The sequence below is a fragment of the Roseovarius atlanticus genome (genome assembly GCF_001441615.1).
Lineage (GTDB): Bacteria > Pseudomonadota > Alphaproteobacteria > Rhodobacterales > Rhodobacteraceae > Roseovarius > Roseovarius atlanticus.
This window is the reverse complement of sequence record NZ_LAXJ01000003.1, coordinates 57,672-115,342: the sequence shown is the minus strand read 5'-3', so window position 1 is coordinate 115,342 and position 57,671 is coordinate 57,672. Positions and strand designations below refer to the sequence as shown.

Sequence of the window (57,671 nt, the reverse complement as noted above, 5' to 3'; positions counted from 1 at the left end):
ACCGACACCATCGAGGCAAGGGCCGAGAAAACACGGATATGTCCCACCTTCTCGATCAGCCGTGGAGTCAGCACCGTTCCGGCCAGCGCGCCCAAGGGATAGCAGGCCTGCATCAACGCGATGGAAAGATCGGAAAATCCCAGCCCCGCGCCCCGGATCGTCAGCAGGGTGACCAGCAGCCCGTTGGCCACCATCAGCATCGTCATGCCCAGGAATAGGGCCCAGTTTTCCAGAAGTGCGCGTCTCATGCAGAGCAGGTTAGCAGCCGCGCCAGGACATGAGCGCGCGTTTGCGACGCAGGCTTGTCGCTGTCATCTGCTTGCCATTGTCCGCGCAATTTTATAGCTGGTCTGCGACGTGGTTTCGCAACAATCTGACCAAAGGATCACAATATGAGTTTCCGCCCGCAACCTCCCGCGCCCGCGCGCCCCAACCGTTGCCAACTCTTCGGCCCCGCCTCCAACACCAGCCTGTTCGAGAAGATGGCCAAGTCCAAGGCCGACGTCATCAACCTCGATCTCGAGGATGCCGTGGCCCCGTCTGACAAGGACCAGGCCCGCAAGAATGCCATCGAGGCGATCAACGATATCGACTGGGGCAAAAAGACCCTAAGCGTGCGCATCAACGGTCTGGACACCCAGTACTGGTACAAGGACGTGGTTGACCTCTTGGAACAGACCAATGGCCGGCTGGACATGATCATGATCCCCAAGGCCGGTTCGGGCGATGACATCTATGCCGTCGACGCGCTGGTCAGCTCGATCGAGCTTGCCAAGGGCCACAAAAAGCGCATCGCGTTCGAATGCATTATCGAAACCGCAATGGGCATCTGCCATGTCGAGGATATCGCCAAGGGCAGCCCCCGGATGGAGGCGATGAGCCTCGGCGCCGCAGACTTCGCCGCTTACATGGGGATGCAAACCACCGGCATCGGCGGCACGCAGGAAAACTACTATATGCACCGCAAGGGCGAGAATTACTGGGTCGATCCGTGGCACTGGGCTACCGCCAAGATCGTCGCCTGCTGCCGTACCCACGGCCTGTTGCCGGTGGACGGGCCGTTCGGCGATTTCTCGGATCCCGAAGGTTTCCGCGCGCAGGCGCTGCGCGTTCTGACGCAGGGCATGGTCGGCAAATGGGCAATCCACCCCAGCCAGGTCGAGGCCTGCAACGAGATCTTCACGCCCACCGAGGAAGCCGTCACAGAGGCGCGTGAAATCCTCGAAGCGATGGAAGAGGCCAAGAAAAAAGGCCTTGGCGCCACCACCTACAAGGGCCGCCTGATCGACATCGCCTCAATCAAGCAGGCCGAGGTCATCGTCAAATCGGCGGAAATGATCGAGGACTGATACGCCTCGACGCGTGGCAAGGCGGCCTCCGGCACTCCGGGGGCCGTTTTCTTTTGCAGTGTCACTCTTCTGACGGACCCGTGAACGCCCTTGTGCAAAACCTGCGGGACAATGCGTATCGAGTGCGGCTAGGGTCCACCGAAACGACAGATGCTTCGGGGAAGACGCATGACCAACCCACCGCTGCGTGCCGCAGACGTACTTGCCCAGCGCCTTTATCAGGCGGGCTGCCGCCACGCGTTCGGGATGCCCGGGGGCGAGGTGCTGACGATCGTCGACGCCCTGGAAAAGGCGGGCATCCGGTTCACGCTGGTCAAGCATGAAAATGCCGGCGGGTTCATGGCCGAGGGCGTGCACCACCGCGATGGCGCGCCGGCGATCCTTGTCGCCACCGTCGGGCCGGGTGCGATGAACGGCGTCAATGTCGTCGCCAATGCCGAGCAGGACCGTGTTCCGATGATCGTGCTGACCGGATGTGTCGACGCGGACGAGGCGCTGACCTACACGCACCAAGTGCTGGACCACCGCGCCGTGTTTGCCCCGATCACCAAGGCGACCTTCCAGCTTACCGCCGCCGGGGCCGGCATCGTGGCCGACAAGGCCGTTTCTATCGCGACAGAGCCGCGCTGCGGTCCGGTCCTGATCGACGTGCCGATCAGCGTGGCGGATACGCCCGTGCAAGCCGATATAGCCCGCCCCGTTCGACCGGCCGCCTCGCCCGTCGCCCCCAGTGGCGCCGACGCCGCCCGTGCGCGCAAGGCCCTGGCCGAGGCCGCGCGCCCTATCGCCATCGTCGGTCTGGACGTGTTGCGCGATATGTCCCAGACCGTCCTGCGCGCCTTTCTGGAGCAGTTCTGCATACCCGTCATCACAACCTACAAAGCAAAGGGCGTACTGCCCGAGGGCCATCCGCTTTGTCTTGGGGCGGCGGGCCTGTCACCCTTGGCCGACACGCACCTGTTGCCACTGGTCGCGCAGGCGGATCTTGTCCTTTGCATCGGATACGACCCGATTGAAATGCGCACAGGCTGGCGCAACGCGTTCGATCCGACCCGCCAAACGGTGATCGACATCGCCGCCGTCCCGAATACGCATTACATGCACCAGGCGACATTGAACTTCGTCGGAGATACCGGCGAGACGCTCGAGATGCTGGCCCAGAACACACCGGTGGTCGACACCTGGACGGATGGCGCGCCGGACAGCACGCGCCTGGCTCTGGCCGAGGCCTTTCCAACCTCCGACGACTGGGGCCCCGCCGGTGTGATCGCCGAGACCCGCGCCGTGATGCCCGACCACACACTTGCCACCGCCGACAGCGGGGCGCATCGCATCCTTCTCAGTCAGATGTGGCGCTGTACGGAACCGCGCGGCCTGGTCCAGTCTTCGGGGCTTTGTACCATGGGTTGTGCCGTGCCGTTGGCCATGGGCCTGAAAATCGCCGAGCCGGACCGCCCGGTTGTCAGCTTTTCCGGCGATGCCGGCTTTCTGATGGTCGCGGGCGAGCTTGCCACCGCGGCCGAACTGCGCCTGACGCCGATCTTTCTTGTCTTCGTGGACGCCAGCCTGGCGCTGATCGAACTGAAGCAACGCCAGCGGCAACTGGCCAACCGGGGCGTCGATTTTGCCCGGCACGATTTCGCGGCCGTGGGCCGGGCCTTTGGCGGCGCCGGTCACACGGTGCGCACCCGCGCGGAACTGCGCGCGGCGTTGGAAGAGGCACAGACCTGCGATACCTTCACGGTGATCGCCGCCGAAATCGAACCGGGCGGTTATGACGGTCGCATCTGACCTTAAACGCACCTGATCTTGTAACATTCGCCCAAAAAACCGGCGAATTAGCACCCGCATCGGGGTGATTCCGCCGAGCGGTACGATTTTTAGGCGACTTTTCGCAGCCCCACACCAGTCTCTCTACACGAAGCTTCACCAATACGTTAGCGCGAACGATACCGTTATGTGCCTGACTTATCTGTTTGTTAATCAGGTCTAGCGGGTCAGACCCGCGCCAGTCACGGAAGTATTTATGAATTTCGACATCTTCGACCAGCCCGTCAGCCTGACCCGAAAAGATTCCGTCGAGTTCTGGAATGACACGATGATGGGCTTTCTTGCCCATGCGGCGGTCACCCCCGAACATCTTGGGAACGTCTTGAAGCTCGAGCCCGACTTTGCAATGGGACATGCGATCAAGGGAATGTTCTACTTCCTTCTGGGCCGTCGCGAACTGATGCAGACCGCGCAGGAGGCTTACGCCGCTGCGCGCACGTCGTTGGCCACCGCCGGCGCCACTGCACGGGAGTGCAAGTATGTCGACGCCCTCGAAGCTCTGTTGGATGGACGTCCGAGCCATTCCATCGCGCTTCTGGAGGAGATACTCCACACCAATCCGCAGGATGCTCTCGCAATGAAACTCAGCCATGCACTGCGCTTCGTGCTGGGCGATGCGGGCGGGATGCGGGCTTCGATCGAACGGGTTCTTCCGGCCTATGGCCACGATCATGCCGCGCGCGGTTATGTGCTGGGCTGTCATGCCTTTGCGCTTGAGGAAACCGGCGACTTCGAGAAGGCCGAGATCGCCGGACGTCAGGCGCTGTGGCTGGCGCCCGACGACGCATGGGGCCTGCACGCCGTGGCCCACGTGCACGACATGACGGCGAATGCCGCGAAAGGTCTCGATTGGCTGACCGGGCGCGAGGCCGCCTGGGCGCACTGCAACAACTTCCGGTATCACGTGTGGTGGCACAAGGCCCTGATGCACCTTGATCTGGGCCAGGTGGACGCGGTGCTGACCCTTTATGACACCCAGATCCGCAGCGACCAGACCGACGATTACCGCGACATCTCGAACGCGACTTCCCTGCTGATGCGGCTGGAACTGGAGGGCGTCAACGTAGGCAACCGATGGGAAGAACTGTCAGAGATTTGCGCCAACCGGACCGAGGATGGCTGTCTGATCTTCGCCGACCTGCACTATCTCATGGCACTGACCGGCGACAAAAAGCCCGATGCGACCTCGCGGATACTCAGACGCATCGCACAGGATGCAAAGTCGAACTGCGAAATGGGCAGCCGGATGAGCGATCCCGGTGTGGCCGCGGCACAGGGGCTGGAGGCGTTCGGCGAAGCGCGTTACGACACGGCCTTTGCCAATCTCACCCAGGCCCGCGCCGGAATGCAGCGCGCGGGTGGCAGCCACGCCCAGCGCGATGTGTTCGAACGCATCACGATCGACGCGGGAATTCGCGCAGGGTACTTGGATCAGGCCGAAGCAATCCTAGATGATCGACAGTCCAAGCGTGCGGGGCGCGAAGACGGATATACCGCAGCCCGCCGTGCGCTGATCGCTTCAGGGCGTGGCGGGTACGACGCAACCTCACTGCCGGCCGAATAGATCACAGTCGATTCCCGGATACTGAATAGAAAGAAGACTGCCATGGCGACCATTTCGCCATCATCCGATTACCAAAAGATCGTCAAGTCGCCTGCCGTCAGCGCGACTCCCGTGGCCACGCTGCGCGATCCGCGCCTGGATTTCTTCCGCGGCATCGCGATGTTCATCATTCTTCTGGCGCACACGCCCGGAAACCTGTGGACCAAGTGGATCCCCGCGCGCTGGGGATTTTCCGACGCGACCGAAATGTTCGTCTTTTGCTCCGGCATGGCCTCGGCCATCGCCTTCGGCAAGCTGTTTCAAACCAAGGGTCTCGCCATGGGATCGGCCCGCATCGCCTTTCGCGTCTGGCAGGTCTACTGGGCCCATATCGGCCTCTTTTTCGTTGTCCTGACTTGTATGCTGGCTTTGCCCTATCTGGGCTTTACCCTGCGCGACTATGTCAGCCAACTCAACCTTCCGCCGTTCATCAACAACGTCGAAGGAAACCTTATCGGCCTGATGACGTTGACGTACGTTCCCAACTACTTCGACATCCTGCCCATGTACCTTGTCATCCTTGCGATGATCCCCCTGATGATGGCGCTCTCGCGCGTTCACCCGATGGTCGCCCTGGGGGCAAGCGTCATGATCTGGTGCACCGCCAATGTCGAGATGGTCGAGCTTTTCGGAAGCGCCGACGTCACGCCGCTTCAACTGCCCGCACAGCTTTGGTTCCCCGAAGGTCAGAACACGCGTCCGTGGTTTTTCAACCCGTTCGGCTGGCAGCTCTGTTTCTTTACCGGATTCGCGCTGATGATCGGCTGGCTGCCCCGTCCGCCGGTCAATCGCATCCTGATCGGGGTGGCGATGGCCTATGTGCTCTTTGCCTTCGTCTTTTCGTCCGTGGGTGTGCGCTCTTACGGCTGGCAGCCGGAATGGTGGGACGGCATCCGCAGCTGGCAGCGCGAAACCTATGGTGACATGGGTGTCCTGCGCAGCAAGACGGAATTCGGTCTTTTCCGGTACCTTCACATGCTGGCGCTCGGATACCTGGCCTGGGTCGCTGTCGGCGAAGGCGGCAGCAACCTCAAGATCGGGCAGGCGTGGTCCTGGGTGGTGAACAATATCATAATGAAGGTCGGGCAGCAGTCGCTTGCCGTCTTCGTCTTCTCGATGCTGCTGGCGCGGTTCCTGGGGGTCTGGCTGGATGAAACCTCGACCCTCGATGGCGACGACCTGGTGCGTGACCCCTGGATCAACGCGTTCATAAACATGGTCGGATTCGCGCTGCTCGTCGCCTGCGCCTACACGGCGGCCTGGTTCAAATCCACCCCGTGGAAACCGCGCAAACCCGCGAGGACCACCTCATGAGCCGCGCCGTATCTCTGACGCGTCGCGGGCTTTTGGGCGGCGTGGCCGCGTCCGCCCTTTGGTCCGCGTTGCCACGCGCCGCAGTCGCGACCGACGGTCCGGTTGCGTTCAGCCGCGACGTGATCATTGAGAAAGCCCGCGCCCTGTCGCGCAGCGATTTCGTGCCGCGCGACACGGTGCCCGAGGACTGGCGCGCACTGACATATGACCAGTATCGCGATATCCGCTTTCCGATCGAGAATGCGCTTTGGGCCGATACCAATCGATCCTACAATATAGATTTCTTTGCGCCGGGGCTTTATTTCCCCCGTGCAACCAAGGTGTTCGAGGTCGAGGACGGCACCGCACGGCCCGTTCCGTTCGATCTGGCCATGTTCGACAAGGGCGATCTGGTGCCCGAGTTGACCAAGACAGCCGAAAGCCTTGGGTTCTCCGGCATCCGCCTGCGCACCGATCTGGGCCACCCTAAGTACAAGACTGAGTTCTGCGTCTTCCAGGGGGCAAGTTACTTCCGGGCCATCGGCATCGGCCAGACCTATGGCCTGTCGGGCCGGGGGCTGGCGCTCAAGACCGCCGATCCCGAGGGCGAGGAATTTCCTGAGTTCATAGAGTTCTGGCTCGAAGCGCCGGGACCGGACCAGACCAACATGGTTGTGCACGCCCTTATGGACAGCCCCAGCGTGACTGGCGCCTACCGGTTTGACATCACGCCCGGACAGGCCAGCGTGATGGATGTCGAGGCAACGCTTTTTCCGCGCGTCGAATTGAACAATGTCGGCCTTGGGCCGTTAACGTCCATGTTCCTTTTCGATCAGACCAACCGCAGCCGGTTCGACGATTTCCGCCCCGCCGTTCATGACAATGACGGCCTGCTGGTGTGGAACGGCAATGGAGAGATGATCTGGCGCCCGCTGGCCAACCCCACGCAGCTCCAGGTGTCCAGCTTCGTCGATACCAATCCGCGGGGCTTCGGCCTGATGCAGCGCGCGCGCAAACTGTCGGATTTTGCTGACCTCGAAGCGCTCTATCACAACCGCCCCGGCCTCTGGGTTGAACCCAAGGGCGATTGGGGCCGGGGCGCGGTCACGCTGGTGGAGATTCCGACGCAGGAAGAAATCTACGACAACATCGTCGCCTATTGGCGGCCGGCCGACCCCATGCCCGCCGGGCAGCAGGTGGACCTTTCCTATCGGCTGATCTGGGGGGCAGAGGCACCGGTGCAGAATGACATGCCCCGCGTACTGAACACCGCCATGGGCAAACGGGTCTTCGCCGAGGGCCGCGTCGTCGTGATCGACTTCGAGGACAGCCCTCTGTTCGATGACGGGCCGGAAGAAATCGACGTGCATATTCATTCCCCGCATGTCGAGGTCAGCGATGGCGTACTGCAACGCAACCCCGCCACCGGCGGGCTGCGGCTGGCGTTCAATTTCGATCCCGGCGAACGAGGGCATGTCGAACTGCGCGCGCAACTGCGCAAGGACGGACAGAACGCATCCGAAGTGTGGCTTTACAGGTGGACAGCATGAGTATGAACGACTTTCGCGTGATGCCACCCCTGGCCCCGCTCGATATGCCAGAGCAGGATCTTGACGCTTATTATGCCGACCCCAAGGCGCCGCCGGCCCGACCGGAAGACCGCGTCGCGCTTTGGCGTTGCGTAGTCTTCATCCCCGCGATCCTGGCCACGATAGGCTTTATCTGGATCATGTGGGACTGGTTCGGTGACGATGGCATCACCTGGGTCGAAGGCACGCTGTTGGGCCTGATGTCGTTTAACGTCTTCTGGCTCTGCCTGACGGTCACGACGGTTCTGCTGGGGATCGGCTCTCTGACCCAGGCGCTGAAACGGCCCGGACATTCCCGGCCGCTCAAGGTGGCGCTGTTGATGCCGATCTACAACGAGGTGCCGTGGTACGTGCTCGGCAACGCCCGCTCCATGCTCGAAGAGTTGAGGGCGCGGGGTGGTCCGCACGAATACGCCATGTTCATCCTCAGCGATACGCGGGACGACGCCATCGCCCGGGCCGAACAGGAGTCCATCCGCTCGCTTCAGGCCACACTGTCTCCGGGGTTGCGGATCTATTACCGCAGGCGGGCCGAGAACACCGACCGCAAGGTCGGCAACATCACCGATTGGGTGCAGAACTGGGGCGCCGACTGGCCCGCTATGCTGGTGCTGGATGCCGACAGCCTGATGTCCGGCCGCGCGATTGGCCGCCTGACCGATGCGCTGGCACAGGATCCGGGCGCCGGCCTGATCCAAAGCTGCCCGCAATTGATTGGCGCCAACACCGTCTTTTCCCGGATGCAGCAGTTTGCCAACGGCGTCTATGGCACCGCGCTGGCCGAGGGGCTGGCCCGCTGGACCGGGCAGGAAGGCAATTACTGGGGTCACAACGCAATCATCCGTACCGAGGCTTTTGCCGCCAGCGCCGGTCTTCCGCACCTGCGCTCTTTTACCGGGCGCGACCAGTTGATCATGAGCCACGATTTCGTCGAGGCCGGTCTTTTGCGCCGGGCCGGCTGGGGCGTGCGGGTGCTTCCGCGCATTCGCGGCTCTTATGAGGAAACGCCGCCGACACTGATCGACCACATCCAGCGCGACCGCCGCTGGTGCCAGGGCAACCTGCAACACCTGCGCCTTCTGTCGACGCGCGGCCTGCGGACCGCATCGCGATTTCACATGTTCCACGGCGCGATGAGCTATCTCGCGTCGCCGATCTGGTTCGCGCTTCTGGTGATGTGGGCGCTGATGGGCCAGGGCGGGGACAAGTCGGTGCTGACCTACTTCCGTCCCGACAATCCGTTGATGCCCGCCTGGCCCGAGATGACCGAAGCGCGCCACGTCCTGATTATCGCGCTGATGTATTCACTTCTCTTGCTGCCGAAACTTCTGGGCATTCTGGTTGTGCCGCTGACCCGGTCGCGCTTTGCCGAATACGGAGGCCCATGGCGTTTCGCACTGTCGTTCCTGTCCGAACTCGCGCTGTCCGTGGCCTATGCGCCCATCCTGATGGTGCAACAGATGATCGCCGTGTTCCGAACCGTGTTCGGCCTGCAAAGCGGCTGGAGCCCGCAGCAGCGAGAGGGCGGCCGCTATGGCTTGGGCACGTTGCTGATCTGCCATGCGCTGGAAACGGCAAGCGGTATCCTGCTGGTCGCCGGCATGGCGGCGGGGCTGGTGTCTTTGTGGCTGCTGCCGATCGCGGGCAGCCTTGTCCTGGCGGTTCCGCTGTCGGCCCTCAGCGGCGTGTCGCTGAAGGGTCTTGTGTCCAAGTGGATGGGAACCAAGGAGCTGTGGCGCGAACCCCCGATCACTCAGGCCGCCCGGCATTATCGTGCCGAATTGAAGCTGGCGCTGGAAGGCAAGCCATCCTCGCAGCAGGCGGCGGAGTAGACCTGGCTCAGCCGCCGTAAGCCGTCACCGGTAATCCCGTCCTGATCCAGCCCGGCCCGGCCTTCGAGCCCAACATGCCCTCGGGTACGTTGATGACCCGGCTGTATCCGGCCTCGGTCAGTGCGGTGCTCAGCCGCGCCGATCGGACGCCACGCGCGCAGATTAGAGCGATGGGCAGGTCCTTTTGGTTGCCTGTCAGCGCGTCAAGTTCGGCGATGAACCCGGCATTCCGCATGTCGATCGGATGGGCACCTGTGCCAATGCCGGTGCTGGCCCACTCGTCAGGGCGGCGGATGTCGATCAGGATGACATCGCCCGTCTGTGCAGCCTCGAAGGCGGCGCGGACCGAGAGTGCAGCACCGTCGAATTGCGGTCTCGGCCAGACTGCCCAGCCGACAATGACCGCCGTGGCCACACCGAAGCCGGTCCCCAGAAAGGCGCGGCGGGAGGAGCGCCGCACGGGTTCTTCTGTCATCTCTTTCACCCTGATGGACCCGCGCACAGTGTATCTGGGCCCTGCGCACCTGTCATTGACCGACACCTCACCGCGCAACACGTTCGCGGGCACGGGCAAGCCAGCCAAGCGAGGCCTCGGTCTCCCCCTCGGGCCTGTATTCCGCACCCAGGGGGCGGGTCCAGCCCAGCGCGTCGATCTCGCGGAACACCATGTCATAGTCCAGGTCGCCGTGATCCGGTGCGCCCCGGTCCGGCACTGCGGCGAGCTGGATATGGCCGACGTCAGGCAAGACCGCCCGCAAACGCGCGATCACATCGCCCTCGACCCGCGCCACGTGGTAGCAATCGAACATGAGCTTCAGGTTCGGCGCGCTCACGTCGGCGATCACCCGCTGTGCGTGAGCGGTGTTTTGCAGGAAATAACCGGGCACGTCGAAGGGGTTGATCGGTTCGATCAGGATCGTGCGCTCAGGGGCGGTGTCACAGGCATAGCACAGGTTTTCAAGAAACACCGCCTCGGCCTGGGGACCGTCGGTCTTACCCGCCATGACGTGGATCGCGCTAGCGTCCAGCGCACGTGCATATTCGACGGCGGCATCAATAGCGGCACGGGCCTCGGCCTCTCGCCCCGGCAAAGCGGCAAGCCCGAAGTCCCCAGCCGCGGTGTCTCCTCGCGAGGTGTTCAGGCCCAGCAAGGGCAGACCCGTTTCGTTCAACGCTTCGCGCAGCGCCTCGAGCGCAGCATCGTGCAGCCAATGGCATTCCACAGCGTCAAAACCGGCCCGCGCCGCCGCGCGCACGGCCTGCGGCAAAGACAGCTGTGACCAGAGAAAACCGAGATTGGCCGAAAACCTTGGCATGAAACCTGTTGTAACCCGCTTTTGAACACAGGACGACCCTGCTAGATCGCAATCATAGACATTGCAGCGACCGAAGGGAAAACACGATGAAAGCAGTCATGTTCGAGCGCTTCGGTGAAACACCGAAAATCGCAACGCTGCCGGACCCGACGCCGGATGCCAGGGGTGTTGTCATCGAGGTCGGCGCGACCGGCGTTTGTCGCAGCGATTGGCACGGCTGGATGGGCCACGACCCCGACATTACGCTTCCGCACGTCCCCGGTCACGAACTGGCCGGTCGGGTCGCGGCGGTCGGTCCCGAGGTGCGCCGATGGAAAGTTGGAGACCGTGTGACGGTGCCATTCGTCGGCGGCTGCGGTACGTGCCCGGAATGCCATGCGGGTCATCAACAGGTCTGCCACAACCAGTTTCAACCCGGGTTTACCCACTGGGGGTCTTTCGCCGAGCTGGTCGCTACCGGCGAGGCGGATCTGAACCTCGTTGCCCTTCCCGAAACGATGCCGTTCGAGACCGCGGCAAGCCTTGGCTGCCGGTTTGCCACAGCCTTTCGCGCGGTCGTCGATCAGGGCCGCGTCGGGGCCGGGGAATGGGTGGCGGTGCATGGCTGCGGCGGTGTCGGGCTGTCCGCGCTGATGATCGCGCGGGCGCTCGGGGCGAACACCATCGCCATCGACACCTCCGATGAAAAGCTTGCCCTCTCCCAAAGCTGCGGCGCCTCTGCCACGGTGAATGTCACCACGGTCACCGACGTGGTCGAAGCGGTGCGCGATATCACCGGCGGCGGCGCGCATGTCTCGCTGGATGCGCTTGGGCATCCGACGACCTTTTTCAACTCCGTCTCGTGCCTGCGCAAGCGGGGGCGTCACGTGCAGGTCGGTCTGCTTCTTGCCGATCAGGCCACGCCACCCGCGCCGATGGCCAAGGTGATCGGCGACGAGCTTGAAATCCTCGGCAGCCACGGGATGCAGGCACATCGTTACGGCGCCATGCTGACGATGATACAATCGGGCGCGTTGTCCCCCGAAAAACTGATCGGCAATCGGATCACGCTCGAGGCATCCATCGACGCGCTGACAAACATGGACAGTTTTGCCGGTCTCGGCGCGACGGTGATCACCGAATTCTGACAGGCCGCGGGTAGCAGCAGAGCAAAAGATCCCGGACAACGCCTTGGTCAGAGCTCGGACGTGCGCCGCTTTCGCGCCCCCAGACATGCCATGGCCGGGCGGTGGTGGACGTGCGGGCACTCGGTTGAAAAATCAGGCCCAACCACAGTGAGATAAACCGTTTCCACGGATTTTCTTCAAAAAAATTAAATATTTACGGTGAGCCCGCTGATCGGTTGCACTTCCACCCAAATCACGCGATGGTCTGAACAAGCTTGGTGCGCAAACGGGAGAGCGTGCCGGGAATCGCTGAGTATTCGGTGGGAGGAGACGCCGTGATCGTGCGTGCTATTGACGGTTTGAATGAGGTGGTCGGAAGGATCGTATCCGTTCTGGCAATCATTTTCGCCGGCATCATCATTTATGACGTCGTCTTGCGCTATGTGTTCAGCGAACCCACACGCTGGGCCTTCGACGTCTCCAAGCAGTTGTTCGGATTCTACTTCATCCTGCTTGGCGGCTACGCGCTGCGTCACAATGCGCATGTGCGCGTCGATATCCTGACAGAACGGTTAGGCCGGGGTGGTCAAAGAGTCGCGGACCTTCTGGGCTACGTCATCTTTTTCTTTCCCTTCGCCTGGGTGTTTCTGACCCGGTCGTGGGACTTCGCCTCGACCTCCTGGGCGCAAGGCGAAGTCACCTACGGCGCCATCCAGATGCCGGTCTATCCGCTGAAGATGGCCATGTGCGTGGCTGCGGGGCTCTTGCTGCTGCAAGGGGTTGCGGAGGTCCTGAAAATCATCCTCGACCGGCAGGAGGTCTCGGAATGAACCCGGAACTGATTGCGGTCCTGATGTTCGGCCTGCTTCTGGTGGGTCTTTTCCTGGGGCATCCGCTGGCTTTCGTCCTCGGCGGCACTGCGGTTCTGACGGCGATCATTGCCGGCAAGCCGATGGTCCTTGGGATCGTCATCAACCGGATTTTCGGCGATGTTCTTGATAATTACACCCTGATCGCCATTCCTCTTTTCGTGCTGATGGCCCGATTCCTATCGGACTCGGGCGTGACGGACCGGATGTTCGAAACCCTGCGCCTCTTGCTCAGCCAGGTGCGCGGCGGGCTGGCCCTGGCGGTTGTCTTCATCTCGATCCTGCTGGCGGCGACGACGGGAATCATTGGCGCCTCGATCACCGTCATGGGGGTCATGGCGCTGCGTCCGATGCTGCAATATGGCTACGCGCCGTCGCTGACCGCCGGCGTGATCGCGGCTTCCGGCTGTCTCGGCATCCTCATTCCGCCGTCGATCATGCTGATCCTGATGGCCAGCTATTCGCCGCTTTCGGTCGGTGAACTGTTCGCCGGCTCGATGATCCCCGGCGTGCTTCTGGGTCTCAGTTATGCGCTCTACGTCTACGTCATCTCGGTGCTGCGACCGGATCTTGCCCCGGCGGTCGAACCCGACGAGAAGGTCGAGCGCAGTACCTTGCTGCGTATGCTCGTGGTGGAAGCGCTGCCGCCGCTGGTGCTGATCTTCGGCATTCTCGGCTCGCTTCTGGCCGGCATCGCCACCGCCACCGAGGCGTCCGCCATCGGTGCGGCACTGGCCCTGCTGATCGTAATCGCGCGCGGGCGTTTCCAGCTTGGCACCTTCTACGGTGCGATGCTGGAAACGGGGCGCACCTCGGCCATGATCCTGTTCATTGTCGTGGGCGCGACCGCCTTTACCGGTGTGTTCAATATCACGGGCGGCCTGCGCGCAACGCAGGAACTAATCCGGATGCTGGACATGGAACCCTGGATGCTGATTGCCATGATGATGGTGATCGTCTTCATCCTCGGGGCTTTCCTGGATTGGACCGGTATTGTCCTGCTGTCCTTTCCGATCTTCCTACCGATAATCCAGGAAATGCCGGACGTGAACCTGTTGTGGTTCGTCGTTCTGATGGCTGTCGTGCTTCAGACGTCGTTCCTCACGCCACCCTTCGGCTATGCGCTGTTCTACCTTCGGGCCATAGCGCCGAAAAGCCTGGCCACCGGCTCTATTATTCGCGGCGTGCTGCCCTTCATCGTGCTGATCGTCGCGATGTGCCTGCTGGTTGCCATCTTCCCGGCGCTGGTAACTTGGCTGCCGGATGTCCTCTACACCAACTAACCTTAACCATGGAAAAGGGAGAGACCATGACTACCAAGGCATTCGTTTTCGCGGCCGCAGCCGCGACCGCGCTGGCCAGCCAGGCCACCGCGCAGGAAAATTGGACGATGACCACGACCTGGCCATCCTCTCTGGAACTTATCGAAACCGACAAGCATTTCGTCGACCTGGCGAACAAGCTGACGCAAGGCGAACTGACGATCGAATTTTTCGACGGTGGTTCACTTGTCCCGTCGGGCGAGGTCTTCGGTGCCGTCGAATCGGGCACGATCCAGGCCGGGGCAGACTGGCCCGGATACTGGGCCGGACGCGACGCGGCCTTCTCGCCGCTGGCAACCACGCCCAGCCTTTTCAACGCTGTCGACTATGTCAACTGGATCCAGCAATGGGGCGGCGCAGAGCTCTATAACGAGATCTACGGCCAATTCGGCATGGTCTATCTACCCTACGGCGTCACCAACAACGAATCCGGCTTCCGCACCAACGAGCCGATCGTCACGCTGGAAGACCTTCAGGGCAAGCGCCTGCGGCTTTCGGGCCTTGAACAGGGCAAGCTGCTGGAACGCCTGGGCGGCAACCAAGTCTCCATGGCCGGCGGAGAGATCTACCAGTCGCTGGAGCGTGGCGTGATCGACGGGGCCGAATTCTCGACCCCCAACGTCGACTGGTCGGGTGGTTTCCAGCAGGTCACACAATACTGGGCGACCCCCGGCTGGCACCAGTCGGCGTCGGTTTTCGGCGTGATGATCAACAAATCCGCCTGGGACGCACTGAGCCCCGAGACGCAGGAAAAACTTCAGATCGCGGCGGATGCCACGCTTCTCTGGTCGCTGGCCTTTACCGAAAAGCGCGCGACCGAGGCCTACGCCAAGTTCGACGAGGCGGTCGAGATCAACCGCTATGATGACGAGACGCTCGCCAAGGTCCAGGAAATGGCCAACGAAGTGATCGTCGAGACGGCCTGCGCCAACCCAAACTCGGCCAAGGTCTATCTCAGCATGGTCGAGTATCTCGAAGACTACGCTCAATGGCGCGATGCGTCGGCACCCTTCAATCTCGGGCGCACACCCGATGGGCCCGATGCGGCGGCTCTGCGGGATTGCGCAGGATAAACGAGATCGACTTTGACAATCAGATGCCTGCCTTCGTGCGGGCATTTTGTGACCGGCTTTCTGCGGTTTAAATCCACGTGTACCAAGCACCGGTAGCACTGAGGAAAGGCCGCCGGGTTCTCGGCGTTGGGGTAGACCAACGAACAATCGCTGGGCCACTCGCTTCAAACAAAAAAGGCGCCCAAGGGCGCCTTTTTTATCTGGTCGGAGTGAGAGGATTCGAACCTCCGGCCCCTGCCTCCCGAAGACAGTTCAGAAGGCTTAGGAACAGCAAAACAAGGGGAATTTTCATGTTGATGGTGCCAATATCCCCAAGAACCTTCAGGATATCTGGGGCCGCCCCAGAAACGATCTGCAACGAAATGGCCGCCTCTTATTCTTTGCAGCCAACTTCGATATTGATCACTACGTGAACAAATCCGTGGTCTTGGCTTTCGTCGAGCCACAAAAACTGCTTGGCGTTCTTACACGGCCAATCAGACCAACGTAAACGGCCCACTCCTGACTTTGGCGACACAGAACGACGTTGTGCTACGTCTTTCCTATTTCTGTCATTTGTCAGCCATGCAGCCCTTCGTTGGTTGAAACGTAAGCCTCCGGTTTCTGCCATAAATCCCTTGATACTCAAGAGTGCACCAACGCTTTCAGCCCTAAGCTGCCATTGAGCATCTCGTGAACCGATGGCAGCATTGTGGCCTCATGCCCTTCGCGAGATTACTTATATTGCTTTGCCGCTTGGCACAGGCCATTGGTTGCCGCCCTCAACCAAGCGCACGCCGCTACCTCCCGTACGCAAATCTTGGGGTCCAGCTCTCTATCAATGAGGCTTCTTCCTCGTATGTGTCGTCATCAAGGTCGTCGGCCAGTTCTTCGCTGGAAAGGACGGTAAGGGTGAAGCCGTAAGCGCCGAGACCGATGGCTTCTTCATCCAACGCAAGCTGTCGCCCGCAAGAGAACCATTCAGAAAGACTGGTTTGCCCACATATCGAGCGCGCGGACCGGATGTTTTGCGTATCAGCGTTGAACCGCTGGGTATGGGTTCGCGGCAGCGGAGTACCCTTCTTGAGGAATGTAAGCTTATCGAGCTTTTTGAAGCTTTCAGACAAGAACGCATATGCGACCTTGTCGCCGGAACTGACGACGACCGCTATTGGATAGTCGCAACATTTGGCGGCTCTGATGGCAGAGGCCGTGAGCGAGGACTCGGCCAACTGGCTTAGCGCAATGATCCCATCCAGACCGACACGGCTTCTCCCGATGACCTCGCCTACGAGTTTCAACGGCATGAGCAGACCAGAGGCAAAATGATCAGCCTCAAGCTCTATCGAACTCATCCCTTGTGAAAACCCGGCCCTGAACATGTGGATCGGAGCAGTCTTCAGAATTTCCTCGGGATGCCCCTAAAGAAAATAGTGGCCAAGCTCGTGAGCCACGGTGAACCTGCGAAACCCTTCGCTCTTGATATCTGTCGCATAGAAGATGCCAACGCTCTCATCATGGAAGATGATCCCGCCGCTCACGCCAACTCGGCCGGGATCCTTTGGCTCGACCAAGATGTCTTCGGTCTCCGCGATCGCAAAAGGATCGACAGGGAAGGCATCGTAGCCTTTTTCTTTTGCTTTGAGTTCACCTTGGCGCCGCGCCATCTGAATTCGGAATTTGCTCAACGCCCAGACTTTCTCTGGTTCATGAGATCGATCATCATTTGGATGTGTTCTCGGTCGTCATCTGATAAATTTTCTTCACCACGAAAAGCCGTTGTTGCCCCGGCCATGTCACTGGTCCTGCCGAGCAAGTAGTCTGACGTAACGCTCAATGCCTTCGCGAGAGCCCGAATGTTTGCAAACGAAGGCTTGCGCCGCTCCTTCTCGAAATGGCCGATTGCTGATGGCTGTAACCCAGTCTTCGCCGCAAGTTCCGTTTGGTTGATCCCTCGCGCCTCTCTGGCTTGCCGTAACCTGTCACCGAACCCACCATTGGAATCCGTAGAATTTGACATGACGCTCCCGCATGTGTTAGTATGACGATATCGTAGGATTTGCGCCGCTTGCTCGCGGCTTCTTTTTTCGCTTTCCGTCCTACGAAAGCGTCAAAAACTGTAAGACGGATCAGCGAATCCGTCAAGCCTGAGGGGGCAGAAGAAGATGAATATCAGGACGAACCTCGAAGATTTCGCCCGCAGCCTGGAAATCGACCCTGTAGAAGCTGCGCTGATGGACATTGCACGCGCCATCCAGATCACGCGCACTATGCACGACGAAGCTGACCGCCATTTTCGCGGGCTCGCTCAGCATGTCGACCGCCCTGGCAGCCCTCTCGAAGATTTGGTCCTTGAGATCTACCCTTCTGGCAGCTTTGCAATCCACGCCGCGACTCGGTCACGCCTGAAGGCCGACCAGCACGACGTTGACGCCGTTCTCGAGATCGCGATCGCTCGTGGCACCGACCCGGCATGGGTGCTTGAACAATTGTACAAAGCGATCAGGGGCGAAGAAGACAGCAAGTACTACGATTACCTGATTGAGAAAAACAGCCGCTGTGTCACGGTTACCTACCCGGACGGCGTCACGGTCGATCTGATGCCGGTCGTTCGCATCGATGAGGCACCAGAACGCGTGGCGACCCTGTTTCACTACAAGCCTGAGACGGACGAGCGGTACCACAAGGAGATTAATCCGAAGGGGTTTGCCGATCACTTCAATGCTCGCGTCGAGATCAGCGAGGCGTTTCAGAAGCGCTTCGATGCGCGTCGTTACCTCGTCGATGGCGAAACCTACACCGAACTGGCCATGCGGCTTTCAAATGAGACGTCTGGTCTGGCGTTGCAAAAGGCAGATACCCAACCGATGCCGGTGCATGTCCCGCTCGACCAGAAATCGCCTCGCGTGGTTGCCCTGCAACTGATCAAGAGGTTCCGCGACAAACGCTATCGCAAGCACGACGATCACCGTGGCAAACGCAAACCCCCGGCCGTCATTATCGCAGCGATTGCAATCGATGCCGGCCCTGCAAACGATAGCCTGGTCGATGAAGTGATTGCGATTGCCAAGCGGATGCGCTGGCAGATCCGCAATGCCGAACAGAACCTGCGGTTGCTGGAAGTTCGCAATCCGGCACATTACCCGGACTTCTTTACCGATCGTTGGCCGGCTCAAAGAAGCGACCAGCAGCTTTGGGCGGCGGACTTGCTCACCCTCATCGAACGCCTCGAAAACCTGAAGCGGGTTGGCTTCGATCCTGTGGTTATCCAATCGACGTTCGACGATTTGTTCGGCGAAAAGGCCGGTGAGACCGCTCTGCAGGCCTATCATCGCGCACAGACTGTCCAGCTCGAACATGGTGCGCTCGGCATGACACCGAGCGGGCATTTGAAACCTGCGGCACCAGTGTCGTCCCTGGCTGCTCCAGCTCTGGGTGGTGGGATCGCATCCGCACCAGGCCTTGTGAGGCCTGCACGCGCGAATACGAACATGGGGGGGCACCGTACCTGATGAAAACGGTTGGTGATCAGATCGCAGGCATGGCCGAAGTCTATCCCGACTGGTCATGCAACCGATTGAGCAGGCGGACTTGTGTCTGGGAGGGGCACCTGCAGCCACACATAACGACGTACCGGCTGCGGGTAGAATATACGGAACCGCTACTGCTCGAAGGTAGATCGAACCTGTACCTGCAGCCACTGGTTGAGGTTCTTGAACCTTCCTTGCAAAGGCGTTTCGGCAACAAAGAAGGGCCCCTACCGCATGTTTACGTGTCACATCCGCGAACAGAGCGTACGGGGCCGTTCCTCTGCCTCTTCGACGACGAAGCGGATCAGTGGTCGCCGGATGACCTGATCAGCAATACGACCATTCCCTGGGCGTCCAACTGGCTGAGCTGCTACGAAAGCTGGCTCGCTTCGGGAAAATGGTTTGGGACCGGCAAACACATCAGAAGTCAGTCAGGCGGGCGATCCAGGTTGGCGATACTTTTGGAGAGATTTCATGGCACAACCTCAATCCCGCCGCTCGCAGGGCATCATCTTTCACCGTCGAGATCAACTCGAATGGCCCACAGATGATTTTCGCATACTGTCCATTGATGGCGGCGGCATAATAGGCATTCTGCCTGCGGCGGTGCTGGCGGAATGCGAGCGTCGTTTCTTGAAGGGTGGTTCGGCAGCCAGCTACTTCGATATGATCGCCGGCACTTCAACCGGAGGAATAATCGCGCTCGGCATGGCAGCAGGAATGCGCGCCGAGGAGGTTCTGGAAGTCTATATGCGCCATGGGGCGGAAGTATTTCCCCGGCCTTGGATTCCGCCAACTCGATTTGGTCGCGCGATGCGATCCGCTTACCAGTTTGCCCGCGATCTTGCCGTTTATCGATACAACCGCGAACCCTTGGAGCGAGTGCTTCGAGCTCGCTTTGGCAACAGGACACTCGGTTCGGTCAATGTGCGTTTGAACATTCCCGCCTTCGATGGGTTCAACGAGGTCAACGTCCTCAAGACCCCGCACCACCCTGACTTCCGCCTCGACTGGCAGGAAGAACTGGTCACGGTGGCATTGGCGACGTCAGCCGCGCCGACATTCTTCTCAACCTACCGAAACGGCACCCGGCACTTTGCCGATGGCGGTGTTTGGGCGAACAATCCCGTCATGGTGGCGCTGGTGGATGCCATGAGCTGTTTCAACGTCGACAGGCACAAAATCGAAATCCTGAGCCTTGGCTGTGGCGATCAAGACCTTCGTATGACTGATGGGCAAATCAAGCGCGGCGGCATGTTCCACTGGAGAACGATTATCGAAAGCGCGATGCACCTGCAAAGTCAGAACGCCCTCGGACAGGCAGGACTATTGATCGGGCGAGACCGCATGCTTCGTCTGACATCCGCCCCGGCGCTTGAACCAATCAGTTTAGATGATTTTGTGCGTGCAAATCGTGAGCTGCCAGCGCAAGCGAAGAGGTTGGTTGAAGAAAACGCTGAACGCCTTGAAGCGTTTTTCGATGCTAAGCGGTTTCAGGCGACTTTCTATCATGGCAAGCGGAAATAGCGGTACTCGCGGCGTAGATTTTGGCATCACTTGCGGCCTATAGCTGCGTGATGCGAACGGGGGGATGCCGCCCCCTCGAGGTCTACCAGTTCCTGCTTTGGGTCTGGAAGCCGCCATTCAACGTCGTCGCAGCGAAAGCCAGCTTTCCGCCCGAGTTATCGGATCGCCGCAAACGGCCCAAAGCTGTCATTCCCTTCAGCCCATGATGGTGTCTGCAAAGTAGATTTTTGTAGTCCAGATGTAACCAAATAAGATCTCGGTCTGGCGGACGCTCCGAAATCGGGCGCCCTTGCGGTCAAGCTTCACCAAGAAGGCAGGCGCATTGTTCCTGTCTGACGTCGGTAATGGCCTCCAGTCCACTTTAGAATGCTGCGGCGCACCTATTTCCGATACAGATAGATGGGTGAGCTCCATGCCTGGAAGCCATCCTCGGTCGTCACCCGCACCCAGACAGGCGTGTCGCCGGTCTCGCGGATTTTTACGGATCTGGTTGCTATCACACTACGTTCGAGTGGCGCGTCAGGAAGCCGTTGGATCGTGATCTTCTTCCCAAGACCACCGGCGTCAAATACCGAAGGTGCGAAGCCGACTTCTTTCAGGGCGACATCGAGCATTCCCTGGTTTGTGGAAATATTCAGCCTGCCTGTCCGGCTGTCTGCCAAATACGCGTCGAACCCCATGAAATTGCCAGTCGTAACGCCGTTCCATACCACGCTCTGGCTGCCGCGCTGGTCCAGAATCGTTTCCGGGTTCCAGGTGTTTATCGTGGTCAGGTCACGGATGCGGGCCTGGTCGAACTGAGCTCGTCCGGTCCATCGGACGTCTCGGCCACGCCCCCTGTACTCCGCCCCTGACCACGTGACACGAATGCGCTCTCCAAGGTCATCTGGACTATAGGTTTGCAGTCTTTCAATGACTTCGTCAGCGTCGCGCAACTCGACTTCCAGGATGCCGGCATGCGCCTCGACTCGAGTATCTATGTCAACGGTCTCGTCCGTGACACGCACGATGTCGCCCATCATTGCATTGCGGACGTTGTCCGGCACGACGTCCGGCGATGACAACGGGTTTCGCCAGAACAATGCGGCATCGTTCTCAAAGCGAGCGGATACGGCCAAGTGCATCCGGCATCCTGTCGTACCGTAATGATGGCGGCGTCTCTGGGCCTCCATGATTGACCCGCGGTCGTTCCGGTCCGTCAGGAAACAGGTCAGGCCGCCATAGGCACCAAATCGAGATGCCCCCGGATAGCTCGCGCCCGGCCGTCCTTTGTGACCGTCACTGTTGCAGACGACTCCGACCCGGCGGCGCATCGGGAAACCGTCGGTGAGCACCCATTCGAACGTGCCCCAGGCGGAATGCATTTCGACCGCTGTTTCGATCCGTGGGTCATGATCGTAATGGATGTTGCAATACCGGCCGCCGACATGGGCATAGACCGTCGCGTCTTCGTTCTGCAGTTTGGCAAACAGATCGGTCAGCGTGTTCGCATCTTCGGCCATTTCGGACCGGTCTTCGAGTAAAGCATGAGAACAGCGATAGATCGGCCGGCCTTCGGTGGCGTAAAAGACGTTGTGGTCGCCCCCGATCGCGGTATTGCCGGACCACTCGTAGCCGGGAAACACAGTAAATCTTCCGGGTTCGTTCACCCTGGCCGTCAGGTCGTTCAGCTTGTGCCAGAACGTTTGGTTGATCTGGAAGTCATTGGCCTGATGGGCGCAAACGTCCAGGAACGCCTTGTTGCGGGCGAAGTCGAAGTAGCTTTCGATCGAATTCACGCCGACGGTCTCGCCGGTCTGGCCGTGCAGGTCGCCCCAATATCCCGAAAGGCCCGCGTCATTCACCACCATGGGCCCGGATTCGCAGGCCAACATGTCGTCGACAAAGATCCTCACTCGAAGCGTCCCCGCTTCGTTGACCGTCAGGTCGTCGAAAATCATGGACCGGTCGGATGGCACATAGTCGAAGCTCTCGGGCAGGCCGTCGACCGGAATGCTGGTTTCGATTCTAACCCTGCCCGAAGCCTGATCCGTGGGATTCCCCCATTTGTCCTCGCACTTCAATCCAAAGCGAAACCCCTCACCCACCTGCCGCAGCGACGGCAATACGGCATGCCAGTTGCTGCCCGGCCCCGGATGGACGCCGATGGCGAACTGGTCCGGCAACGGCAGGAAATTTCCAGTGGCCTGAACATCGGTCATCACCCTCAGTTCGTAGCCCTCTTCGACGAAAGTCTGCATGAGCATCCCGGGAGACCCCTTCGAGGTGTCTCCGAACGTCAGCGTGATCTGATCGCCTTCGCTGAGGTATCCGCCGTTGAGTTGCGCGGTGACGGTCAGGATCCAGGGGCGTGCACCCTCGGGGCCGATTCGCAGGCTCATTTCACCGTCGCCGCTACATTCCGCCGATACGTAGTTTTCCGCGGTCGGGTCGGTGGCCTGTGGCTTTCCAGCATCCGTGATCATGCGAAAGGCCACCCGGACGGCCCCGGTATCGTCGAGGCCAAGGCGCCCGACCGTATAGTGAATACGGTACGTCTGAAAAGTGCGGACCTCAACGATTTCAGGGGCTTCCAGAACGGCCGAGCCATAGATTGACGGGTCGTCGCCCGGCCAGACGGAAGGGCCGTTCGCGCCGACGAACCGCGTCGGAACGGGTGCTGCTTTCTTGGGCAAGGCCATGAGATTTGCTCCCTGAAGTAGAACTGATCGATCAATCCATATTGCTTTATAGCAATTTTAAAGTAAACTACAGAGCACATTCAAGCAATGAAGCAAGTCAACACGGAGGCCCCATGAAAATATTCTCACGCCGCGGAGCGATCCTTGCTCTCGCAATGGCAGCCGGACTCGCGACGGGCACGGCCGTAGCCGCTGCCGACTATCCGTCGAAGCCGATTACAATGGTCATTCCGTACCGGGCCGGTGGAAGCACTGAAACAATGGGCCGCATATTCGCCGATGCGCTTGGCGCCGAACTTGGGACCAAGGTCGTCGTCAAGACGCGGCCCGGGGCGGGCGGTGCCGTCGGCGCGACCGAAGTCGCGGCTTCGGACCCTGACGGCTACACGATCATGTTCGCCGCCTCGTCCTCACTGCTTTGGCCGCCGCTGACGCAGGATGTCGAATTCGACCTCGACAGCTTCCAGTATGTCGCCAAGGTCACAGAGTATCAGCAGGCCATCGTGACCAGGGCCGATGCGCCATACGATACACTGGATGAGTTGATGGCCGAGGCCGGCGACCAGAAGCTCAACTTCGCAGATCAAAGCCCCATGTCCCGCGCCTATATCAACTATATCGCCAAGGAGCGGGGCGTGGAGTTTACGGGGATCCCCACCAAAGGCGGTGGCGAGATGGTCCCCTTCCTGCTTAGCGGCAAGGTCGATTTCGCGTGGAGTGGTGGTGTTCACAACCGCTACGGCGACAAGATCAAGGTGTTGCTTTCCATGAACGCCCAGCGGTTGCTGGCCAGCCCTGATATTCCCTCGATCGGTGAGACTTTCGGCGTTTCAATGCCTTCGCAGGCGGTTATCGTCGCACCGAAAGGCGTACCGGCGGATGTCATCGCCACGCTCGAAACGGCCATAGAGGCGGCAACAAAGAATGACGAACTGGTCGACATGGTGACCAACAAGCTGATGTTCCCGGTCGCCTACCTCGGCTCCGAGGCCATCACGGCCGAAATCGACGAAACGGCAGCCGGCCTGCAAGCTGTCGTGGCGGCAACCCAGTGAAGACGGCACTCCATAAGGGTGCGGAGACCAGACGCATTAATGTAGTGGCGGGAATTCTGCTCGCCGCCACGTCACTGGCTTGCATTCTCTGGCTTTTCCCCGGCCACGTCTCTTCGGAGACAACGCCCGGGGATCTGCCGCCGACCGTGATCCCCTACCTGTCGGCGGGTGTGGTGTTTCTGCTGGCCGTCGGTCTGGTCCTGCAAACGCTTTTTCGCGACACCGGGGAAGAGCTGCCAGTGCCATCGAAAAGTGTGCTGTCCGACGTTCTGTTTGCTTCGGCGGCCACCGGGGTGATCCTGCTGGCGTTCTACAAGGCCGGCTTCCTCGCATTGGCCATTCCGTTGACGGCCGTCACCATGATCTTTTCCGGCGGACGCAATCGGCTCGTGATCGCGCTCGTTTCGGTCCTTTTCCCTTTGATGGTCTGGCTTGGGGCGCGCTTCATTTTCGGCGTCTACCTGCCATAGGACGACCAGGAGGCTTTTGATGATCGAGAACCTCATCACCGGCTTCGCAGCGGCCTTCACGCTGACCAACCTGCTGTTCATCGCGGCGGGAATCCTGCTGGGCATCGTGATCGGGGCCTTGCCCGGCCTTGGCAGTGTGACGGCGCTCGCGGTTCTCATTCCCCTGACATACTACATGTCGCCGATTTCTGCGATTGCCTTCCTCGTGGGCATCAACAAAGGCGGCACGTCCGGCGGCGCGGTTCCGGCCATACTCCTGAATTCTCCGGGCACGCCGGAAGCGGCTGCCACCGCCCTTGACGGCAACCCGATGGCACGGCGCGGAGAGCCGGTTCGCGCCATGAAGTTTGCTCTGTACTCTTCCGTCACCGGCGACATGATTTCCGATGTCCTGCTGATCGTACTGGTGGTGCCTTTCGCGGCCATCGCGCTGCAATTCGGCCCGCTGGAATACACGGCTGTCCTGCTTTTTGCGTTCGCGCTCCTGTCCGGTGTTTCCGGTGACAATCCTTTGAAAGCCCTGATCGCGATCTTCGCGGGGATCTTCCTGTCCACCATCGGCCTGGACCCGATCGACAGTTCCCCCAGAATGACCTTCGGCAACATCAATCTCTACGACGGCCTTCCACTGACGGCACTTGCGATCGGGTCGCTTGCACTCGCGTCGGTCGTCGAACAGATTTTCGATATGCGCCGAGACGGCGTCGACAGCGGCTATGTCAACCAGGGCGCCCGCGAGAACAGGGCGCTCCCGGTTCGCGAGTTCCTGACCTATTGGAAAACCATTCTGCGCTCGTCGATGATCGGTTCCCTCGTTGGGATGCTGCCCGGTCTCGGAGTGACGCTTGCGGCATTTCTCAGCTATGGACAAGCAAAGCGCGCTTCGAATAAGCTGGACAGTTTCGGAACCGGAAACCCCGAGGGCATTGTCGCGACCGAAGCCGCCAACAGTGCGGTGGTAGGTTCGAATCTTGTGCCGACGATTGCGCTGGGAATTCCGGGAAACATCGCGGCGGCGCTTCTGATCGGCGCCTTCATCATCCACGGGATCGTGCCCGGACCGTTCATGCTGACCATGCACGGTGACGTGATCTACGCGCTTTTCGCGTCCATGATCATTGCCAATTTCTTTCATCTGTGTCTCGGACGCATGGGCATTTCGGTCTGGGGCCATGTTGCACGTCTGCCGAAATGGGCTGTGCTTCCGCCCATTCTGACGCTTTGCATCGCGGGTGTGTATTTGCCAGGGCAGTCGGGTTTCGACGTGGCCGTCATGCTTGTCTTTGCCGTCGTAGGTCTGGCGATGCGCCGGACCGGCTTTCCGATCGTCTGTCTGGTCATTGGTTTCCTGCTTGGCGACATGTTCGAAACGTCATTGCGGCAGGCTATGCTACTCTACAGTTCAACGCCGGGCGCCGTATTCCGCAGCCCGATTGCGATTGGCTTTTTCGGTCTTGCAATATTCATACTGGGCCGGGCGGTGGTGCGAAAATGAAAGATACTGGCATGCAACAGGACGCGAAACAGCTGATCAGCGACGCTGCCCGGAAACACCTCGAAGATCCCTCATGCAAGAAGCGGTCGGCAGTGCGGCTGGCAATCATCGAGGCAATCCGCTCCGGCGTTGCGCAGCCGGGCGACCCCCTCCCGACGGAGCGCGAGCTTGTGGATCTGTGCGGCGTCAGTCTCGGCACGGTGCAGGCAGCCCTGCAGCAACTCACTCAAATGGACCTGATCGAACGAAAGCGAGGGTCCGGAACCTCGGTAAAGAACAACCGGTCGATCGGCGATCAGGTCTGGCATTTCAGGTTCCAATCCGTCAGCACCCAAGAAAGCCTGAAGGTTCTGGCGGCCAATGTGCAGATACAGGAAACATCGGATCAGGGCGAATGGTCCGAGTTTCTGGGTCGTAGTGACACGTACCTCCGCATAGACCGCGAACTTCAGTTGAGCGAGGGCCTGTCGTCCTATGCGCGGATGTATCTGCATCCAAAGACAGCGCCCGGCCTGCTGGAACGAACCTCTGGAAGCCTGACCGTGGTGAATATTCGCGCCTTCCTGAAGGAGGAGTTCGGCGTCAATACCACGAGTGTGAAGCACGACGTACTGGTCGTCGATGCAAGCGCCATACCCTTCGATGTAGCGGCCGAGTTCAAAGCGGTCGGATGGTACGAGATCACCGCAAGGACCCAGAGCCCGGACGCGATGCCGGTCTATTTCCAGAAAGTCTACGCGCCGGTCACGGCGTGCAAACTGACATTCGGAAAGTTGATCGGATGAGCAGGTGGGCAGAACGACCGCGGGCCAAGAGCTGCACACCGGATCTCAAGAAGCGGCGCGGATGATCGCCCGGGCCATCTCCGACGCCATCGGGCGCTTCTCGGTCCCCTGCCTGCTGATCGGTTTGCTTTTCTTTGCCGCGTCCCTGACGCCTTCCTTGATACCGCGCGGCCCAATGGTTCAAGGCATCCTCGGCGGCCTCGTTACGGCGATCGGGTACTTTACCGGCCAGATCGTCGGGTTCTTGTGGCACGCAGCGGACATGCCTCGCCTGACGGGACGCGCCGCCCGAAGCCTCAAATGGATTGCATCTTTCTGCACCCTGACAATTTTCGTGTGGGTGCTGGGCTCAAGCCTGACATGGCAGAACGCGCTACGTGAGAAGATGGGCATGGAGCTGGCGGACGCGCTCCATCTTTGGCAGATACTTTTCATCGCGATTGCCGTTTTCGCCGCCGCCTTCACATTGGGGCGTCTGGTGGCGTTTTTGTTCCGACTGATCCGCGCAAGGTTCTACCGGGTGATGCCGCCGCGTCGAGCCAATGTTATTGGGCTGATAGCTGTCTTTGCGCTTCTCTTCTTCGTCACGCGCGACGGAATTTTCGACCATGTCGTTTCCGGCCTCGATGAAAGCTACGAGGCGGCGCAGGCGCTCTTTGACAATGCCCCGCCACCACCCTCCGACCCACGGATGACCGGAAGCGCCGGCTCGCTGATAGATTGGGCCGCCATTGGCGAGCCCGGCCGCAACTTCATCACCTCGGGCCCCGATGCCGCCGCCATCTCGGCCTTCATGGGACGACCGGCAAAGGATCCGATCCGCGTTTACGTGGGTCGGGCAAACGGCGAGACGCCGCGCGCCCGGGCTGAACTGGCGCTCGCGGAACTCAAGCGCCAAGGGGCCTTTGACCGCGCTGTGCTGGTCGTGGCCAGTCCGACAGGGACCGGTTGGATGGATCCCGGCTCACACGACCCGGTGGAGTATATGCATAACGGCGACATCGCGACGGTCGCCGCGCAGTATTCCTATCTGCAGTCACCGCTGGCCCTGATACTTGAGACCGATACCGGATTGGAACAGGCGACGGCGTTGCAGGATGTGGTCCACGGCTACTGGAAGACGCTGCCTGCCGATGCGCGCCCGCGCCTTTACGTGCACGGCCTCAGTCTCGGGGCCTGGTCGTCGATGCATGCGACCAACCTCTTCCGACTGATGGACGACCCGATTGACGGCGCCTTCTGGGCAGGCCCGCCGTTTCCCTCGGCATTCTGGAATTACGTGCAGCGGCAACGAGAGCCGGGCAGCCCCTGGGTTCTGCCAAAAATCGGGGACGGGTCGCTGGTGCGCTACGCCTCTCATACGTCGGATGCATCGAGGACCGAGGCCGGTTGGGGGCGGATGCGCATCGTCTTTCTGCAATATTCCAGCGATCCGGTCGTGTTCTACGATCCTTATTCGCTCTGGCGTGCGCCGCCCTGGATGCGCGACCCGCCTGCCGAGGACATGTCGGAACATTTCGTCTTCGTGCCGGTGGTGACGCAGTTCCAACTGGCGCTGGACATGGCCTTGTCCTTCGTGTCCCCGCCCGGGCATGGCCACGCCTACTATGCGCAAGACTACATCGCGCCCTGGGTCGAGGTAACCGCTCCTCAAGGGTGGACGCAGGCCGACACCAAGCGGCTTGAAGCGCATTGCGACAACGGCTTTCAGGCAGGATGTTCCAATGCAATTCGTTGAGCCGCACGCCGGCCCACACTTCGGCACGCCGCACCGCATTCCCGGACCATCGGGCCAGCGGCGCGGAACAAATAAGCGCCGCGCCCGGAAATCAGGTTTAGGCGCCCCCGCCCCCTCTTGCTTATTATTGCGCAAAAACATCCTATGGTTGTTGCATGGTCAGCAGGAATCCTTCTTCATTTCTTCACAAGGAGTTCTTTGAAATGTGTATGTCATGCTGCGAAAGCATCGAAAGTGGAATTGAGCCGATCAACCCGTGCCTGTGCGGGGCCCCTGAAACACAGGCGGCAATGGATCGGATCGAAGCCGACCTGACACGCCGGAGGCTGTTGGGCGGCATGGCGGCGGTTGTCGGCATGTTCGCGGGGTTCGGCCTTGCGCCAACCGACCTGCGCGCGCAGACACCCGGTAGACCGACGCTGCTGACCAACTTGCGGTTCTTTGATGGGACCACCCTTCAGATGCAGACAGGCCGGGACATTCTTGTCGAGGGCGGGCGTATCACCGGCTTGCCAGCCACCGGGGCGGGCCCGGAGGACGCGACCGTGATCGACTGTGGCGGACGCGCCGTCACGCCGGGCCTGATAGATTGTCACTGGCACGCCACCCTTGTTGGCATCAGCAAGCTGGCGGCGCTGACGCAGGATATCGGGTGGGTTCACCTGATGGCCGGGCGAGAGGCCGGGGCGACGTTGATGCGCGGGTTTACCACGATACGCGACACCGGCGGGCCGGTCTTCGGCCTGAAAATGGCGATCGATCAGGGCGCCGTGACTGGACCGCGCATCTTCCCCTCCGGCGCGATGCTTTCGCAGACCTCGGGCCACGGCGACTTCCGCTTGCTGAATACTCTGCCCAAGACGAGCGGCGATACGCTCGACTACACCGAAAGCGCAGGCGTCGCCGCCATCGCAGACGGTCGTACCGAAGTTCTGAGGAAGACCCGCGAACAACTGATGCAGGGTGCCAGCCAGATCAAGATAATGGCGGGCGGCGGCGTGGCGTCGCCATACGATCCGCTGGATACGACACAATATACGCTCGACGAAATGAAAGCGGCAGTCGAGGCGGCGGCGGACTGGGGCACCTATGTCTGCGCTCACGTCTATACGCCAAAGGCCATCCAGCGCTGCCTCGAAGCTGGTGTGCGCTCGATCGAACACGGCCAACTGGCGGATGACGCGGCGATCCGCGCCATGGCCGACGCCGACGCCTGGTGGAGCATTCAACCATTCCTCGCCGACGAGGACGCGAACCAATACTCCGATCCGGCAGCTCAGGCCAAGCAGCAGGAGGTGGCACAGGGAACGGTCAGGGCATTCGAGGCGGGCCGCGCCGAAGGCGTCAACATGGCGTTCGGTACCGATGTGCTTCTCAATCCGGGCGGCGCGGCCTCGCAAGGGCGTCAGCTTGCCAAGCTGGCAAGGTTCATGTCGCCTCTCGAGGCCCTCCATATGGCCACGGGCGCGGCAGGGGAACTGCTCGCCCTGTCGGGTGAGCGCTCACCCTACACTGGTGCGCTCGGGGTTATCGCCGAAGGGGCGCTGGCCGACATACTCGTTTGGGATGGCGATCCCGAAACCGCTCTCGATTTCCTCGACGATCCCGAAAACAACCTGCGCCTTGTCATGAAGGGCGGGCGTGTCTTCAAGGAGACGCTGTGATGCCATTCAATCTGTTTAAAAAATTGCGCTCCCTTGCCGCCGCGACCTGTCTTGCCAGCGTGGCGCTGACTCCCGGCGCGGTACAAGCGGGGTCGTCGGACTGGGCCGGCCAGGTCACGCTCTACGGTTGGGGCGCAAGCGTGTCGGGCGATTTCAGACCGTTTCCGGGCGCGCCGCAACTCTCTTTCGACCGGTCTTTCTCGGATGTCCTCAAGGACTCGGACGGTGCCTTTTTCATGACGGCCCTGGCGCGCCGGGGTGAGCTCGTCTTTTTTGGCGACCTTACCTACTCTTCGTCGTCGCGAAGCGGTCGGGTGCCGCCCGGCATACCGGCCTCCGGCAAGCTGACAATGCGCTCGGCCACCCTGGCGGCGGGCAAACGCTTTCAGGCCGGCCCACGAACAACGCTCGACCTGCTCGGCGGTGCCCGGTTCTGGAGTATTGATGGCTCGGTGTCCGTGCCACTGGCCGGTGTCAGCGTGGCGCCAGAGGCCAACTTCACGGATCCGATCATCGCGCTGCGGACGAACACGCAACTGTCTCTCCGCTGGTCCCTGCTGGCCTACGTGGACGCAGGCGGGTTCGGCGTCGGGTCGGACGTGACGTGGCAAGCGGCGGTGACCGCGAACTACAAGGTCAGCGATCACTTCTACCTGTCCGGCGGATGGCGGCACCTCTTTGTTGATTACAACGACAACGGAGCCAACTTCGAGGGCAGCATGAGCGGCCCGATCATTGGCGCGACCTACCGCTTCTGAGCCGATTATCGAACCCAGGCTTGTCGCTGCCTACAGAGGAAATCGTCGCGGGTCTTTTCCATTTGAGAACTGAACATGACGCAAAAGAGATTCACCATGCACGCACTTCGCACAGCCGTGTTCGCGGCGCTATTGGCGCAGGCCGCCACTCCTGGAATGGCCCAATCGCCCGAGCCATTTGTCGGCGCCCACGGCGCCCTGACGCCCGCAACCTATACCGGAACGACCGAAACCGGCGCGTGGCACCTTGATATCTGGCCAGATCAGGCCTTTCACCTGCGGCGCACCTCCCCGGACGGTGCCACAGAGGATCACGCCGGACGGTGGCACGCGAACGGCGAATCCGGCACGTTGGTGCTGGGCACTGATGGCAGCGAGATCATCCTGGAGGTGCGCAACGCGGAACGTTTGCGACCTCAAGGGGCACCCGAAGATGCATCCGGTGACCTTGTAACGACAGGCCAGCTTGATCCGACCGGGATCGCAATGCCCATGTCCGGGATGTTCACGTATTTTGCCGATGCGCCGACATTCGTCCACTGCGCCACGGGCCGGCAGTATCCCGTTGCGCAGGAGGCCGGTTACCTCGCCCTTGAAGAGGCCTACCTGCGGGACAGGCCCGCCCCGGCGGAACCTCTTTTCGTGACGGTCGATGGGACCATAAACACACGCGAGCAGATGGAAGGGCCCCCGCGCCCGACTGTTACAGTGACGGAGCTTGGAGCAACGTGGCCGGGTGAAACTTGCGCCCGAGTAACGAAATCTCCGACCCTGGATGGTACAGTCTGGCGGATTGCTTCTCTGGAAGGCGAAAGTCTGGATTGGTCGCCGCCAGAGCGCGAGCCCTTTCTCGTGATCCGCCCGGACGAGAAGACGTTCAATGCGTCGGTCGGCTGCAACATGATGCGCGGCAGCGTCTCCGTCTCCGAAAGCACACTATCCTTTGGCCAACCGGCCAGCACGATGATGGCCTGCCCTGACGACCTTGCCATGTGGGAAGCGCGGCTGGGCGCAGTTCTGGGAGCGGCAACCACGCATCTGATCGGCGGGCGCAGCCTACGCCTCATGGATGACGAGGGCAGGAGCCTCGCGGAACTGAAAGCCGTCTATCTGCCATGAAACCTGCTGCATCAAGGCGCAAGGATCCAGCGGCCATCGGTCAGACACCGTTGCGTCTGCACTGTCTGGATGCGGGCCTGCCGGCGTGTCCTGAACTTGTAGTTCAGTCCGACACAATTGCCGGAGACAGACGCGATTTCAACCGATCCATAAGCTCCCGTCTCAGGGTTCGACCAGATCGTATCGTCCCCTGGCAGCGCTTTCCGGCTGTCATAAAGCTCTCCACCGGTTCGGACCATGATGTTGAGATCCTGCTGCGTCAGCCCTGTTCGATCGATCTGTCGCAATAGAGAATTCGCAGAAGCCGGGTGCGCCGCAAGCAAAATGAAGCCTGCAATAGCAACTCGAAGAATGGTGTGTCGCACGGGTGTGTGTCCTGTTGAGGGAGATAATGTTTACCGTGCCATATGTTCAAACGCCTTTGCGATCATGCGGGCCCGCCATCCCAAATGCGCGGCCTGTGCCTCCTGCCGTTGCTCCTCGGCCCGCTGCTCGACCTCACGCTGCCTGAGATCGGCGGAACGCGCGCTCAGGGCATCCTCGCTTTCTTGGAGTTCCTGTTCCCGGCGCTCGATCGCGGCAAACCGGCGCCCAAGCGACTCTCGAGAGCCGATGCAGAGGAAGTCGTAGCACGCTTGCGGGCTTGTACGGATGGGCTTCTCGGCGCACTCGGCACGCCGGCAAACAACATCGATCGCGCATACAAGGCCCCGGAACTGGACGCTGCGATGCGCTGGCATGCGGCACAACTCACGGACCTCGAAAGAGATCTCAAGCGCGCATTCGGCTTATCTTAAGGCACGCGGTATCGGTGCAATTTCTCAATCTTCGGACCAGCGAATATGCACCGATACCTCTCGAAGCCTCGGCGTCAGTAAACCTTATTCCGGAATTCTGCCGAGCTTCCCGCGAAGTATCGATCTCTCTTTTGCCGGCGCCCTGAGCCTCCGCGGAACGCAACTGAAGATCGATCAGAACGAATGTCCAATCCGGAACTCAACACAATTAAGACCGCGGCCAAACAACTCGGCGTTCCGGCAACAGAATTGTTGGAGTCGGCAAAGGAACACGGCTTCCTCGTGAAGATCGGGAAACGGACAACTCGCCTCGAGAAATCTTCTCTTACAGAATTGGTGAAAGCATGCCGAGAAAATCCAAAGGCGCACGCCTGTATTCCTGGAAAGCAAAAAACAAACGCAGGGCAGTCTATGTCATCCGCGACGGCGGAAAAGAGTACTCAACGGGCACAACGGATTTAAGCGAAGCTGAAACAGCACTCCGAATCTACTTGAACGAAAGAGACAAGCCGCGAGCGGCTTCATCGGAAAATTACTTGGTCACAGATGCGCTCTTCACGTATGGCTCAGAACGAGCCGAGAACACGGAAAACCCGGAGCGAATTGGGTATGCCATCGATGCTTTGAGCATTTGGTGGTCCGGCCGTACGGTCTCTGATGTCAACGAAAATTCTTGTCATGCTTACGCGCGAGATATGCGCGAGGGCTATCAGCCTCCCGAAGCCGAAATTCGGCGGCGTCCAGTCGGCGACGGGACCATCCGTCGAGAACTTAGTTGCCTTCGCGCGGCGCTGAATGTGTGCGGTCGAAAGGGTCTATTGAGTTCGGTACCGACAGTCACCCTCCCACCGGCTCCGCCGGCCAAAGATCGTTGGTTGACCCGCGACGAGGTGGCCAGGCTCATTCGCGCGGCACGCAAATCACCAAGGACACGATACCTCGCGAGGTTCATTCTAACGCTCTCTACACCGGATCCCGAAAATCGGTGATACTCGGTTTGGGTTTCATTCCTCACGTTTTTGGTGGCCATGTGGATTTCCGAACCGCAAAGCTTCACCGCAAGGGGAATGCCCAAAAGCAGACCAAGAAGAATGCACCAACCGTCCCCATTCCGGAACGGCTGCTACCGCATTTCGAGCGCTGGCAAAAGAATGGTGCGAAATGGGTTGTCGAGATCGAAGGACATCGCGTTGGAGGGATAAAGAACGATTGGGAAACCATCCGTGAGATCGCCGGGATGCCGGAGGTCACGCCCCAAACATTGCGACACACCGCGATTACCTGGGCAATGCAGGGCGGTGCGAATGTCTGGCACGAATCCGGGTTCTTCGGCGTAACGATGGACACGCTCGAGAAGTATTACGCGCACCACCATCCCGACTACGTGAAAACGGCGGTCAACGTCGCCAACAATGGGCAAATCATAAATGTCCAACGAACACGCCAACGCTGAGCTTCACGCCGGCCTGCCTCCAAAGGAGAAGGGGCAGACCCCACCGTAAGACGAAGTCGGTGTCGCATTTCTGGGACGCGTCCCAGATAAAAACACATCCTGAAAAACCTAAGGGCCCCTCGGGGCCCTTATTTTATTGGTCGGAGTGAGAGGATTCGAACCTCCGGCCCCTGCCTCCCGAAGACAGTGCTCTACCAGGCTGAGCTACACTCCGACCGTAAGCCCGGCGATTATACCGGTGCGATCTTTTTTGCAAGGGCAGATCGCCGGGAACCTGCAAGACCCGCATCGCGTTGGCGACACGCATCATGAGCTTTCATTTCGAACCCCATGCACCCTTGCAGTCAGAGGTGCGACGGATCGCCGAGGACCAGTTGAACAGCGCCCTCGCCGCAACCGAAAACGCCCGCGAAGATCCCGAGGACGCCGTGCATGACCTGCGCAAGCGCATGAAGAAACTGCGCGGATTGGCGCGACTGGTGCGCCCGGGACTGGGCGATACCTACTCACGAGAGAACCGGCGTTTTCGCGACGTTGCGCGCCTGTTCTCGCCGATCAGGGATGCGCAGGTTCTGTATGAAACCCTTGATGGCTTGCAGGTGATGGAATCCGCCGCCGGGCAGGATCTTGCGCCGGTCAAGGCCTGGGCACAGGCCCGGCGAAACCGTATTCTGACATCGGCTGAGCTTGACGACCGGCTGGCAACCGCCCGAACGGAACTTCGGGATGCTCTTGCGGGGCTCGATGCGTGGCAGATCGACGACCCAGCCGAAGACGTTCTGAGAAAGGGCCTGAAGAAGACCTACAAGCGTGCTTGCGAACGCTACGCTTTCGTGCAGCACACGCCCGGCCCCGACCCGCTTCACGAGTGGCGCAAACGTGTGAAGTACCATTGGTATCACCTGCGCCTGCTGCGCGAGGGGTGGCCGGACATCATGGCGCCGCAGATCATCGCGCTGGATCGGCTGGGCGACCTGCTGGGCGATGATCATGACCTCGTCGTCCTGATCGACACGCTCGAGGCCGAGGACGCGCCCGACTCAGCGAGAAACGTGATCGCGCGCTGCGCCGCGGATCAGAGCCATTCAAAGAGGCGAAGCGCCTTCGCGCTTGCGCCTTACCTCATGCTTGAGACACCTAAAGCCCTGTCGCGGCGGATTGCCGGGTACTGGGCCGCTGTGTCGGATTAAAGGCTGGCCGTCAGCGCGGCGACGATCGCGTCGCCCATCTGGCTGGTCGTAACGGGTTCGATGCCCTCTTCGCCAAGCAGGTCCGCGGTGCGCAAGCCGTCGCCAAGCACTTTTTCAACCGCCTGCTCCAGCCGCGCCGCCTCATCCCCCTGGTCAAAGCTATAGCGCAGCGCCATGGCGAAGCTCAGGATACAGGCGATCGGGTTGGCCTTGCCCTGCCCCGCGATATCGGGTGCCGAGCCGTGCACCGGTTCGTACAGCGCCTTGGGCCTGCCATTGGCCATTGGCGCACCAAGGCTGGCCGAGGGCAGCATCCCAAGGCTGCCGGTCAGCATCGCGGCGGCGTCCGACAGCATGTCGCCGAAAAGGTTGTCGGTAACGATCACATCGAACTGCTTGGGCCAGCGGCACAGCTGCATCGCGCCCGCGTCGGCGTACATGTGGGTGAGCTCGACATCGGAGTAGTCTTCGTCATGCACCTTCTGCACCACTTCGCGCCAAAGGATGCCCGATTCCATCACATTGGCCTTTTCCATCGAGCAAACCTTGTTCGAACGGCGCCGCGCCAGTTCGAAAGCCGACCGCGCGACGCGGTCGATCTCGGACTCGGTGTAACGTTGCGTGTTGATGCCGACGCGTTCATTGCCTTCCTGGATGATGCCGCGCGGCTCGCCAAAGTAGATACCGCTGGTCAGCTCGCGGACGATGACGATATCGAGGCCTGCGACCACGTCACGCTTGAGACTGGAGAAATCCGCCAGAGCATCGAAACACTGGGCCGGTCGCAGGTTGGAATATAGATCCATCTCCTTACGCAGGCGCAGCAGGCCGCGCTCGGGCTTGACCGAAAAATCCAAGGCATCGTATTTCGGACCGCCTACGGCGCCCAGCAGAACCGCGTCCACCGACTGCGCCTTTTCCATCGTGTCGTCATGCAGCGGCGTGCCGTGCTTGTCATAGGCCGCGCCGCCGACCAGATCCTCGCTTACGTCAAAGGACAGCCCGCGATTGGCGCCAAACCAGTCGATCACCTTGCGGACTTCGACCATCACTTCGGGGCCGATCCCGTCGCCGGGCAGAATAAGAAGCGAGGGGGTGCTCATGTGCGATCCTTTCGAAACTCTAGCGTTGTCACCGCCTAGCCCGAGCCGCGGGAAGGGTCAAGAAAGGTAAGGCTTCAATCCCTTGGCAAGCGCCTCCCAGACCACGGCGATGCGGGGGGTATTGCGAAGCGCCTGGTGTGTGGCCAGCCAGGCCGGAAGGCGTGGCAGGTCAATGTCGAAATCCAGATCCTCGACATCGTCGTGCAGAGTGCCGAGTGCCTTCATCCCGAACCCTATTCCGCACCCTGCGCGGACCATCTCCCACCCCACGGTATGGCTGTCGCATCGAAACGCGAACATCTCGCGCGAGGCGGGCATACCGCGTTCCTGCATCCCACGAATGATTTCCTCGTTGCGGTCATAGCCGATCAGGGGGTGATCGTAGAGATCGGCGAAGGTCCGCGGCCGCCCCGCCCGCTGCAAATAGCCGCGCGATGCAAAAAGGCTCAGCGGGAAGTCCCCCAGGTGCCGCGCGACAAGCTCAAGCTGTTCAGGCCGGTACATCCGCACCGCGATATCGGCCTCGCGGAAGAGAAGGTTCTCGGTGCTGTCGGACGGCATCAGGTCGATGCTGATGCCCGGATGCTCGGCCCGCAGACGCGCCAGAATCGGCGGCAGGATATAAACGGAAACTGTCTCGCTTGCCGTGACTCGCACCGCGCCGGTGGCCTGGGTCTGCTGGCCTGCGGCGGTCAGCTCGATTTCGACCATGGCGCGATGCATGGCCCGCGCGGGCTCGAGCAGTGACCGACCGCTGTCGGTGAGGTCCAGACCCTTGGGCTGGCGATGAAACAGGACCTGTTCCAGCTGCTCTTCCAACTGCCGAACCTGACGCCCCAGCGTCGGCTGGCTGGCTCCGACCATCCGCGCGGCGGCAGAGAGTGAGCCCGTCTCGGCGACGGCGAGAAACGCGCGGATCAAGGACCAATCCAGATCAGACATGCGGCTTACCATGCACAAATGAATATCCAATGCGCGGAAATTGGCAATTCCCATTCTCGGGCAATCACCTAACGTGGCGTCAAACGAGGTCATGTGGAGCGTGGACAGATGCAGAAAACCGTTCTTGTACTGGGTGCCAACGGGCGTTTCGGGCGCCACGCAACCGAAGCGTTCTGGAATGCGGGCTGGACCGTGCGGCTGTTCGACCGCGGGCGCGATGACCTGATGGCGGCGGCACGGGGCGCCGACATCATCGTTGCTGCCTGGAACCCGCCCTATCACCATTGGAAGACGCAGCTTCCCCGGCTTCACGCCCAGGTGCAGGCCGCGGCACGGGTCTCTGGTTCGGCTGTGCTGCTGCCGGGCAATGTTTATGTCTACGGGCGCGACGCCACCACACCGTGGACCGAGGCGACGCGCCACGCAGAACCCACTCCTCTGGGCCGGGCTCGACAGGATCTGGAAAAAAGCTATCGGGAAAGCGGTGTTCAGACGATCCTGTTGCGCGCCGGCGATTTTATTGACACCGAGCCTACGGGCGGCTGGTTCGACCGGGTTCTGATGTCGCGGATCGATCGCGGGCAATTGCTCTATCCCGGCAACACGCGCGCCCTGCATTCATGGGCCTTCCTGCCCGATCTGGCCAGGGCGGCCGAGCACCTGGCGCGGGAAAAGCCTAGCCTTGGCCCGTTCGAGGAGGTCGTGTTTCCAGGCTATACGCTGACCGGAGAGCAGCTGGCCGAGTGCCTGTCGAGGGTATCAAGGCGCGCGATCACCGCGCGACGGATGCCATGGTTGCCACTAAGGTTGGCAGCGCCAGTATGGCCCATGGCACGTGCATTGCTGGAACTGCGCTATCTTTGGGAAACGCCCCACAGCCTTCACTCGGACCGCCTGCAGGATCTGTGCCCGACGTACCGCGACACGGATATCGAAGACGCGCTCGGCCAGGCGGGCGCCAGGTGGCGGGTCCGCACCAGGCAAAACCGCTGCGCCGTGCCCTGTTATTTCACCAGAAGGTCGACCCAGACCAGTCTGTGACGGCTTGCCTCGGCGTCACCGGCCAGTATCCCGCTGTCCATGACGGCCAGATCGGCTGACGGCAGAATGTAGCTGACACGCAGCGATCCCGGCTCGGGCGCGGGCCAGTCCACCGTATCAAGGCGGGGGTCACCTTTGTGCGCCGCTGTTTCAGTCACTTCGCCGTCCCGCATCGCCTTCGGATCGACGAACCTCTCATCCTGCAAAAGCCGCCTGATGGCCGCCTTGCGCCCCTCCCCGTCGACCGGATCGAGGTTGGCATCGCCCGCCAAAACGAAAGGTGCCTCCGGCGTTGTGCCAAGTTTGCCGTCGAGGTAGTGCAGCCAAAGACCGATCTCGTCATGGTTTCTGCGGCCATTGCGGTCTTCCGGACCGTCAAATACTGGCGGGCTGGCGTGAAAAGTCAAAAGGCGCAGGGTCGTGTCGCTGACCCGCATTGGAATATCCCACTGCGCCACGCTCGACAGCCGCTGAATGTCGGCGACATCGTCGGGCATCAAGGCTGTTCCATCTTCCAGCTGCAGCAGAGCATCCGGCACGTCGCGCCACAAGATCCCGCTGAGATCGCGCACGTCTTCGGTCAGGATGGGAAGGCGCGACAGCACGGCCATGCCGCCCTGTCCGGCGAACTCTCCGTAGCCCTGCGCATCCCTGGCACGGCCCACACGCCCGTCGCCGTCAAGGTCCAGCCCGGTGGCCATCCCGGCGTTGGGACGCAGGGCAAAGGCATGGGGCATATCAAGCCCGTGATGCGCAATGCGCCCGGCCAACGCCCGTAAGGCCGCGAGGTCATGATCGTAGTCGATACCCTGCAATGCAATGACATCCGGTCGGGCCGTCGCGATAACCCGTGCCACCGCCTCGACCTGCGTATCCTCTTCGGACAGGATATCGCGCAGCAACAATCCCGGGCCGCTGCGCGCAAGTTCAGTATTGAACGTGGCAATCCGGATCGTGGTTTCCGACAATACGGGCCATGCCCCTACAATGCAGAACACAAGACCCGCGATCAGGCGTTCTGCAGTCCTTCGGCCTCGGCCTTGGCATAGACGCGCCGACGCTTTTCCTCGATCAGTTCGGCCACGCGCATCAAAGCGATGCCGCGCATCAGAATGCTTGCAGGAAGAAAGGCCCATACGGTCATCATCCAGATCAGGGTTTGTTCGCTCTGGAACGACACCGGCTCGATCACCAGGGATGCCGCCTTCACGATTGCCGGGATCAAGAATGGCAGCAAAGCCCCTAACACAATGTTAAGACCTGAGTCTCGGCGCAGCCGGTCGACAATGTCCCCGCCGCGGGTAGGGTCGAACAGCGGCAGGTTCACCCAAACGTTGAACGCGCCATTGCGCATGGGCCATCCCAAAAGGCGCACAAGAATGACGAAGACCAATATCATGACCAACGATACGCTGTAGGCCAGGCCGGCCGCGATCCGCACAGTGTTCGCCAGTTCAAGCGTCGCATCCGGCGGCAACATCAAAACCACAAGACGCACCGGCGAGAACGGAAAGTCCATGGCGTTGCCGATTGCCTGGGCAAAATAGGTAATGATCAGCGTGATTGGGCTCGGCTCGATCTTTCCACGCGCGATCAGCGACAGCATGACCACCACCAAGGCCAGCGCAAGGAACTTCAGCCGGTTGAACGGCGGGGCGAACCGGAATTCGACGATGCTGGGGTACCGGCCAAAATACTCGATGAAGGTCAGCAGCGAAAAGAGCAGCGCAATCACCACGACGATCTGTGCCGTGTCCGTCGCAACCGACGGCAGCACAAGTGCCGGTGTTGCCACCAGCAAAGCCACGAGTATTGCGCGCGTCAGCGCGCTGATGATCTGCGAAACCACTGCCCGGTTCCCTTCCAACTGGCCTGACCCGGTTCGATGCCGTGCCATTGTTCCAACTTGGGTCCGTCGATTATGACGGCTTGCCTCAATCTTGCCCAATTTTTGCCTTCTTTCACCATCCGGCTCAAGATACCAAGTCGTTAGACTTAGAATTTCCGGCGATTTGATGGTGATGGTGGTGCCAGATTGCATCAATTTGCGGCCCGATTTGCGGCGCCGTCGTGGTCGGACGCTACATGTAGGGGCTACAGGCTAAACCCCCACAATTATTAATTAAAATAAGCTGTGCTTTTAATTAATGTTTTATGCTCAAGATTGCGCCGGCCACACACTGCCGCCGGCGCATTGCTCTCGTCTCAGGATCAGACCCAAGGACGCTCCATTGCCGCCTTCGCCTCGAACGCGTCAATCGACGCGGCCTTTTCCATCGTCAGGCCGATATCGTCGAGCCCGTTCAGCAGGCAGTGCTTGCGCCAGGGATCCACGTCGAATCCTATCGTGCCGCCATCCGGGCCAGTGATTTCCTGGCTTTCCAGGTCCACGGTCAGCACCGCGTTCGACCCGCGCTCGGCATCATCCATCAGCTTGTCGACCTCTTCCTGCGGAAGAACGATTGGCAGAATGCCGTTCTTGAAGCAGTTGTTGTAAAAGATGTCGGCGAAGCTGGTGGAGATCACGCAACGGATGCCAAAATCCAGCAGCGCCCAAGGCGCGTGCTCGCGGCTCGACCCGCAGCCGAAATTATCCCCGGCAACGATGATCTTGGCCTCGCGATAGGCGGGCTGGTTCAGAACGAAATTCGGGATCTCGTTGCCATTGTCGTCGTACCGCATCTCGTCGAACAGGTTCACACCCAGGCCCGACCGCTTGATCGTCTTCAGGAACTGCTTGGGGATGATCATGTCGGTGTCGATATTCACCAGCGGCATCGGCGCCGCGACACCGGTCAGTTTCACGAATTTTTCCATCAGTTCATCTCCCGGATATCGGTCAGCTTGCCAGTCACCGCCGCCGCCGCGGCCATCGCCGGGCTCATCAAATGCGTGCGCCCGCCGCGGCCTTGCCGGCCCTCGAAATTGCGGTTCGACGTGGCCGCGCACCGTTCGCCGGGCTGCAACTGGTCGGGGTTCATCGCCAGGCACATGGAACAACCAGCAAGCCGCCATTCAAAGCCCGCTTCGGTAAAGATCTCGGCCAGGCCTTCTTCCTCGGCTTGCGCCCGTACCAGGCCGGAGCCCGGCACGACCATCGCCCGCTTCACCTTGATCTTCTTGCCTTTCAGGATCTCGGCCGCAGCGCGCAGGTCTTCGATCCGACCATTGGTGCAGGAGCCGATAAAGACCGTGTCGATCTCGATATCCTTCAGCTTCTGGCCGGCTTTCAGCCCCATGTATTCCAACGCACGCTTGGCCGCTTCGGTTTTACCGCCGCTAAAGCTTTCGGGCGCGGGCACCTCGGCGTCGATAGGCAGCACATCCTCGGGGCTGGTGCCCCAGGTGACGACCGGCGCGATATCCTCGCCCTTGATGGTGATCACCTTGTCCCAATGCGCGTCGTCATCGGAATACAACGTCTTCCACCACGCCAGCGCAGCCTCCCACTGCGCGCCTTTCGGCGCGTGAGGACGGCCCTTGATATACTCGAAAGTCTTTTCGTCCGGCGCGATAAGACCGGCACGCGCCCCGCCCTCGATCGCCATGTTGCAGACGGTCATCCGGCCTTCCATCGACAGGTCACGAATCGCTTCGCCGCAATATTCGATAACGTAGCCCGTGCCGCCCGCCGTTCCGGTTAGGCCGATCACCGACAGCGTGATGTCCTTGGCGGTCACACCCGGGGACAGCTTGCCGGTTATCTCGACCTTCATGTTCTTCGACTTGGTCTGGATCAAGGTCTGGGTCGCCAGCACGTGCTCGACCTCGGACGTGCCGATCCCATGCGCCAGCGCACCAAAGGCACCATGCGTCGCCGTGTGGCTGTCCCCGCAGACCACGGTCATGCCCGGCAAGGTCCATCCCTGCTCGGGGCCGACGATATGCACGATGCCCTGCCGCACGTCGCTCACAGGGTAGTAATGGATGCCGAAATCCTTGGCATTCTTGTCCAGCGCAGCCACTTGGATGCGGCTGTCCTCAGGCATGGCTTCAGGGTTGTCTCGCCCCTCGGTGGTGGGCACGTTGTGGTCCGGCACGGCAATCGTCTTGTCCGGCGCACGCACCTTGCGGTTCGCCATGCGCAGCCCTTCAAAGGCCTGCGGGCTGGTTACCTCGTGTACCAGGTGCCGGTCGATATAAAGCAGGCAGGTGCCATCATCGGCCTCGTGCGCCAGATGGGCATCCCAGATCTTGTCATAGAGTGTCTTGGGGGACATCGGTCCTCTCCCGTCGTGTCAGTGAAATCTCAAAAATGGTAGATATCGGGCGCCTGCTTATAGGCGCGCCAGAACGGTGCAGGCCGCGCCGAAAAACCGCCAGGGCAGGCGCGCACGATCATCCATGTCGAAAATCCGTGTCATGGAGTGTCAAATACATGCTGCCTCCGACTCTATCAAGAGGACACCACTTGCGCGCGCCGCTACACCCTTTTTTCCTCTGGCCGGAAATATCCAGGGGAGGAGGTCGAAACCCCGTTTCGACCGGAGGGGCAGCGCCCCTCACCCCAAAAATCCTGCGCGGCGCCGCCGCTCAACCGGATCACGCCTCAGTCCGGCGGATCACGCCTCAGTCCGGGGCCAGCATATACCCCTCGCCGCGCACCGTCTGCAAATAGCGCGGCTGCTTCGGGTCGGCCTCGATCTTGCGTCTAAGCCGGGTGATCTGCACGTCAACCGCGCGCTCCTGCGCCTGCCCCTTGTCGCGTCCCAGATCCTCGACCAGCTTGGTGCGGCTGACCGGCTCGCGCAGGTTCTCGGCGAAGATACGCATCAGCTGAACCTCGGTCGCCGTCAGCCGGACCAGGTCTTCACCGCGCATGAGTTCGGACCTTTCTATGTCAAAGCGTACCGGGCCCATATTCAGAACTTTCGGCGCGGTTTGCTCTGGCGCGGCTTCCGGCATCCGGCGCAGGATCGCGTTGATCCGCAACAGCAACTCCTTGGGCTCGAACGGCTTGGGAAGATAGTCGTCCGCTCCGGCCTCAAGCCCCGCGATGCGTTCGCCGGTCTCTCCCTTGGCTGTCAGCAGAAGGATGGGGGTTTCGATCGTTTCGCGCAACGCCCGCGTCAGCGTCACGCCATCTTCGCCCGGCATCATCACATCCATCACGATCAGGTCGAATTCAAGCCCCGACAGCACGCGTCGTGCATGGCCGGCATCCCGCGCCACCGACACCAGGAAACCGTTGCGCGAAAGAAACTTGCGCAACAGATCGCGGATGCGCTCGTCGTCGTCGACGATCAGAAGATGCGGCGCCGGATCGTTCATGTATCAGCCTCCCGGATCGCATGGTACTTCCGGCGCATCTCCGGGTCCATCATTGCTTCCAGCACCTGCCGAAATCCGGCCACGGCCTCGGGACCCGCCTTGCGGTACGCGGCCCGCATTCGGGCGCGTTGCGCGTCAGACAGGGACTGCTCAAGGCTTCGTCCCTTGTCCGTCAGCGTCAGATGCCTTTCACGCCGGTCTGCCTTGCCCTGCTGGCTTTCCACCAGCCCATCCTCGATCAGCGTCCGCAAGACCCGGTTCAAGGATTGCTTGGTGACGCCAAGTATTCCCAGAAGGTTGTTCACGGTCGTGCCGGGGCGGCGGGCAATGAAGTGCAGCGCCCGGTGATGCGCCCGGCCATAGGCCATCGTGGCAAGGATGCGGTCCGGGTCTGCGGTGAACCCGCGATAGGCAAAGAACATCGCCTCGATTCCCTGCCGCAGCTGCTCGTCCGTCAGAAACAGCAGGTTTTCGCCGCTATGCGCCTCGGCCATGATCGTCCTCCCGTCGCCTTGGCTGTCAAGATACGTCAGCCTTGTTGACATTCCAAGATCAAACTGGTAGCGAATCGCAGTTTCTGCGCAATTTTATGTCCACTTCGGACGTTTCCAGCGCAACAATTGGAAAGAGGCCAAGCTGAGGAGGCGGACATGGCAGCGTATGACGATCGCGACGGCAAGATCTGGATGGACGGGAAACTGGTCGAATGGCGGGACGCGAATGTGCATATCCTGACCCACGGCCTGCACTACGCCAGCTCCGTGTTCGAAGGCGAGCGGTGCTACAACGGCAAGATCTTTGAAAGTCGCAAGCACTCGGAGCGGCTGCACTATTCCGCCGGGCAACTGGATTTCGAGATCCCCTACACCGTGGACGAGATCGAGGCCGCCAAGATGGAAGTGCTGCGGGCCAACGGGTTCGAGAACGCTTATGTCCGCGCGGTCGCGTGGCGTGGCGCAGGCGAGGACATGGGTGTCGCGTCGGCCCGCAACCCCGTTCGCCTAGCCATCGCTGCCTGGGAATGGGGCGCCTATTACGGCGACGCCAAGATGAAGGGCGCGAAGCTCGACATTTCCAAGTGGAAGCGTCCCAGCCCCGAGACCATCCCCAGCCACGCCAAGGCCGCCGGTCTGTACATGATCTGCACCCTCAGCAAGCACGCCGCCGAGGCGAAAGGCTGTTCCGACGCGATGATGTTCGACTATCGCGGCTACGTGGCCGAGGCGACGGGTGCCAACATCTTCTTCGTCAAGGATGGCGAGGTTCACACGCCCGATCCTGACTGCTTTCTCAACGGCATCACCCGCCAGACGGTCATCGGCATGTTGAAGGATCGCCAGGTCAAGGTGCACGAGCGTCATATCATGCCCGAAGAACTGGAAGGCTTCGAGCAGTGCTGGCTGACCGGCACCGCCGCCGAGGTCACGCCCGTGGGCCAGATCGGCGACTACAATTTCGAGGTCGGCGCACTGACCCGCGATATCGCTGAAAGCTACGAGAAACTGGTGCGCGCGTAGGTCTCGGAATTCGTGTGGCCTGACGGCGCATGAGCGTGCGTACCGCAATCGAGGCCGCTGGCCTGACGGACGGCGCCACGCTGTCGTTTCACCATCACCTGCGGAACGGCGACGACGTGATGCGCGAGGCCTTGCAGACCTGCGCCGACATGGGCTTGCGCGACCTGCACATCGCGCCCTCATCACTTTTTCCGTGCCATGCGGCCCTGATCCCGTTTCTTGAAGACGACACCGTTACACGGATCACCACATCCTACATGAACGGGCCGCTCGCCGAGGCGGTGCAGCGCGGTCTTCTGCCTCATCCGGTTCGCCTGCAATCCCATGGCGGGCGGGCCGAGGCCATCGCCTCGGGCCGACTCCAGATCGATGCGGCGTTCATCGCCACACCGGCGGTGGACACCGAACGCAACCTCGGCGGCGCTGCGGGCCCGAACGCCTGCGGCCCGCTGGGATACGCCATGGTCGATGCCGCCCATGCCCGCTTTGTCACCGCGGTCACCGATCATTACGTCTATGACCTGCCGCGGGTCTGCATCCCGGCCGATCGGGTCGATCTGGTGGTCACAGTGGACAGCATCGGCGATGCGCAGCAGGTGGCCTCCGGCACGACCGCCCGTGCGCCGTCGGCCAAGGGACAGGCCATCGCCGATCTGACAGCCCGCCTCATCGCGTGCAGCGGCCTTCTGAAAGACGGGTTCAGCTTTCAGACCGGCGCTGGCGCGACATCTCTTGCCGTCGCACGCAGCTTGGCGCCCGTCATGGCCGAACGCGGCGTGGTTGGCGATTTCGCGGCGGGCGGCATCACCGGGCCATTGGTGCAAATGCTGCATTCCGGTCTTTTCCGCCACCTGCTCGACGTTCAGGCCTTCGACGGAGCCGCCGTGACCTCGTATTCCAATGACACCGCGCATCACGGGATGTCGGCTTGGGATTACGCGAGCCCGGCCAACCCAGACAGCGCCGCATCACGGCTCGATGTGATGATCCTGGGCGCGGCGGAGGTCGACATGGATTTCAACGTCAACGTCACCTGTGCCAGCGACGGGCGCATCATCGGTGGATCGGGCGGCCATGCCGACACCGCTGCGGGCGCGAAGCTGGCCATCGTGACGACGCCACTTTGCGCCGGCGGATTTCCCAAGCTGGTCGAACGGCTGACCTGTCTCACCACGCCGGGCGACACCATCGGCGCCGTGGTCACGGAAGAAGGCATTGCTATCTCCCCTACCGCCCCAGAGCTGGCGCGGGCCGCCAAGATCGCCGGGTTGCCGCTGTCGTCGCTCGACGACCTACGCCGCAAGGCCGAGGCGCAGGCAACGCAACACGCGACAGCTCGTTTCACAGACCGGGTCATTGCCGAATGCGAAGCGCCGGACGGCACGGTGATCGATCACGTGCGCGCGCTCGCGCCATAGGCAAAAGAAAAGCCGGACAAGCAGGCCCGGCTTTCCCTAACGCTATCGTCAGGTTCAGCCCGGACTCAGCCCGCGCAGGCGCTCGGACCGGCGGCGCAACAGCTCCACCGTCGTCAGCAGCAGGATCGAGATCGTCACTAGGATCGTGGCCGCGGCAAGGATCGTCGGCGAGATCTGCTCGCGCAGGCCGGTGAACATCTGCCACGGCAGGGTCTGTTGCTGTGCGGACCCAACGAACAGCACCACCACCACCTCGTCAAATGACGTGATGAAGGCAAAAAGTCCGCCCGAGATCACCCCCGGCAAGATCAGCGGCATCTGCACCCTGAAGAAGGTCGTGACCGGGTTCGCCCCCATGTTGGCCGACGCCCGCGTCAACGAGCGGTCGAAGCCGACAAGCGTTGCCGTCACCGTGATGATCACGAACGGCACGCCCAGCGCCGCGTGTGCCAGGATAACCTTCACGTATCCGACGAAGGCCTGGTCCAGGCCCAGGTTCGCCTCCAGCCAGTTGCCCAGCGGTGCATAGAAAAAGAACATACCGGTGGCCGAGATGATCAGAGGCACGATCATTGGCGAGATCAGGATCGCCATGATCGCCTGCCGCCCAGGCACGTGGCTTTGCGAGAGGCCGATGGCGGCCAGCGTCCCCAGGCTGACCGAGATGAACGTGGCGAAAGGCGCGATGATCAGTGAGTTCTTCAGCGGCGTCATCCATTCGTCCGTGCCGAGGAAGTCGCGGTAGTGCTTCAGCGAATAGCCTTCGGCCTGGAAGTTCAGCATCTCGGGTGTGAAGGTAAAGAAGTTCTCGGCGTTGAAGCTAAGCCACATCACCGGGATAAGCGGCGCGATCAGGAAGAAGAATACGAAGCCGCAGATGAAAAGGAACGTGTTGTGCCACAGCACCTGCCCAGGGGTGTAGTAGATGGGCACGTTCTTGCGGTAATCGCCGGTGTCGAGCCAGTACGCAAACCAACTGAGCACCGCGCCTATGATAACCCCGGAAATTGCCGCACCGAGACCGCCGGCGAGAAAGCCGGCAACCGCGAAGGCCACGATAATGCCCCACCGGGTCTGCGTGCGCTGACCTGACATCTGATGCGCCAGCGCCGCGATACCGGCCCCGATCACCGCGCCGACAAGCGCGCCAAGCCAGGGCTGGCCATAGACGTTGCCCGCCACAAAGCCGAACATGGCGCCCAATACCGCCGTCAGCGGAAGGGTGAACCCGGTCAGCGGCGGGCGCGGAATGGTGACTGTGTAGCCGTCGTCTTGATCGGTCATGACCTAGCCCCCCAACTTGACGTTATCGATGCCCACGATCCTGTCGTAGCACCAGTAAAGCACCAGCACGACGACCAGCAGGATCGTCCCCAGCGCGGCCGCCAGACCCCAGTTCAGAGAGCTGGAGATGTGATAGGCGATCCGGTTCGAGATGAAGACACCGTCGGTGCCCCCCACGATCTCGGGCGTGATGTAGTACCCGATCGACAGGATGAACACGAGGATCGAGCCCGCCCCGATGCCCGGCACCGATTGCGGGAAATAGACCCGCCAGAAAGCGGTCACGTTCGTCGCGCCCAACGACTTGGCCGCGCGCAGATAGGAGGGCGGAATCGTCTTCATCACCGAGTAGAGCGGCAGGATCATGAACGGCAACAGGATGTGCGTCATGGCGATGATCGTGCCGGTCGCGTTGTTCATCAGTATCAGTCGGTTCGCGTCATCCACGAAGCCCAGCCAGACGAGGATCTCGTTTATGACCCCCTGTTGCTGCAACAGCACCTTCCAGGCGGAGGTCCGCACCAGAAGCGACGTCCAGAATGGCAGCAGCACGAGGATCATCAGCACGTTGGCCGTGCGCAGCGGCAGGTTGGCGAGGATCCATGCCACCGGATAGCCCAACAGGATACAGCTGCCGGTGATGATCAGCGACATGTAAAGCGTGCGCATGAACAGCTTGATGTAGATCTGCTGGTTTTCGGGCCGCGCCTCGACCCCGTCGAAGCCAAGCTGATAATCCGCCGCGTTCAGAAAATATCCCGAAGTGTAGGGCGACTTGTAAACGTAAAGCGTCTTCCACGTCTGCGGATTGCCCCAACCCTGGTCGATCTCGAGAAACGCTTCTTTGAAGGTCGGCTGCGGCTGGTCGGCCAGCATGTCCTGCGCCGCGCGCAGTTCCTCGGCACCGAAGCCGTTATAGGACGCCACATCGGCACCGGCCTGCAATTCCTGAATCAGGGCGATCTTGACCGACTCCCAGGGCTCTTCCTCAGCCACCACGTCTTCTTCGGCAATGGCCGTAAAGACAGCGAAACTGGCGTATTCATAGGCCGTACGCGGCAGCAGCGCGGAAATCTCCGCTCCGGGCAGGAAGCCGGTGCCGCCCGTGAACGCATCGCCCGTCAGGGCTCGCAGCCGGGCACGGGCGCGGTCCAGCACGTCCTGGTCGGTGTTCTCGGCATTCTCGCCGCCGCGCATCAGGTCGAACCAGAACGCCTCATTATCCCAGGTGTCCTCGGCCAGATCCTCAAGCGCGTCGATCTGGTCTTCGCCGATCTCGTCAAGGTCGCGTCCGACCGAGCGGAACTGAGAGGACAGGCCCGTTTGTTCGTAGTTCAGGCGCGTGCCCAGCTTGGTGTGCTCCTTGGCCTCGGAGGCGAGGAACAGGTCGTAGTAAAGCGCCTCGTAGACCGGCTCATCCGGCAGGTCGCTTGCGGTCGGGTCCCACTCGGAAATCACGCTGACGGTCTGAGGCAGGGTGTTCGGCACGATCGTGTTGTCGACCGACCGCAACAGCATCGAGACGATGGGAACAATGAAGGTGACGAGAACGAAAATCAAAAGCGGAGCGATCAGCAGCAGCGCCCGCATCTTCTGGCGTCGCAACGTGCGCGACAGGCTTTTCTTGAGCGGTGTGCCGTCTGCGGCCAGCACCGGGCCGCCGTCGTTGCTGTCCGCAATGCGCAGCCCATCATCGGGCGTGGGCGCCGCCTTGCCGGTCGTGGCGTCAGTCACATCGCTCATAAGGTCCCCGTCGGCCGTTGGTTTTTCTGTTTATTGTCTGTGTGGAAGGGCCGCGAACGGCCCTTCCAGATGTCTTTAAGCGAGCCGCTTATTGCGCCAGCCACGCCTGGAATTTGGCGTCGATGTCGTCACGGTAGTCAGCCCAGAACTCGTAGTTGTAGAGGAACGTGTTCTTGGCGTTCTCGGGGTCGGTCGGCATGTGCGGGGCCATGTCGATGCCCAGCTCTGCGTGCTGACCCACCAGCGGTGCCGAAGAGGCACGGGCCGGACCGTACGAGATGTACTTGGCCTGGTCGGCCAGGCGCTGCGTGTCGGTCGCGAACATGATGAAGTCCTTGGCGCGTGCCAGGCGATCCTCGGGCAGACCCTCGGGGATGATCCAGCCGTCAAGGTCGAAGACCTGCGCGTCCCACATCATGCCGATCGGCTGATCCTGCTCTTCGATCGCAGCAAACAGGCGGCCGTTATAGGTCGAGCCCATGAAGACTTCGCCATCGGCCAGCAGCTGCGGCGTGTCGGCACCGGCGGACCACCAGATCACGTCGTCCTTGATGGTTGCCAGCTTGTCCAGCGCCTGTTGCTGACCTTCAGCGGTGGCCAGAACGTCATAAACGTCTTCCTTGGCGACACCGTCACACAGCAGCGCCCATTCGACGTTGTTGATCGGACGCTTTTCCAGCGCGCGCTTGCCCGGATAGGTTTCCAGGTCGAACACGTCGCAGATGTCGTTGGGCGCTTCCACGCCTTCCGGCACCATGTCGGTGCGATAGCCGAAGGTGGTCGAGTAGACGATCTGCGGGATAAAGCAGTCACCGACCAGCAGTTCGCCGAAATCTTCCTCGGCCGAGGTGCCATCGGGCGCGGCGGCCAGGTCTTCCTCGGGGTCGATTTCCATCGCCAGGCCTTCGTCGCACAGGCGCAGCGCGTCAGCCGCCACCACGTCGACGACGTCCCAGGTGATGTTGCCGGCTTCGTCCATGGCGCGCAGCTTGGCCACGGCCTCGTTCGAGCTTTCGTCCCAGATGACTTCCAGGCCTTCGTTCATTTCCTTGTACGGCTCGGCATACGCTTTCTGCTGGCTCGCCTGGTAGGCGCCGCCCCAGGATACGATAGTCATCGAATCCGTCATTTCCTGTGCGTGAGCCGACGCAGCAGCAACCGTCAGTGCGGTCGTCGCCATAAGTGTTTTCGTCAGTTTCATGTCATACTCCCAAAAGTACTCCCGTTTACCTTTCGGGCCCCATGTCACGGGAACAACATGCGGACCTCGTTCTATCCGGGCCGGCGCGGTGGCCCGCCCGAATCCCTATAAACTCCTAGTTCGCATCCAGCGCGCGGCAATCCTCGGGCAGCCAGCCGATCTCGATCGTCTCGCCCGGCGTCAGCCGCGTCTGGTCCGGCGCGTTCCGCGACTTGATCACAAAATTGTCGTTGCCCGCCACGCTCAGACGGGTGCGGAAAATGTCGCCCATGTAGATGAATTCCAGCACCTCGGCCTTGATCGTGTGGGTGCCTTCCTTGAGGCGCTTCTTGTCGAACTCCACGCGCTCGGGGCGGATCGAGACGCGGGTGCGCTCGCCGACCTTGCTGACGTTGACCGGCTTGCAGTCGATGATACCGCCATCGTCCAGCTGCACCTGCGCAAGGTCGCCCTTGATCTCTTTCACGGTGCCTTCCAGCGTGTTGTTCTCGCCGATGAACTGCGCGACAAAGCTGTTTTGCGGACTTTCGTACAACTCATCCGGCGGTGCCAACTGCTGGATGCGGCCATCGTCGAACACTGCCACGCGGTCCGACATGGTCAGCGCCTCGGTCTGGTCGTGTGTCACGTAAACGGTGGTGATGCCCAGATCATGCGCCAGCTTGGTGATCTCGAACTGCATATGCTCGCGCAGTTGCTTGTCGAGAGCGCCCAGAGGTTCGTCCATAAGCACCAGCTCGGGCTCGAACACCAGCGCGCGGGCCAGTGCGATACGTTGCTGCTGGCCCCCCGAAAGCTGTGCCGGGCGGCGGCCACCGAAGGCGCCCATCTGCACCATGTCCAGGGCGCGCTTGACCTTTCCCTCGCGGTCGGACTTGCCGATCTTACGCACTTCCAGCGGGAACGACAGGTTCTCGGCCACGGTCATGTGCGGGAAAAGCGCGTAGTTCTGGAACACCATGCCGATGCCACGCTTGTGCGGCGGGATATCGTTGATCGACACCCCGTCGAGCAGAATGCGGCCGTGCGTGGCGGTTTCGAACCCCGCCAGCATCATCAGGCAGGTGGTCTTGCCAGAGCCCGAGGGCCCGAGCATTGTCAGGAACTCGCCCTTGGGCATGGAAAGGTTCAGATCCTTCACGACCAGCGTCTCGCCGTCGTAACTTTTCTGAACGCGATCAAATGCGACGAACGCATCGCTCGCTTGCGATTCGGTCAAGAGTGTCTCCCCATAATATTTTTATCCGCGGTTGCTCCGCGCTCGGCAGGGAATAAAGACAGAATCCGGCAGCGATGCAAGCAGTCTCGTGCAGTTTTTCCCGTCATTCTTGTTGAGAAGGCCAAACGACCGGCTCCGCCCATCAAACAGTCACCTTTCCCGCAAGTTGCCAAGGATGTGACCATGATGCGCTTGATTGCAAGCGCATTCCCTACTCGGATGCCCTAGGTGACTTGTTGCGGCCATGGCCGATTTTTTGCGTGCAATCAGGCGGAATCCTAGGCAGGCTCGTGACGCCGAAGGCGCGCCGCCCGGCCCGAAAAGACGAGGTTCAGCATCCGCCATGAAAGACTTGCCCTTCACGCCAGTAGAGTATGACCGCCGCCTGAAACGAGCCCGCGCCGCGATGGAAGAGCGCGGCCTGGATGCCGTGTTCATCACGGACCCGTCCAACCAGAACTGGCTGACCGGCTATGACGGCTGGTCCTTTTATGTGCACCAGGGCGCGATCCTGACGATGGACGGCCCGCCCCTGTGGTGGGGCCGGCACATGGACATGCTGGGGGGGCGCAGGACCTGCTGGATGGAGAATGATTTCATCCTTGGGTATGGCGATCATTTCGTGCAGTCGACCGAGCGCCACCCGATGCAGGACCTGGCGGAAGTGCTCAAGCGGTACGGGCTGGAGACGGCGACGATTGGCGTGGAGATGGAGAATTACTACTACTCCGCCAAGGCCCATGCCGTGCTTTGTGAGGAAATGCCGAATGCCAAGATCGTCGACGCCACAACGCTGGTGAACTGGCAGCGGATCGTGAAGTCCGAAGAGGAGCTGGTGCTGATCCGCAAGGCGGCCCGTATCTCGGAGAAGGTGATGCGCACCGCCATCGACATGGCCGAGCCGGGGCTACGCAAGAACGACCTTGTGGCCAGCATCCTGAAGGCCGGGATCGAGGGCGTGGACGACGACTGGGGCGACTATCCGGCGATCATGCCGCTGACGCCCTCGGGCCTTGACGCCACCGCCGCGCACCTGACCTGGAACGGCAACCCGATGCAGCCGGGCGAGGCAACTTTCTTTGAGCTTTCAGGGTGTTACCGCCGCTATCACGCGCCTCTGTGCCGCACCGTGTTCCTTGGCGGCGAGCCGCCGCAGGACATTCGCGACGCCGAAAAGGCGCAGCTGGAAGGCATCCAGGCGGGGCTTGAAGCGGCCCGTCCCGGCAACCGCACCTGCGATATCGCGCAGGCCCTTCTGGACGTCCTGGCCAAGTACGAGATCAAGCGCGAAGGGCGCATGGGTTACCCCGTCGGCGTCAGCTATCCGCCCGATTGGGGTGAGCGGACGGCGTCGATCCGGCTGGAGGACGAGACCGTGCTGGAACCCGGCATGGTGTTCCACTTCATGCCTGCGCTGTGGATGGATACCTGGGGGCTGGAGACGACCGAGACGATCCTGATCAACGAGGACGGCCCGGCGGAATGCCTGTGCAACATGCCCCGGCAGATGTTCGTCAAGGACTGACACGAATCAGCCGGCGGGAACCACAATAAACGCTGGCTGAGACGCCGAAATGGCACGTCGGTATTGCGTCGGGATCCGGGTGGTATGGCGACGGTGCCATTTTCGGCATCCTGGCGGGTTACCAGAACTTACGGCGCGTTGTGCTTCCGTTTACCTTTACTGCCGTATCGTGATCCCGTCGCGCCCCAGCAGCGGACCGATATCGGCCCGCTCTGCATCCTTCAGCTCCAAGGTCCTGAGCTTGGGCAGGTCAGCAATCGGGGTCAGGTCGCGCACCGGCGTCGCGCTGAGATCGAGCCGCGAAAGCTCGGACAAACCCGACAAGGGCGCAAGGTCGCTCACCTGCGTTTCGCTGAGATAGAGCCTGTGCAGGGTCTTTATCCGGGCGAGAGGCGAGAGATCCGACACCGCCGTTCGATCCATGTCGAGAGCCGTAAGTTGGGTCATCCCAGCGAGCGGCGATATATCGGTGACGGCAGTGCCGCCGAGGTAAAGCGAGCGCATCTCGGTCAGTTTCGACAGCGGCGACAGGTCGGACACCGGCATGTCCCGAAGCGACAGGGTGTTCAACCGCGTCAGGCCTGCTAGCGCCGACAGGTCAGCCACCTCCGTCTGTTCCATCACCAGTTTGACCAGTGTCGACACGTCGGCGAGGGGCGACAGGTCGGTCACGGCGGTCTGGGAGATGTCCAGTTCCTGAAGCGCGGGATGCCCGGCAAGCGGGGACAGGTCCGAGATGTCGGTCGCAAAGATCTGCAAAACGCGAAGGTTGGGCATATCCGCGACGAAGGAAATATCGGAGATGTTGCTGGACCCGATATTCAGCACGGTCAGGTCGGTCAGTTGCGACAGAGCGCTGAAATCGTTCACCTGAGCGCCAAAAAGGCTCAGACGCGTCAGGTTCGGCAGGCCGGTCAGCAGGCTCAGGTCGTCGGCCTCGGCTCCCGTGCTCATGATCGTGCGGATGTTGGTGTTGCCCTGAAATTCCGACAGCCAGCCAAACTGCGGGCCGCGCATCGAAACGATGCCTTCGGATTCGGCTGTCACGCATTGAGATCCGAACCGGATACCGGGCAGGCCGTCCGCGTCACACGGGATCGGGGGGCCGTTCTGTTTGGCGACGATGGTGCGGGCTTTTTCGAGGATGAATTCCGTGGTCCGTGGCATCCGCGCCTTGACTACCGGGTCCTTCGCCATCTCCTCGATCTCGGCCAGCAGCTTTTCGTCGTGGCTGGGTTCAGCGGCGGCCTTGGGGCCGGTGGCCTGTGACCACATCACGAGTCCAGCGCCGGCCATCAGGATCAGGCCGAGGATCAGCCCGATAAATGCAATGTATTTAGACACTGTTCTGCCCCTGAAATGAAACTGCCGCTCACTCGCTTCGCGCGGCAGTCTCTTTCTTCATTGGGACGAAAGATGGGCGTCCTTGGTCAAATTCGAGGGCGCGGCCTAGCTGGCCGCTTTCATCAGGCCCTCGTCTTTCAGCTGCTTGTGCGCGAGGTCTAGGGCGATGTTCGCCCGTTCGACCAGCGTGTCGATCTCGGACTTGGTGATGACCAGCGGTGGCGAGATGACCATGCGGTCGCCCACGTGGCGCATGATCAGGCCGTTCGAGAAACAATGTTCGCGGCAAATGAGGCCCGCGGTGCCGGCCTCGGCGGCGAACTTGGCGCGGTTGGCCTTGTCGGGGCTGAGCGCGATCGAGCCCATCAGGCCGCAAACCGACGCCTCCCCCACCAGCGGGTGGGCGGCCAGGGTTTCCCATTTCTCTTTCAGGTAGGGCGCGGTCTCGGAACCGACGCGGGTGACGATGCCTTCCTCGTCGAGGATGCGCAGGTTTTCCAGCGCGACCGCGCAGGTCACCGGGTGGCCGGAATAGGTGTAGCCGTGGGCAAATTCACACCCGTTCAGCACCTCGGCCACCTCGTCGCTGACCAGCGAGCCGCCCAGCGGTGCGTAGCCCGAGCTGACGCCCTTGGCGATGGTCATGACATCAGGGTTGATGTCGAAAGTTTCCGAGCCGAACCACTTGCCGGTGCGCCCGAAACCGCAGATCACCTCGTCGGCGATCAGCAGGATGTTGTATTTCTTGCAGATGCGCTGAATCTCGGGCCAGTAGGTGTCGGGCGCGACGATCACGCCGCCCGCGCCCTGCACCGGCTCTCCGATGAAGGCGGCAACCTTGTCTTCGCCCAGTTCGAGGATTTTTGCCTCAAGCTGGCGGGCGCGTTCCAGGCCGAATTCGGCTGGATCAGTGTCTTTTCCCTCGCCGTACCAATAGGGTTGGTCGATGTGGTGAATGTCGGGAATGGGCATCCCGCCCTGGGCGTGCATCGCGGACATGCCGCCCAAGCTGGCGCTGCCCATGGACGAGCCGTGATAGGCGTTCTTGCGGCTGATGATTGCCTTCTTTTCGGGGTGGCCCTTCTGCTCCCAATAGGTGCGCACGAGGCGGATATTGGTGTCGTTCGCCTCGGACCCCGAGGAGGCGAAGAAGACGTGGTTCAGATCATACGGCGTCAGCTGTGCCAGACGGTCGGCCAGTGCGATGGCGGGCACGTGGGTCGTCTGGAAGAAAGTGTTGTAATAGGGCAGTTCCTTCATCTGGCGCGCGGCGGCGTCGGCCAGTTCCTCGCGGCCATAGCCGATGTTCACGCACCAAAGCCCCGCCATGGCGTCGAGATAGTCATGCCCTTCGCTGTCGGTCAGGGTCACGCCCTTGGCGCGGGTGATCACGCGCGCGCCCTTTTTGTTGAGCGCATCGCCGTGGGTGAAGGGATGCAGGTGATGCGCGGCATCCAGCGCCTGAAGCTCGGCGGTGGGCATATGATTGGTGATGGCGGTCATGGCGAAACCTTTCATGATCGGAGGATCGGACGGGGTGGCCCGGTCCGTTTCTTCCAGAATATGATCAAATTATTCAGAGTCAATCGAATCAGGCCGGACGCGCGTTCTGCTCCAGGGAAACGCGGACCTGCTCCATTCCCTGGATCACGTCCTCTCGGATGGCGCGGGCCGCGCCTTCGGCATCGCGGGCGTGCATGGCGTCCAGCATGTCCTTGTGCTTGTCCGGCAGGTTCTGGGTGCCCATCCGCCCGCAAACCACCCGCAGGGACGGGCCGAACCGCAACCACAGCCCCTCGGCCAGGTCGGCCAGGATCGGGGCGTCGGCAATGGTGTAGATATGCGCGTGGAAGGCATAGTTGAGTTCCAGGTATGCGCGCAGGTCGCCGCCGTCGATGGCGGCATCTAGATCACGGTCAAGCGTGGTCAGGTGGTCAAGGTCTTCGAGGCTGGCCCGTTCGGTCGCCCGCAGGGTAAGATGCGGGTCAAGCCATTGGCGGGCAAGGATAAGTTCTGAGATATTGTCGGCGGTAAGTATGGGCACCACGACGCGCCGGTTGCCGCGGAATTCCAGCGCGCCCTCGGCGGTCATGCGGCGGATCGCCTCGCGCACCGGGGTCATGCCGGCGCCCAGACGGTCGGTCAGGCCCTGGATCGTCACCGCCTGCCCCGGCGCAAGGTCGCCAAAGAGCACCAGCGCCCGCAATTCGCGATAGATCAGTTCATGCGCGGGAACGCGGGCGGCTTCCGCGTCGTCTGTGCCGAATTTCTGGGCGTGTCTGCTCATGGGGTGTGCTTTCCGTCGCGGCGATCCGTGCAATCGCCTTGCGAGTTTAGCGGCTGCGTGAAAGCATTACCATATTGCCATGTCCGGTTTTGTTTGATCAAATCCGGGGCCAAGGTGCGACAAGCATCGAACCAAGGGGAGATACCGAATGACACAGAAGATTCTGACCATGACCGCCGTTCTGGCGCTGGGCGCGACAAGCGCCATGGCGCAGGAAGTGCGGGTCTACAACTGGTCCGACTATATCGACGAAGACCTGCTGGCCAAGTTCGAGGAAGAGACCGGGCTGGAGCTGGTCTATGACGTGTTTGACTCGAACGAAGTGCTGGAAACCAAGATGCTGGCCGGCGGGT

Annotated in this window: 52 protein-coding genes and 1 tRNA gene (2 of these 53 cut by a window edge); 29 read left to right on the top strand and 24 right to left on the bottom strand. The window is 61.2% G+C overall.

The genetic code is table 11. The features are described 5' to 3' along the window. A protein-coding gene (locus XM53_RS03990; protein ID WP_057790527.1) for an MFS transporter crosses the window boundary here: on the bottom strand, nt 1-248 show its beginning. 1,039 nt of this gene lie to the left of the window's left edge; the window shows 248 of its 1,287 coding nt (coding positions 1-248); its start codon is at nt 246-248; its stop codon lies off the left edge, out of view. Nucleotides 249-392: 144 nt separating this feature from the next. Between XM53_RS03990 and XM53_RS03985 the strand changes: the two genes are divergently transcribed. The 6 genes from XM53_RS03985 to mdoH all read left to right on the top strand — a co-directional run bounded on the left by XM53_RS03985 (nt 393) and on the right by mdoH (nt 9,496). Next, on the top strand, nt 393-1,349 hold the full coding sequence (locus XM53_RS03985; RefSeq protein ID WP_057790525.1) for an HpcH/HpaI aldolase/citrate lyase family protein: 957 nt from the start codon (nt 393-395) through the stop codon (nt 1,347-1,349). 168 nt (nt 1,350-1,517) lie between these two features. Further along, on the top strand, nt 1,518-3,140 hold the full coding sequence (locus tag XM53_RS03980; protein WP_057790523.1) for a thiamine pyrophosphate-binding protein: 1,623 nt from the start codon (nt 1,518-1,520) through the stop codon (nt 3,138-3,140). Between the two features lie 235 nt (nt 3,141-3,375). Next, nucleotides 3,376-4,743 (top strand): tetratricopeptide repeat protein, encoded by a 1,368-nt coding sequence (locus XM53_RS03975; RefSeq protein ID WP_057790521.1) that lies wholly within the window; start codon nt 3,376-3,378, stop codon nt 4,741-4,743. A 42-nt stretch (nt 4,744-4,785) separates the two neighbouring features. Then, complete coding sequence (locus tag XM53_RS03970) at nt 4,786-6,096, top strand: OpgC family protein (RefSeq protein WP_057790519.1); 1,311 nt, start codon at nt 4,786-4,788, stop codon at nt 6,094-6,096. Next, on the top strand, nt 6,093-7,625 hold the full coding sequence (locus tag XM53_RS03965; RefSeq protein ID WP_057790518.1) for a glucan biosynthesis protein: 1,533 nt from the start codon (nt 6,093-6,095) through the stop codon (nt 7,623-7,625). Before XM53_RS03970 ends, XM53_RS03965 begins: the two co-directional genes overlap by 4 nt. 2 nt (nt 7,626-7,627) lie before the next feature. Beyond that, complete coding sequence (gene mdoH / locus XM53_RS03960; protein ID WP_057790516.1) at nt 7,628-9,496, top strand: glucans biosynthesis glucosyltransferase MdoH; 1,869 nt, start codon at nt 7,628-7,630, stop codon at nt 9,494-9,496. Between the two features lie 7 nt (nt 9,497-9,503). Here the strand turns inward: mdoH and XM53_RS03955 are convergent, their stop codons facing one another. Both XM53_RS03955 and XM53_RS03950 read right to left on the bottom strand, forming a co-directional pair. After that, nucleotides 9,504-9,971, bottom strand: coding sequence for a rhodanese-like domain-containing protein (locus XM53_RS03955; RefSeq protein WP_057790514.1), 468 nt, complete (start codon nt 9,969-9,971; stop codon nt 9,504-9,506). Nucleotides 9,972-10,038: 67 nt separating this feature from the next. Beyond that, nucleotides 10,039-10,812, bottom strand: a complete 774-nt coding sequence (locus XM53_RS03950; protein WP_057790512.1) for a hydroxypyruvate isomerase family protein — start codon at nt 10,810-10,812, stop codon at nt 10,039-10,041. 86 nt (nt 10,813-10,898) lie between these two features. On the opposite strand from XM53_RS03950, the gene XM53_RS03945 reads away from it, so the two are divergent. The 4 genes from XM53_RS03945 to dctP all read left to right on the top strand — a co-directional run bounded on the left by XM53_RS03945 (nt 10,899) and on the right by dctP (nt 15,182). After that, nucleotides 10,899-11,939, top strand: coding sequence for a zinc-dependent alcohol dehydrogenase family protein (locus XM53_RS03945; protein ID WP_057790510.1), 1,041 nt, complete (start codon nt 10,899-10,901; stop codon nt 11,937-11,939). A 314-nt stretch (nt 11,940-12,253) separates the two neighbouring features. Beyond that, nucleotides 12,254-12,748 (top strand): TRAP transporter small permease subunit, encoded by a 495-nt coding sequence (locus XM53_RS03940; protein WP_057790508.1) that lies wholly within the window; start codon nt 12,254-12,256, stop codon nt 12,746-12,748. Then, nucleotides 12,745-14,070 (top strand): TRAP transporter large permease, encoded by a 1,326-nt coding sequence (locus XM53_RS03935; protein WP_201455378.1) that lies wholly within the window; start codon nt 12,745-12,747, stop codon nt 14,068-14,070. The genes XM53_RS03940 and XM53_RS03935 overlap by 4 nt, the downstream gene beginning before the upstream one ends. A gap of 26 nt (nt 14,071-14,096) precedes the next feature. Continuing rightward, entirely contained in the window at nt 14,097-15,182 is a 1,086-nt protein-coding gene (dctP, locus tag XM53_RS03930; protein ID WP_057790505.1) for a TRAP transporter substrate-binding protein DctP, read from the top strand. Between the two features lie 779 nt (nt 15,183-15,961). On the opposite strand, the gene XM53_RS23535 is transcribed toward dctP, so the two are convergent. The 3 genes from XM53_RS23535 to XM53_RS24035 all read right to left on the bottom strand — a co-directional run bounded on the left by XM53_RS23535 (nt 15,962) and on the right by XM53_RS24035 (nt 17,181). Then, nucleotides 15,962-16,516, bottom strand: a complete 555-nt coding sequence (locus XM53_RS23535) for a hypothetical protein (RefSeq protein ID WP_201455377.1) — start codon at nt 16,514-16,516, stop codon at nt 15,962-15,964. Between the two features lie 66 nt (nt 16,517-16,582). Beyond that, on the bottom strand, nt 16,583-16,849 hold the full coding sequence (locus tag XM53_RS23530) for an ImmA/IrrE family metallo-endopeptidase (protein WP_201455376.1): 267 nt from the start codon (nt 16,847-16,849) through the stop codon (nt 16,583-16,585). After that, nucleotides 16,846-17,181, bottom strand: coding sequence for a helix-turn-helix domain-containing protein (locus tag XM53_RS24035; RefSeq protein ID WP_057790503.1), 336 nt, complete (start codon nt 17,179-17,181; stop codon nt 16,846-16,848). The genes XM53_RS23530 and XM53_RS24035 overlap by 4 nt, the downstream gene beginning before the upstream one ends. A gap of 145 nt (nt 17,182-17,326) precedes the next feature. Between XM53_RS24035 and XM53_RS03915 the strand changes: the two genes are divergently transcribed. Together XM53_RS03915 and XM53_RS03910 are read left to right on the top strand one after the other, a co-directional pair. Then, a complete protein-coding gene (locus XM53_RS03915) occupies nt 17,327-18,673 on the top strand; it encodes a nucleotidyltransferase domain-containing protein (protein ID WP_057790501.1) in 1,347 nt (448 codons plus the stop codon). Nucleotides 18,674-19,165: 492 nt separating this feature from the next. Next, nucleotides 19,166-20,218, top strand: a complete 1,053-nt coding sequence (locus XM53_RS03910; RefSeq protein ID WP_057790499.1) for a CBASS cGAMP-activated phospholipase — start codon at nt 19,166-19,168, stop codon at nt 20,216-20,218. A 380-nt stretch (nt 20,219-20,598) separates the two neighbouring features. Here XM53_RS03910 and XM53_RS03905 read toward each other — a convergent pair whose 3' ends face one another. After that, nucleotides 20,599-22,899 carry a DUF3604 domain-containing protein gene (locus tag XM53_RS03905; protein WP_057790497.1) on the bottom strand — a complete coding sequence of 767 codons (2,301 nt, stop codon included), beginning with the start codon at nt 22,897-22,899 and terminating at the stop codon, nt 20,599-20,601. 113 nt (nt 22,900-23,012) lie between these two features. On the opposite strand from XM53_RS03905, the gene XM53_RS03900 reads away from it, so the two are divergent. The 8 genes from XM53_RS03900 (at nt 23,013) to XM53_RS03865 (ending at nt 31,983) form a co-directional block, all read left to right on the top strand. Further along, nucleotides 23,013-23,954, top strand: a complete 942-nt coding sequence (locus tag XM53_RS03900; RefSeq protein WP_082630729.1) for a tripartite tricarboxylate transporter substrate binding protein — start codon at nt 23,013-23,015, stop codon at nt 23,952-23,954. Beyond that, nucleotides 23,951-24,424: a tripartite tricarboxylate transporter TctB family protein gene (locus XM53_RS03895; protein WP_144435448.1), complete on the top strand. Its 474-nt coding sequence runs from the start codon at nt 23,951-23,953 to the stop codon at nt 24,422-24,424. The genes XM53_RS03900 and XM53_RS03895 overlap by 4 nt, the downstream gene beginning before the upstream one ends. Nucleotides 24,425-24,443: 19 nt before the next feature. Continuing rightward, a complete protein-coding gene (locus XM53_RS03890) occupies nt 24,444-25,919 on the top strand; it encodes a tripartite tricarboxylate transporter permease (protein WP_057790491.1) in 1,476 nt (491 codons plus the stop codon). Between the two features lie 11 nt (nt 25,920-25,930). After that, nucleotides 25,931-26,704 (top strand): GntR family transcriptional regulator, encoded by a 774-nt coding sequence (locus tag XM53_RS03885; protein ID WP_057790489.1) that lies wholly within the window; start codon nt 25,931-25,933, stop codon nt 26,702-26,704. A 4-nt stretch (nt 26,705-26,708) separates the two neighbouring features. Continuing rightward, nucleotides 26,709-28,442, top strand: coding sequence for an alpha/beta hydrolase (locus XM53_RS03880; RefSeq protein ID WP_236544414.1), 1,734 nt, complete (start codon nt 26,709-26,711; stop codon nt 28,440-28,442). Nucleotides 28,443-28,732: 290 nt separating this feature from the next. After that, complete coding sequence (locus XM53_RS03875; protein WP_236544413.1) at nt 28,733-30,106, top strand: metal-dependent hydrolase family protein; 1,374 nt, start codon at nt 28,733-28,735, stop codon at nt 30,104-30,106. Continuing rightward, on the top strand, nt 30,106-30,864 hold the full coding sequence (locus XM53_RS03870; RefSeq protein ID WP_236544412.1) for a hypothetical protein: 759 nt from the start codon (nt 30,106-30,108) through the stop codon (nt 30,862-30,864). Before XM53_RS03875 ends, XM53_RS03870 begins: the two co-directional genes overlap by 1 nt. Nucleotides 30,865-30,960: 96 nt before the next feature. Further along, complete coding sequence (locus XM53_RS03865) at nt 30,961-31,983, top strand: META domain-containing protein (RefSeq protein WP_057790483.1); 1,023 nt, start codon at nt 30,961-30,963, stop codon at nt 31,981-31,983. 11 nt (nt 31,984-31,994) lie between these two features. Here the strand turns inward: XM53_RS03865 and XM53_RS22955 are convergent, their stop codons facing one another. Next, the gene (locus XM53_RS22955) at nt 31,995-32,348 is read right to left on the bottom strand and encodes a hypothetical protein (RefSeq protein ID WP_144435447.1); all 354 of its coding nucleotides are present in this window, start codon (nt 32,346-32,348) and stop codon (nt 31,995-31,997) included. A 42-nt stretch (nt 32,349-32,390) separates the two neighbouring features. Here XM53_RS22955 and XM53_RS03860 point away from each other — a divergent pair, with 42 nt between their 5' ends. The 3 genes from XM53_RS03860 (at nt 32,391) to XM53_RS03855 (ending at nt 34,233) form a co-directional block, all read left to right on the top strand. Then, nucleotides 32,391-32,780, top strand: a complete 390-nt coding sequence (locus XM53_RS03860; RefSeq protein WP_057790481.1) for a hypothetical protein — start codon at nt 32,391-32,393, stop codon at nt 32,778-32,780. Between the two features lie 183 nt (nt 32,781-32,963). After that, a complete protein-coding gene (locus tag XM53_RS22950) occupies nt 32,964-33,242 on the top strand; it encodes a hypothetical protein (protein ID WP_144435446.1) in 279 nt (92 codons plus the stop codon). Between the two features lie 535 nt (nt 33,243-33,777). Further along, on the top strand, nt 33,778-34,233 hold the full coding sequence (locus tag XM53_RS03855) for a site-specific integrase (RefSeq protein ID WP_057790479.1): 456 nt from the start codon (nt 33,778-33,780) through the stop codon (nt 34,231-34,233). Nucleotides 34,234-34,370: 137 nt separating this feature from the next. Here the strand turns inward: XM53_RS03855 and XM53_RS03850 are convergent. Continuing rightward, nucleotides 34,371-34,447, bottom strand: a tRNA-Pro gene (locus XM53_RS03850). Between the two features lie 94 nt (nt 34,448-34,541). On the opposite strand from XM53_RS03850, the gene XM53_RS03845 reads away from it, so the two are divergent. Then, on the top strand, nt 34,542-35,423 hold the full coding sequence (locus tag XM53_RS03845) for a CHAD domain-containing protein (protein WP_057790478.1): 882 nt from the start codon (nt 34,542-34,544) through the stop codon (nt 35,421-35,423). On the opposite strand, the gene leuB is transcribed toward XM53_RS03845, so the two are convergent. Together leuB and XM53_RS03835 are read right to left on the bottom strand one after the other, a co-directional pair. After that, entirely contained in the window at nt 35,420-36,526 is a 1,107-nt protein-coding gene (leuB, locus tag XM53_RS03840; RefSeq protein ID WP_057790476.1) for a 3-isopropylmalate dehydrogenase, read from the bottom strand. The two genes, XM53_RS03845 and leuB, sit on opposite strands and share 4 nt — an antisense overlap. A 57-nt stretch (nt 36,527-36,583) precedes the next feature. Next, the gene (locus tag XM53_RS03835) at nt 36,584-37,468 is read right to left on the bottom strand and encodes a LysR family transcriptional regulator (protein ID WP_236544411.1); all 885 of its coding nucleotides are present in this window, start codon (nt 37,466-37,468) and stop codon (nt 36,584-36,586) included. A gap of 108 nt (nt 37,469-37,576) precedes the next feature. Here XM53_RS03835 and XM53_RS03830 point away from each other — a divergent pair, with 108 nt between their 5' ends. Continuing rightward, nucleotides 37,577-38,509, top strand: a complete 933-nt coding sequence (locus XM53_RS03830) for a Rossmann-fold NAD(P)-binding domain-containing protein (RefSeq protein ID WP_057790474.1) — start codon at nt 37,577-37,579, stop codon at nt 38,507-38,509. Here XM53_RS03830 and XM53_RS03825 read toward each other — a convergent pair. The 6 genes from XM53_RS03825 to XM53_RS03800 all read right to left on the bottom strand — a co-directional run bounded on the left by XM53_RS03825 (nt 38,473) and on the right by XM53_RS03800 (nt 44,274). Beyond that, nucleotides 38,473-39,477 carry an endonuclease/exonuclease/phosphatase family protein gene (locus tag XM53_RS03825; RefSeq protein WP_057790472.1) on the bottom strand — a complete coding sequence of 335 codons (1,005 nt, stop codon included), beginning with the start codon at nt 39,475-39,477 and terminating at the stop codon, nt 38,473-38,475. The two genes, XM53_RS03830 and XM53_RS03825, sit on opposite strands and share 37 nt — an antisense overlap. 41 nt (nt 39,478-39,518) lie before the next feature. Beyond that, the gene (locus XM53_RS03820) at nt 39,519-40,358 is read right to left on the bottom strand and encodes a hypothetical protein (protein WP_057790470.1); all 840 of its coding nucleotides are present in this window, start codon (nt 40,356-40,358) and stop codon (nt 39,519-39,521) included. A gap of 362 nt (nt 40,359-40,720) precedes the next feature. After that, nucleotides 40,721-41,326, bottom strand: coding sequence for a 3-isopropylmalate dehydratase small subunit (gene leuD, locus XM53_RS03815; RefSeq protein WP_057790468.1), 606 nt, complete (start codon nt 41,324-41,326; stop codon nt 40,721-40,723). Next, on the bottom strand, nt 41,326-42,729 hold the full coding sequence (leuC, locus tag XM53_RS03810) for a 3-isopropylmalate dehydratase large subunit (RefSeq protein WP_057790467.1): 1,404 nt from the start codon (nt 42,727-42,729) through the stop codon (nt 41,326-41,328). Before leuC ends, leuD begins: the two co-directional genes overlap by 1 nt. Before the next feature lie 349 nt (nt 42,730-43,078). Then, on the bottom strand, nt 43,079-43,780 hold the full coding sequence (locus XM53_RS03805) for a response regulator (protein WP_057790465.1): 702 nt from the start codon (nt 43,778-43,780) through the stop codon (nt 43,079-43,081). Then, nucleotides 43,777-44,274, bottom strand: coding sequence for a MarR family winged helix-turn-helix transcriptional regulator (locus XM53_RS03800; RefSeq protein WP_057790462.1), 498 nt, complete (start codon nt 44,272-44,274; stop codon nt 43,777-43,779). The genes XM53_RS03805 and XM53_RS03800 overlap by 4 nt, the downstream gene beginning before the upstream one ends. Before the next feature lie 156 nt (nt 44,275-44,430). Here XM53_RS03800 and XM53_RS03795 point away from each other — a divergent pair, with 156 nt between their 5' ends. Continuing rightward, nucleotides 44,431-45,297, top strand: a complete 867-nt coding sequence (locus XM53_RS03795; protein ID WP_057790460.1) for a branched-chain amino acid aminotransferase — start codon at nt 44,431-44,433, stop codon at nt 45,295-45,297. 29 nt (nt 45,298-45,326) lie between these two features. Then, nucleotides 45,327-46,715 carry a citrate lyase subunit alpha gene (locus tag XM53_RS03790; protein ID WP_057790458.1) on the top strand — a complete coding sequence of 463 codons (1,389 nt, stop codon included), beginning with the start codon at nt 45,327-45,329 and terminating at the stop codon, nt 46,713-46,715. A gap of 54 nt (nt 46,716-46,769) precedes the next feature. Here the strand turns inward: XM53_RS03790 and XM53_RS03785 are convergent, their stop codons facing one another. The 4 genes from XM53_RS03785 to XM53_RS03770 all read right to left on the bottom strand — a co-directional run bounded on the left by XM53_RS03785 (nt 46,770) and on the right by XM53_RS03770 (nt 52,162). Next, nucleotides 46,770-47,999 (bottom strand): ABC transporter permease, encoded by a 1,230-nt coding sequence (locus tag XM53_RS03785; protein ID WP_057790456.1) that lies wholly within the window; start codon nt 47,997-47,999, stop codon nt 46,770-46,772. Nucleotides 48,000-48,002: 3 nt separating this feature from the next. Next, nucleotides 48,003-49,742, bottom strand: coding sequence for an ABC transporter permease (locus XM53_RS03780; protein WP_201455375.1), 1,740 nt, complete (start codon nt 49,740-49,742; stop codon nt 48,003-48,005). Between the two features lie 88 nt (nt 49,743-49,830). After that, nucleotides 49,831-50,943: an extracellular solute-binding protein gene (locus tag XM53_RS03775; RefSeq protein WP_057790454.1), complete on the bottom strand. Its 1,113-nt coding sequence runs from the start codon at nt 50,941-50,943 to the stop codon at nt 49,831-49,833. A 115-nt stretch (nt 50,944-51,058) separates the two neighbouring features. Next, nucleotides 51,059-52,162 (bottom strand): ABC transporter ATP-binding protein, encoded by a 1,104-nt coding sequence (locus tag XM53_RS03770; RefSeq protein ID WP_057790452.1) that lies wholly within the window; start codon nt 52,160-52,162, stop codon nt 51,059-51,061. Between the two features lie 343 nt (nt 52,163-52,505). Between XM53_RS03770 and XM53_RS03765 the strand changes: the two genes are divergently transcribed. Beyond that, entirely contained in the window at nt 52,506-53,687 is a 1,182-nt protein-coding gene (locus XM53_RS03765; protein WP_057790450.1) for a M24 family metallopeptidase, read from the top strand. Between the two features lie 156 nt (nt 53,688-53,843). Here XM53_RS03765 and XM53_RS03760 read toward each other — a convergent pair whose 3' ends face one another. From XM53_RS03760 to XM53_RS03750, 3 genes are all read right to left on the bottom strand, one after another. Further along, the gene (locus XM53_RS03760; RefSeq protein ID WP_057790448.1) at nt 53,844-55,031 is read right to left on the bottom strand and encodes a leucine-rich repeat domain-containing protein; all 1,188 of its coding nucleotides are present in this window, start codon (nt 55,029-55,031) and stop codon (nt 53,844-53,846) included. Nucleotides 55,032-55,136: 105 nt separating this feature from the next. Then, the gene (locus XM53_RS03755; protein WP_057791229.1) at nt 55,137-56,534 is read right to left on the bottom strand and encodes an aspartate aminotransferase family protein; all 1,398 of its coding nucleotides are present in this window, start codon (nt 56,532-56,534) and stop codon (nt 55,137-55,139) included. An 88-nt stretch (nt 56,535-56,622) separates the two neighbouring features. Beyond that, entirely contained in the window at nt 56,623-57,318 is a 696-nt protein-coding gene (locus XM53_RS03750) for a GntR family transcriptional regulator (protein ID WP_057790446.1), read from the bottom strand. 148 nt (nt 57,319-57,466) lie between these two features. Between XM53_RS03750 and XM53_RS03745 the strand changes: the two genes are divergently transcribed. Beyond that, nucleotides 57,467-57,671: the start of a polyamine ABC transporter substrate-binding protein gene (locus XM53_RS03745; protein ID WP_057790444.1), read on the top strand. The gene runs 881 nt beyond the window's last position; only the first 205 of its 1,086 coding nucleotides appear in the window; it begins with the start codon at nt 57,467-57,469; the stop codon falls past the right edge of the window.

Coding starts and splice junctions, on each gene's coding strand:
- XM53_RS03870 (WP_236544412.1), top strand. CDS start 30,106: ATGCCATTCAATCTGTTTAAAAAATTGCGCTCCCTTGCCGCCGCGACC.
- XM53_RS03790 (WP_057790458.1), top strand. CDS start 45,327: ATGAGCGTGCGTACCGCAATCGAGGCCGCTGGCCTGACGGACGGCGCC.
- XM53_RS03845 (WP_057790478.1), top strand. CDS start 34,542: ATGAGCTTTCATTTCGAACCCCATGCACCCTTGCAGTCAGAGGTGCGA.
- XM53_RS03780 (WP_201455375.1), bottom strand. CDS start 49,742: ATGAGCGATGTGACTGACGCCACGACCGGCAAGGCGGCGCCCACGCCC.
- XM53_RS03750 (WP_057790446.1), bottom strand. CDS start 57,318: ATGAGCAGACACGCCCAGAAATTCGGCACAGACGACGCGGAAGCCGCC.
- XM53_RS03975 (WP_057790521.1), top strand. CDS start 3,376: ATGAATTTCGACATCTTCGACCAGCCCGTCAGCCTGACCCGAAAAGAT.
- XM53_RS22950 (WP_144435446.1), top strand. CDS start 32,964: ATGTCCAATCCGGAACTCAACACAATTAAGACCGCGGCCAAACAACTC.
- XM53_RS03765 (WP_057790450.1), top strand. CDS start 52,506: ATGAAAGACTTGCCCTTCACGCCAGTAGAGTATGACCGCCGCCTGAAA.
- XM53_RS03900 (WP_082630729.1), top strand. CDS start 23,013: ATGAAAATATTCTCACGCCGCGGAGCGATCCTTGCTCTCGCAATGGCA.
- XM53_RS03860 (WP_057790481.1), top strand. CDS start 32,391: ATGTTCAAACGCCTTTGCGATCATGCGGGCCCGCCATCCCAAATGCGC.
- dctP (WP_057790505.1), top strand. CDS start 14,097: ATGACTACCAAGGCATTCGTTTTCGCGGCCGCAGCCGCGACCGCGCTG.
- XM53_RS03905 (WP_057790497.1), bottom strand. CDS start 22,899: ATGGCCTTGCCCAAGAAAGCAGCACCCGTTCCGACGCGGTTCGTCGGC.
- mdoH (WP_057790516.1), top strand. CDS start 7,628: ATGAACGACTTTCGCGTGATGCCACCCCTGGCCCCGCTCGATATGCCA.
- XM53_RS03965 (WP_057790518.1), top strand. CDS start 6,093: ATGAGCCGCGCCGTATCTCTGACGCGTCGCGGGCTTTTGGGCGGCGTG.
- leuC (WP_057790467.1), bottom strand. CDS start 42,729: ATGTCCCCCAAGACACTCTATGACAAGATCTGGGATGCCCATCTGGCG.
- XM53_RS03935 (WP_201455378.1), top strand. CDS start 12,745: ATGAACCCGGAACTGATTGCGGTCCTGATGTTCGGCCTGCTTCTGGTG.
- XM53_RS03915 (WP_057790501.1), top strand. CDS start 17,327: ATGAATATCAGGACGAACCTCGAAGATTTCGCCCGCAGCCTGGAAATC.
- XM53_RS24035 (WP_057790503.1), bottom strand. CDS start 17,181: ATGTCAAATTCTACGGATTCCAATGGTGGGTTCGGTGACAGGTTACGG.
- XM53_RS03910 (WP_057790499.1), top strand. CDS start 19,166: ATGGCACAACCTCAATCCCGCCGCTCGCAGGGCATCATCTTTCACCGT.
- XM53_RS03980 (WP_057790523.1), top strand. CDS start 1,518: ATGACCAACCCACCGCTGCGTGCCGCAGACGTACTTGCCCAGCGCCTT.
- XM53_RS23535 (WP_201455377.1), bottom strand. CDS start 16,516: ATGAGTTCGATAGAGCTTGAGGCTGATCATTTTGCCTCTGGTCTGCTC.
- XM53_RS03865 (WP_057790483.1), top strand. CDS start 30,961: ATGCACGCACTTCGCACAGCCGTGTTCGCGGCGCTATTGGCGCAGGCC.
- XM53_RS03890 (WP_057790491.1), top strand. CDS start 24,444: ATGATCGAGAACCTCATCACCGGCTTCGCAGCGGCCTTCACGCTGACC.
- XM53_RS03805 (WP_057790465.1), bottom strand. CDS start 43,780: ATGAACGATCCGGCGCCGCATCTTCTGATCGTCGACGACGACGAGCGC.
- XM53_RS03800 (WP_057790462.1), bottom strand. CDS start 44,274: ATGGCCGAGGCGCATAGCGGCGAAAACCTGCTGTTTCTGACGGACGAG.
- XM53_RS03795 (WP_057790460.1), top strand. CDS start 44,431: ATGGCAGCGTATGACGATCGCGACGGCAAGATCTGGATGGACGGGAAA.
- XM53_RS03875 (WP_236544413.1), top strand. CDS start 28,733: ATGGATCGGATCGAAGCCGACCTGACACGCCGGAGGCTGTTGGGCGGC.
- leuB (WP_057790476.1), bottom strand. CDS start 36,526: ATGAGCACCCCCTCGCTTCTTATTCTGCCCGGCGACGGGATCGGCCCC.
- XM53_RS03785 (WP_057790456.1), bottom strand. CDS start 47,999: ATGACCGATCAAGACGACGGCTACACAGTCACCATTCCGCGCCCGCCG.
- leuD (WP_057790468.1), bottom strand. CDS start 41,326: ATGGAAAAATTCGTGAAACTGACCGGTGTCGCGGCGCCGATGCCGCTG.
- XM53_RS03835 (WP_236544411.1), bottom strand. CDS start 37,468: ATGTCTGATCTGGATTGGTCCTTGATCCGCGCGTTTCTCGCCGTCGCC.
- XM53_RS03985 (WP_057790525.1), top strand. CDS start 393: ATGAGTTTCCGCCCGCAACCTCCCGCGCCCGCGCGCCCCAACCGTTGC.
- XM53_RS03945 (WP_057790510.1), top strand. CDS start 10,899: ATGAAAGCAGTCATGTTCGAGCGCTTCGGTGAAACACCGAAAATCGCA.
- XM53_RS03955 (WP_057790514.1), bottom strand. CDS start 9,971: ATGACAGAAGAACCCGTGCGGCGCTCCTCCCGCCGCGCCTTTCTGGGG.
- XM53_RS03830 (WP_057790474.1), top strand. CDS start 37,577: ATGCAGAAAACCGTTCTTGTACTGGGTGCCAACGGGCGTTTCGGGCGC.
- XM53_RS03970 (WP_057790519.1), top strand. CDS start 4,786: ATGGCGACCATTTCGCCATCATCCGATTACCAAAAGATCGTCAAGTCG.
- XM53_RS03950 (WP_057790512.1), bottom strand. CDS start 10,812: ATGCCAAGGTTTTCGGCCAATCTCGGTTTTCTCTGGTCACAGCTGTCT.
- XM53_RS03775 (WP_057790454.1), bottom strand. CDS start 50,943: ATGAAACTGACGAAAACACTTATGGCGACGACCGCACTGACGGTTGCT.
- XM53_RS03755 (WP_057791229.1), bottom strand. CDS start 56,534: ATGACCGCCATCACCAATCATATGCCCACCGCCGAGCTTCAGGCGCTG.
- XM53_RS03885 (WP_057790489.1), top strand. CDS start 25,931: ATGCAACAGGACGCGAAACAGCTGATCAGCGACGCTGCCCGGAAACAC.